This is a genomic window from Methylobacterium sp. E-012, from assembly GCF_057836545.1.
Map to the genome: position 1 here is coordinate 1 of NZ_JBYQEY010000005.1, position 46,149 is coordinate 46,149.

General features: G+C 65.3%; 69 protein-coding genes. 47 read left to right on the forward strand and 22 right to left on the reverse strand.

Annotated features, from left to right (window positions below; all coding sequences use genetic code 11):
* Positions 1-550 precede the first annotated feature (550 nt).
* On the reverse strand, positions 551-1,390 hold the full coding sequence (locus tag AC3IF1_RS29670; RefSeq protein ID WP_489220698.1) for an outer membrane protein: 840 nt from the start codon (positions 1,388-1,390) through the stop codon (positions 551-553).
* Between the two features lie 296 nt (positions 1,391-1,686).
* On the opposite strand from AC3IF1_RS29670, the gene AC3IF1_RS29675 reads away from it, so the two are divergent.
* The 3 genes from AC3IF1_RS29675 to AC3IF1_RS29685 all read left to right on the forward strand — a co-directional run bounded on the left by AC3IF1_RS29675 (position 1,687) and on the right by AC3IF1_RS29685 (position 3,207).
* Positions 1,687-2,112: a hypothetical protein gene (locus AC3IF1_RS29675; protein ID WP_489220741.1), complete on the forward strand. Its 426-nt coding sequence runs from the start codon at positions 1,687-1,689 to the stop codon at positions 2,110-2,112.
* A gap of 199 nt (positions 2,113-2,311) precedes the next feature.
* The gene (locus AC3IF1_RS29680) at positions 2,312-2,569 is read left to right on the forward strand and encodes a hypothetical protein (RefSeq protein WP_489220699.1); all 258 of its coding nucleotides are present in this window, start codon (positions 2,312-2,314) and stop codon (positions 2,567-2,569) included.
* Between the two features lie 278 nt (positions 2,570-2,847).
* Complete coding sequence (locus AC3IF1_RS29685) at positions 2,848-3,207, forward strand: cupredoxin domain-containing protein (protein ID WP_243964635.1); 360 nt, start codon at positions 2,848-2,850, stop codon at positions 3,205-3,207.
* Positions 3,208-3,238: 31 nt separating this feature from the next.
* Here AC3IF1_RS29685 and AC3IF1_RS29690 read toward each other — a convergent pair whose 3' ends face one another.
* Positions 3,239-4,312, reverse strand: a complete 1,074-nt coding sequence (locus AC3IF1_RS29690) for a hypothetical protein (RefSeq protein WP_489220700.1) — start codon at positions 4,310-4,312, stop codon at positions 3,239-3,241.
* A gap of 245 nt (positions 4,313-4,557) precedes the next feature.
* On the opposite strand from AC3IF1_RS29690, the gene AC3IF1_RS29695 reads away from it, so the two are divergent.
* A complete protein-coding gene (locus AC3IF1_RS29695) occupies positions 4,558-4,848 on the forward strand; it encodes a hypothetical protein (RefSeq protein WP_489220701.1) in 291 nt (96 codons plus the stop codon).
* A 208-nt stretch (positions 4,849-5,056) separates the two neighbouring features.
* On the opposite strand, the gene AC3IF1_RS29700 is transcribed toward AC3IF1_RS29695, so the two are convergent.
* The 3 genes from AC3IF1_RS29700 to AC3IF1_RS29710 form a co-directional block, all read right to left on the reverse strand.
* Complete coding sequence (locus AC3IF1_RS29700; RefSeq protein WP_489220702.1) at positions 5,057-5,308, reverse strand: hypothetical protein; 252 nt, start codon at positions 5,306-5,308, stop codon at positions 5,057-5,059.
* Positions 5,309-5,578: 270 nt separating this feature from the next.
* Positions 5,579-7,054, reverse strand: coding sequence for a methyl-accepting chemotaxis protein (locus tag AC3IF1_RS29705; protein ID WP_489220703.1), 1,476 nt, complete (start codon positions 7,052-7,054; stop codon positions 5,579-5,581).
* A gap of 268 nt (positions 7,055-7,322) precedes the next feature.
* The gene (locus AC3IF1_RS29710) at positions 7,323-8,147 is read right to left on the reverse strand and encodes a helix-turn-helix domain-containing protein (RefSeq protein WP_489220704.1); all 825 of its coding nucleotides are present in this window, start codon (positions 8,145-8,147) and stop codon (positions 7,323-7,325) included.
* Positions 8,148-8,489: 342 nt separating this feature from the next.
* Between AC3IF1_RS29710 and AC3IF1_RS29715 the strand changes: the two genes are divergently transcribed.
* The 5 genes from AC3IF1_RS29715 to AC3IF1_RS29735 all read left to right on the forward strand — a co-directional run bounded on the left by AC3IF1_RS29715 (position 8,490) and on the right by AC3IF1_RS29735 (position 11,663).
* Positions 8,490-8,753 carry a hypothetical protein gene (locus AC3IF1_RS29715; RefSeq protein WP_489220705.1) on the forward strand — a complete coding sequence of 88 codons (264 nt, stop codon included), beginning with the start codon at positions 8,490-8,492 and terminating at the stop codon, positions 8,751-8,753.
* Between the two features lie 214 nt (positions 8,754-8,967).
* A complete protein-coding gene (locus tag AC3IF1_RS29720) occupies positions 8,968-9,228 on the forward strand; it encodes a hypothetical protein (RefSeq protein WP_489220706.1) in 261 nt (86 codons plus the stop codon).
* 271 nt (positions 9,229-9,499) lie between these two features.
* On the forward strand, positions 9,500-9,832 hold the full coding sequence (locus AC3IF1_RS29725; RefSeq protein ID WP_489220707.1) for an integration host factor subunit beta: 333 nt from the start codon (positions 9,500-9,502) through the stop codon (positions 9,830-9,832).
* A gap of 96 nt (positions 9,833-9,928) precedes the next feature.
* The gene (locus tag AC3IF1_RS29730; RefSeq protein WP_489220708.1) at positions 9,929-11,089 is read left to right on the forward strand and encodes a YihY/virulence factor BrkB family protein; all 1,161 of its coding nucleotides are present in this window, start codon (positions 9,929-9,931) and stop codon (positions 11,087-11,089) included.
* Positions 11,090-11,408: 319 nt separating this feature from the next.
* Positions 11,409-11,663, forward strand: coding sequence for a hypothetical protein (locus AC3IF1_RS29735; protein WP_243970265.1), 255 nt, complete (start codon positions 11,409-11,411; stop codon positions 11,661-11,663).
* On the opposite strand, the gene AC3IF1_RS29740 is transcribed toward AC3IF1_RS29735, so the two are convergent.
* Complete coding sequence (locus AC3IF1_RS29740; RefSeq protein ID WP_489220709.1) at positions 11,660-11,965, reverse strand: hypothetical protein; 306 nt, start codon at positions 11,963-11,965, stop codon at positions 11,660-11,662. The genes AC3IF1_RS29735 and AC3IF1_RS29740 overlap by 4 nt on opposite strands.
* A 336-nt stretch (positions 11,966-12,301) precedes the next feature.
* Between AC3IF1_RS29740 and AC3IF1_RS29745 the strand changes: the two genes are divergently transcribed.
* Complete coding sequence (locus AC3IF1_RS29745; protein WP_489220710.1) at positions 12,302-13,525, forward strand: flagellin N-terminal helical domain-containing protein; 1,224 nt, start codon at positions 12,302-12,304, stop codon at positions 13,523-13,525.
* 669 nt (positions 13,526-14,194) lie between these two features.
* Here AC3IF1_RS29745 and AC3IF1_RS29750 read toward each other — a convergent pair.
* On the reverse strand, positions 14,195-14,464 hold the full coding sequence (locus AC3IF1_RS29750; RefSeq protein WP_489220711.1) for a hypothetical protein: 270 nt from the start codon (positions 14,462-14,464) through the stop codon (positions 14,195-14,197).
* Between the two features lie 102 nt (positions 14,465-14,566).
* On the opposite strand from AC3IF1_RS29750, the gene AC3IF1_RS29755 reads away from it, so the two are divergent.
* The 6 genes from AC3IF1_RS29755 (at position 14,567) to AC3IF1_RS29780 (ending at position 16,637) form a co-directional block, all read left to right on the forward strand.
* Positions 14,567-14,809 carry a helix-turn-helix domain-containing protein gene (locus AC3IF1_RS29755; protein ID WP_489220712.1) on the forward strand — a complete coding sequence of 81 codons (243 nt, stop codon included), beginning with the start codon at positions 14,567-14,569 and terminating at the stop codon, positions 14,807-14,809.
* Entirely contained in the window at positions 14,806-15,132 is a 327-nt protein-coding gene (locus tag AC3IF1_RS29760; RefSeq protein ID WP_489220713.1) for a hypothetical protein, read from the forward strand. Before AC3IF1_RS29755 ends, AC3IF1_RS29760 begins: the two co-directional genes overlap by 4 nt.
* Positions 15,129-15,386, forward strand: a complete 258-nt coding sequence (locus AC3IF1_RS29765; RefSeq protein ID WP_489220714.1) for a hypothetical protein — start codon at positions 15,129-15,131, stop codon at positions 15,384-15,386. Before AC3IF1_RS29760 ends, AC3IF1_RS29765 begins: the two co-directional genes overlap by 4 nt.
* Complete coding sequence (locus AC3IF1_RS29770) at positions 15,383-15,547, forward strand: hypothetical protein (RefSeq protein ID WP_489220715.1); 165 nt, start codon at positions 15,383-15,385, stop codon at positions 15,545-15,547. Before AC3IF1_RS29765 ends, AC3IF1_RS29770 begins: the two co-directional genes overlap by 4 nt.
* A gap of 167 nt (positions 15,548-15,714) precedes the next feature.
* Positions 15,715-16,002 (forward strand): hypothetical protein, encoded by a 288-nt coding sequence (locus AC3IF1_RS29775; RefSeq protein ID WP_489220716.1) that lies wholly within the window; start codon positions 15,715-15,717, stop codon positions 16,000-16,002.
* Positions 16,003-16,262: 260 nt separating this feature from the next.
* Positions 16,263-16,637 carry a hypothetical protein gene (locus AC3IF1_RS29780; RefSeq protein ID WP_489220717.1) on the forward strand — a complete coding sequence of 125 codons (375 nt, stop codon included), beginning with the start codon at positions 16,263-16,265 and terminating at the stop codon, positions 16,635-16,637.
* Positions 16,638-16,844: 207 nt separating this feature from the next.
* On the opposite strand, the gene AC3IF1_RS29785 is transcribed toward AC3IF1_RS29780, so the two are convergent.
* Positions 16,845-17,207: a CsbD family protein gene (locus AC3IF1_RS29785; protein ID WP_243972553.1), complete on the reverse strand. Its 363-nt coding sequence runs from the start codon at positions 17,205-17,207 to the stop codon at positions 16,845-16,847.
* 164 nt (positions 17,208-17,371) lie between these two features.
* Between AC3IF1_RS29785 and AC3IF1_RS29790 the strand changes: the two genes are divergently transcribed.
* From AC3IF1_RS29790 to AC3IF1_RS29815, 6 genes are all read left to right on the forward strand, one after another.
* The gene (locus tag AC3IF1_RS29790) at positions 17,372-17,815 is read left to right on the forward strand and encodes a hypothetical protein (protein WP_243972552.1); all 444 of its coding nucleotides are present in this window, start codon (positions 17,372-17,374) and stop codon (positions 17,813-17,815) included.
* Between the two features lie 9 nt (positions 17,816-17,824).
* Positions 17,825-18,220, forward strand: a complete 396-nt coding sequence (locus AC3IF1_RS29795; protein ID WP_243972547.1) for a phage holin family protein — start codon at positions 17,825-17,827, stop codon at positions 18,218-18,220.
* Positions 18,217-18,636, forward strand: coding sequence for a hypothetical protein (locus AC3IF1_RS29800; protein WP_243972545.1), 420 nt, complete (start codon positions 18,217-18,219; stop codon positions 18,634-18,636). Before AC3IF1_RS29795 ends, AC3IF1_RS29800 begins: the two co-directional genes overlap by 4 nt.
* Positions 18,637-18,856: 220 nt before the next feature.
* Entirely contained in the window at positions 18,857-19,069 is a 213-nt protein-coding gene (locus AC3IF1_RS29805) for a hypothetical protein (RefSeq protein ID WP_489220718.1), read from the forward strand.
* Positions 19,066-19,425 (forward strand): recombinase family protein, encoded by a 360-nt coding sequence (locus AC3IF1_RS29810; protein ID WP_489220719.1) that lies wholly within the window; start codon positions 19,066-19,068, stop codon positions 19,423-19,425. Before AC3IF1_RS29805 ends, AC3IF1_RS29810 begins: the two co-directional genes overlap by 4 nt.
* Before the next feature lie 12 nt (positions 19,426-19,437).
* A complete protein-coding gene (locus AC3IF1_RS29815; protein ID WP_489220720.1) occupies positions 19,438-19,581 on the forward strand; it encodes a hypothetical protein in 144 nt (47 codons plus the stop codon).
* A gap of 910 nt (positions 19,582-20,491) precedes the next feature.
* Here the strand turns inward: AC3IF1_RS29815 and AC3IF1_RS29820 are convergent.
* From AC3IF1_RS29820 to AC3IF1_RS29840, 5 genes are all read right to left on the reverse strand, one after another.
* The gene (locus AC3IF1_RS29820) at positions 20,492-20,920 is read right to left on the reverse strand and encodes a hypothetical protein (RefSeq protein WP_489220721.1); all 429 of its coding nucleotides are present in this window, start codon (positions 20,918-20,920) and stop codon (positions 20,492-20,494) included.
* An 11-nt stretch (positions 20,921-20,931) separates the two neighbouring features.
* Complete coding sequence (locus AC3IF1_RS29825) at positions 20,932-21,165, reverse strand: hypothetical protein (protein WP_243972539.1); 234 nt, start codon at positions 21,163-21,165, stop codon at positions 20,932-20,934.
* Positions 21,162-21,383: a hypothetical protein gene (locus AC3IF1_RS29830; RefSeq protein WP_243972538.1), complete on the reverse strand. Its 222-nt coding sequence runs from the start codon at positions 21,381-21,383 to the stop codon at positions 21,162-21,164. The genes AC3IF1_RS29825 and AC3IF1_RS29830 overlap by 4 nt, the downstream gene beginning before the upstream one ends.
* Before the next feature lie 327 nt (positions 21,384-21,710).
* A complete protein-coding gene (locus AC3IF1_RS29835) occupies positions 21,711-22,004 on the reverse strand; it encodes a hypothetical protein (RefSeq protein ID WP_243972536.1) in 294 nt (97 codons plus the stop codon).
* A complete protein-coding gene (locus AC3IF1_RS29840; RefSeq protein ID WP_489220722.1) occupies positions 22,001-22,681 on the reverse strand; it encodes a ParA family protein in 681 nt (226 codons plus the stop codon). Before AC3IF1_RS29840 ends, AC3IF1_RS29835 begins: the two co-directional genes overlap by 4 nt.
* Before the next feature lie 592 nt (positions 22,682-23,273).
* Between AC3IF1_RS29840 and AC3IF1_RS29845 the strand changes: the two genes are divergently transcribed.
* The 3 genes from AC3IF1_RS29845 (at position 23,274) to AC3IF1_RS29855 (ending at position 26,624) form a co-directional block, all read left to right on the forward strand.
* Entirely contained in the window at positions 23,274-24,071 is a 798-nt protein-coding gene (locus tag AC3IF1_RS29845) for a hypothetical protein (protein WP_489220723.1), read from the forward strand.
* A 564-nt stretch (positions 24,072-24,635) separates the two neighbouring features.
* Entirely contained in the window at positions 24,636-25,427 is a 792-nt protein-coding gene (locus AC3IF1_RS29850; RefSeq protein WP_409564882.1) for a sugar transferase, read from the forward strand.
* A 444-nt stretch (positions 25,428-25,871) separates the two neighbouring features.
* A complete protein-coding gene (locus AC3IF1_RS29855; protein ID WP_489220724.1) occupies positions 25,872-26,624 on the forward strand; it encodes an IS6 family transposase in 753 nt (250 codons plus the stop codon).
* Between the two features lie 103 nt (positions 26,625-26,727).
* Here the strand turns inward: AC3IF1_RS29855 and AC3IF1_RS29860 are convergent, their stop codons facing one another.
* Positions 26,728-26,979: a hypothetical protein gene (locus AC3IF1_RS29860; protein WP_489220725.1), complete on the reverse strand. Its 252-nt coding sequence runs from the start codon at positions 26,977-26,979 to the stop codon at positions 26,728-26,730.
* A gap of 159 nt (positions 26,980-27,138) precedes the next feature.
* Here AC3IF1_RS29860 and AC3IF1_RS29865 point away from each other — a divergent pair, with 159 nt between their 5' ends.
* The 3 genes from AC3IF1_RS29865 to AC3IF1_RS29875 all read left to right on the forward strand — a co-directional run bounded on the left by AC3IF1_RS29865 (position 27,139) and on the right by AC3IF1_RS29875 (position 27,944).
* Complete coding sequence (locus AC3IF1_RS29865; protein WP_243972529.1) at positions 27,139-27,339, forward strand: hypothetical protein; 201 nt, start codon at positions 27,139-27,141, stop codon at positions 27,337-27,339.
* A gap of 11 nt (positions 27,340-27,350) precedes the next feature.
* Positions 27,351-27,554 (forward strand): hypothetical protein, encoded by a 204-nt coding sequence (locus tag AC3IF1_RS29870; protein WP_243972527.1) that lies wholly within the window; start codon positions 27,351-27,353, stop codon positions 27,552-27,554.
* 63 nt (positions 27,555-27,617) lie between these two features.
* Positions 27,618-27,944 (forward strand): hypothetical protein, encoded by a 327-nt coding sequence (locus AC3IF1_RS29875; RefSeq protein ID WP_243972525.1) that lies wholly within the window; start codon positions 27,618-27,620, stop codon positions 27,942-27,944.
* Between the two features lie 30 nt (positions 27,945-27,974).
* Here the strand turns inward: AC3IF1_RS29875 and AC3IF1_RS29880 are convergent, their stop codons facing one another.
* Complete coding sequence (locus tag AC3IF1_RS29880; RefSeq protein WP_489220726.1) at positions 27,975-28,262, reverse strand: hypothetical protein; 288 nt, start codon at positions 28,260-28,262, stop codon at positions 27,975-27,977.
* 232 nt (positions 28,263-28,494) lie between these two features.
* Entirely contained in the window at positions 28,495-28,635 is a 141-nt protein-coding gene (locus AC3IF1_RS29885; protein ID WP_243972523.1) for a hypothetical protein, read from the reverse strand.
* Positions 28,636-28,972: 337 nt separating this feature from the next.
* Between AC3IF1_RS29885 and AC3IF1_RS29890 the strand changes: the two genes are divergently transcribed.
* Positions 28,973-29,134 carry a hypothetical protein gene (locus AC3IF1_RS29890; RefSeq protein WP_243953839.1) on the forward strand — a complete coding sequence of 54 codons (162 nt, stop codon included), beginning with the start codon at positions 28,973-28,975 and terminating at the stop codon, positions 29,132-29,134.
* Positions 29,135-29,143: 9 nt separating this feature from the next.
* Here the strand turns inward: AC3IF1_RS29890 and AC3IF1_RS29895 are convergent, their stop codons facing one another.
* Positions 29,144-30,646: a helix-turn-helix domain-containing protein gene (locus AC3IF1_RS29895; RefSeq protein WP_489220727.1), complete on the reverse strand. Its 1,503-nt coding sequence runs from the start codon at positions 30,644-30,646 to the stop codon at positions 29,144-29,146.
* A 401-nt stretch (positions 30,647-31,047) separates the two neighbouring features.
* Here AC3IF1_RS29895 and AC3IF1_RS29900 point away from each other — a divergent pair, with 401 nt between their 5' ends.
* Positions 31,048-31,599: a hypothetical protein gene (locus AC3IF1_RS29900; protein WP_243972521.1), complete on the forward strand. Its 552-nt coding sequence runs from the start codon at positions 31,048-31,050 to the stop codon at positions 31,597-31,599.
* Between the two features lie 57 nt (positions 31,600-31,656).
* Here the strand turns inward: AC3IF1_RS29900 and AC3IF1_RS29905 are convergent, their stop codons facing one another.
* Entirely contained in the window at positions 31,657-32,238 is a 582-nt protein-coding gene (locus AC3IF1_RS29905) for a recombinase family protein (protein ID WP_489220728.1), read from the reverse strand.
* Between the two features lie 699 nt (positions 32,239-32,937).
* On the opposite strand from AC3IF1_RS29905, the gene AC3IF1_RS29910 reads away from it, so the two are divergent.
* The 13 genes from AC3IF1_RS29910 to AC3IF1_RS29970 all read left to right on the forward strand — a co-directional run bounded on the left by AC3IF1_RS29910 (position 32,938) and on the right by AC3IF1_RS29970 (position 40,918).
* Entirely contained in the window at positions 32,938-33,240 is a 303-nt protein-coding gene (locus AC3IF1_RS29910; RefSeq protein WP_489220729.1) for a hypothetical protein, read from the forward strand.
* 126 nt (positions 33,241-33,366) lie between these two features.
* Positions 33,367-34,851 (forward strand): PAS domain S-box protein, encoded by a 1,485-nt coding sequence (locus tag AC3IF1_RS29915; protein WP_489220730.1) that lies wholly within the window; start codon positions 33,367-33,369, stop codon positions 34,849-34,851.
* A gap of 162 nt (positions 34,852-35,013) precedes the next feature.
* Positions 35,014-35,196 (forward strand): hypothetical protein, encoded by a 183-nt coding sequence (locus AC3IF1_RS29920; RefSeq protein ID WP_243972515.1) that lies wholly within the window; start codon positions 35,014-35,016, stop codon positions 35,194-35,196.
* Between the two features lie 222 nt (positions 35,197-35,418).
* Positions 35,419-36,375: a PhnA-like protein gene (locus AC3IF1_RS29925; RefSeq protein ID WP_489220731.1), complete on the forward strand. Its 957-nt coding sequence runs from the start codon at positions 35,419-35,421 to the stop codon at positions 36,373-36,375.
* Entirely contained in the window at positions 36,375-36,878 is a 504-nt protein-coding gene (locus AC3IF1_RS29930) for a YsnF/AvaK domain-containing protein (RefSeq protein WP_409564883.1), read from the forward strand. Before AC3IF1_RS29925 ends, AC3IF1_RS29930 begins: the two co-directional genes overlap by 1 nt.
* Positions 36,875-37,783 (forward strand): YsnF/AvaK domain-containing protein, encoded by a 909-nt coding sequence (locus tag AC3IF1_RS29935; protein ID WP_243972510.1) that lies wholly within the window; start codon positions 36,875-36,877, stop codon positions 37,781-37,783. Before AC3IF1_RS29930 ends, AC3IF1_RS29935 begins: the two co-directional genes overlap by 4 nt.
* Positions 37,784-37,894: 111 nt before the next feature.
* Positions 37,895-38,281, forward strand: coding sequence for a hypothetical protein (locus AC3IF1_RS29940; protein WP_489220732.1), 387 nt, complete (start codon positions 37,895-37,897; stop codon positions 38,279-38,281).
* Positions 38,282-38,330: 49 nt separating this feature from the next.
* Positions 38,331-39,026: a hypothetical protein gene (locus AC3IF1_RS29945; protein WP_243972508.1), complete on the forward strand. Its 696-nt coding sequence runs from the start codon at positions 38,331-38,333 to the stop codon at positions 39,024-39,026.
* Between the two features lie 84 nt (positions 39,027-39,110).
* The gene (locus tag AC3IF1_RS29950; RefSeq protein ID WP_489220733.1) at positions 39,111-39,596 is read left to right on the forward strand and encodes a YidB family protein; all 486 of its coding nucleotides are present in this window, start codon (positions 39,111-39,113) and stop codon (positions 39,594-39,596) included.
* Between the two features lie 36 nt (positions 39,597-39,632).
* Positions 39,633-39,794 (forward strand): YidB family protein, encoded by a 162-nt coding sequence (locus AC3IF1_RS29955; RefSeq protein ID WP_489220742.1) that lies wholly within the window; start codon positions 39,633-39,635, stop codon positions 39,792-39,794.
* Between the two features lie 112 nt (positions 39,795-39,906).
* Positions 39,907-40,101, forward strand: coding sequence for a hypothetical protein (locus AC3IF1_RS29960; protein ID WP_243947511.1), 195 nt, complete (start codon positions 39,907-39,909; stop codon positions 40,099-40,101).
* A gap of 69 nt (positions 40,102-40,170) precedes the next feature.
* The gene (locus tag AC3IF1_RS29965; protein WP_489220734.1) at positions 40,171-40,533 is read left to right on the forward strand and encodes a CsbD family protein; all 363 of its coding nucleotides are present in this window, start codon (positions 40,171-40,173) and stop codon (positions 40,531-40,533) included.
* Positions 40,534-40,582: 49 nt separating this feature from the next.
* The gene (locus tag AC3IF1_RS29970) at positions 40,583-40,918 is read left to right on the forward strand and encodes a DUF3618 domain-containing protein (RefSeq protein WP_489220735.1); all 336 of its coding nucleotides are present in this window, start codon (positions 40,583-40,585) and stop codon (positions 40,916-40,918) included.
* A 630-nt stretch (positions 40,919-41,548) separates the two neighbouring features.
* On the opposite strand, the gene AC3IF1_RS29975 is transcribed toward AC3IF1_RS29970, so the two are convergent.
* Positions 41,549-41,821 (reverse strand): HU family DNA-binding protein, encoded by a 273-nt coding sequence (locus AC3IF1_RS29975; protein WP_489220743.1) that lies wholly within the window; start codon positions 41,819-41,821, stop codon positions 41,549-41,551.
* 210 nt (positions 41,822-42,031) lie between these two features.
* Here AC3IF1_RS29975 and AC3IF1_RS29980 point away from each other — a divergent pair, with 210 nt between their 5' ends.
* The 4 genes from AC3IF1_RS29980 (at position 42,032) to AC3IF1_RS29995 (ending at position 44,115) form a co-directional block, all read left to right on the forward strand.
* Positions 42,032-42,265 (forward strand): hypothetical protein, encoded by a 234-nt coding sequence (locus AC3IF1_RS29980; protein ID WP_489220736.1) that lies wholly within the window; start codon positions 42,032-42,034, stop codon positions 42,263-42,265.
* Between the two features lie 171 nt (positions 42,266-42,436).
* Positions 42,437-42,697 carry a hypothetical protein gene (locus AC3IF1_RS29985; RefSeq protein WP_489220737.1) on the forward strand — a complete coding sequence of 87 codons (261 nt, stop codon included), beginning with the start codon at positions 42,437-42,439 and terminating at the stop codon, positions 42,695-42,697.
* Between the two features lie 278 nt (positions 42,698-42,975).
* On the forward strand, positions 42,976-43,410 hold the full coding sequence (locus tag AC3IF1_RS29990) for a hypothetical protein (RefSeq protein WP_489218398.1): 435 nt from the start codon (positions 42,976-42,978) through the stop codon (positions 43,408-43,410).
* 525 nt (positions 43,411-43,935) lie between these two features.
* On the forward strand, positions 43,936-44,115 hold the full coding sequence (locus AC3IF1_RS29995; RefSeq protein WP_489220738.1) for a hypothetical protein: 180 nt from the start codon (positions 43,936-43,938) through the stop codon (positions 44,113-44,115).
* Between the two features lie 264 nt (positions 44,116-44,379).
* Here the strand turns inward: AC3IF1_RS29995 and AC3IF1_RS30000 are convergent, their stop codons facing one another.
* The 3 genes from AC3IF1_RS30000 to AC3IF1_RS30010 all read right to left on the reverse strand — a co-directional run bounded on the left by AC3IF1_RS30000 (position 44,380) and on the right by AC3IF1_RS30010 (position 46,054).
* A complete protein-coding gene (locus AC3IF1_RS30000) occupies positions 44,380-44,649 on the reverse strand; it encodes a hypothetical protein (protein WP_243973647.1) in 270 nt (89 codons plus the stop codon).
* On the reverse strand, positions 44,649-44,858 hold the full coding sequence (locus AC3IF1_RS30005; RefSeq protein ID WP_489220739.1) for a hypothetical protein: 210 nt from the start codon (positions 44,856-44,858) through the stop codon (positions 44,649-44,651). Before AC3IF1_RS30005 ends, AC3IF1_RS30000 begins: the two co-directional genes overlap by 1 nt.
* Before the next feature lie 443 nt (positions 44,859-45,301).
* Positions 45,302-46,054, reverse strand: coding sequence for an IS6 family transposase (locus AC3IF1_RS30010; RefSeq protein ID WP_489220740.1), 753 nt, complete (start codon positions 46,052-46,054; stop codon positions 45,302-45,304).
* Between the last annotated feature and the right edge of the window lie 95 nt (positions 46,055-46,149).

Sequence of the window (46,149 nt, forward strand, 5' to 3'; positions counted from 1 at the left end):
TGAGGTCACTGCGCCGCTGGTCGGGCCGCCTGAGGGGGCAATGACGGCGACGACGAAACGGATACGCCCAGCCCCGCCTTCGCGGGGTGCGCCTGAGCACGTCCATCCGCATGTGGCTCGGCGGTGACACGCATCGACGACCATCTGTGGACGACGTCGGATGCTTCTGATTGGTCAAGGTTCAGGGGCGAGCGTGAGATGCCTTCTCCGATCTGGCATCGCCATGTTCGCCAGCTCCCACGCCTTCATTCACTATCATCGCGAACGCTTGGCCGTGCTCTTGTCCTCGGCCCTGTTCTTGGCTGGCGCCCTGCCGCTGTTCTGGGCGATCGGCTGAACCTCTCAGCGCCTAATCCCACAACAAAGAAACACCCCAGGAGCGGGTGCTCCCGGGGTGTCGCCGACCTCGCGGCCAGTTTGATCGAGCTGGGGATGCGAAGGTCAGCCGATCGGCTGCTCTTCGGCGATGAGGGGCGGTGAGGAGGACCAACTACCCCTCGCCCGCCATCGCATCTCCCGGCACGGATGCCGGGAGCAGCGCGACCGGATCTCAGTACGAGCCGAACTTGTAGTTCAGGCCGGCGCGGACGACGGCGAACTCGTCGGAGCGGCGGCCGATGCCGCTGCTGTAGACGGCGGGGAAGTTGCTGGCGGCGTTGATGACGAACGCGCCCTGGTTGCGGGTGTTGCGGTCGAGGTTGACGTACAGGCCTTCGACCTTGAGCGTCACGGCCGAGGAGCGGAAGAAGTTCAGGAACGACTCGGTGGGGAGCGCGTACTCGACGCCGCCGCCGACCGCGTAGCCGGTGCGGAAGCTGTCGTTGCCGGCGTAGCCGCCGAAGGAGCGGTCGGCGCTGCCCGAGCCGTAGGCGAAGCCGCCGGTGCCGTACACGAGGGTGCGGTCGAAGGCGTAGCCGAGGCGGCCGCGCACGGTGCCGAAGTAGTCGAGGCTCGACAGGCCGCGCGGGTCGGTGACGTAGTAGCCGGGGGCGAGGGCGCCGTTGATGAAGGCGTTGTTCCGGCTGCGGCCGAAGTCGAGGTACTGGGCGTCGGCCTCGATGCCGACGACCACGCCCGAGCCCGGGGTGAACTGGTAGTTGTAGCCGATCTGGGCACCGCCGGAGAAGCCGTCCTGGCTGCGGTTGCCGAAGGTGGCGGTGGTGCCGGCGGCGGCATAGGGGGCCGGGACGCCGAAGGTGGAGTTGTTGTTGCTGCGGCTGGAGGCGTCGAACGCGTAGCCGGCGTTGATACCGAAGTAGGCACCCGTCCAGGTGAACACCGGCACGGGGGTGAACACCGGCGGCGGGGCGGCGCGGCGCGGAAGGTCGGCGGCCGAGGCGGCGGCCGTCAGGGCGGTGAACGCGGCCAGCGAGGTCAGGAGCTTGGTCATAACGTAAGGTCCAAATTTCGATCTGATGATAAGGCTACCGGTCCGTAGACGAAATGGCTGTAGTTTTACGGACACACCGCCGGCTGATGACGTGGGACGGTATAGTAAACCATCCATGAACATGCGTTGTACGGTCGAAATACATTGCGATGTACACGACCAGGCGGCGCAACAACTCGGCGGTGGTTTGGTTGCAGCACCCCGTGACTTTGGCCCGCGGCTGTTGCCGAGATGATACAGAAGCGATCCGCCACCCTGCCACAGAATAGGCCCGCCATCGGGTGTTCAGCCCCATCATGCCGATCCGGCCCGAGCACCGCTTTTTCTATCCGATCGACTGGCGCGAGCTATCGATGGCGATCCGCTTCGGCCGGGCGCAGGGCCGCTGCGAGAGCTGCGGCCGGCCACACGGTCGCATGGTCTATCATCTGGGCGACGGGCGCTGGTGGGACGCGGACGCTAGCCGCTGGCGCGACGGCTGGGGCAGACGGATCCGGATAGCTGCGGAGGCTGACATCCTTGGACGCGCTCGCCGGACTTGGGTGGTGTTGGCTGCAGCCCATCGGGACCACGACACCTCGAACAATGCGGACGCCAACCTCGCGGCCTTCTGCCAGCGCTGCCACATGATCCACGATCGGCCGGAGCATCAGCGGCGGCGTTGGCGCACCCTGTTCCGGCGGAAGGCGCTCGGCGATTTGTTCGGCGGTCCTTACGCTTGAAGCATGGGGCGCTCGACGAGGCTGAACCAGCAGCTCCAGGGCGCCGGCTCCTCCTACGGATCGTAGGTCTGGCCGCGATGGTCGGGCATTTGCAACAGGATGCATGCGCCGCGCCCGGCCGGCAATCGCGCCGCCGCCAACTGTCACCGCGCGCACATCTGGGCTGACAGGTACCGCCTTCGCGCGGCACCCGTCCGCCATGGCGACTCTCGACAAGAACAGCTGCGAGGTGCGGATCGACGGCGCGTGGCAACTCGTGCCGCTGGCCGAGGCGCACGCCCGCCACCGCTCAGCCGAGAAACGCTGCCCAGTCTGCCATGGGCAGGTTCGCACGCAGGGGAGTTACTCGGCGCAGGGCACCGTCGCCATGACGCACCAGCGGGCGCATGACGGCTGCCCCAGAATACCGCGGTCCTACGCCGGCATGCCGAAGCGACACCCGCAGGCCCTGGATTGAGATGCGCCGTTCGCGTGACTGCCGGTTCCGGGATCGCAACCCATGCGGGATCCTGCATGGCTGAGGCGGCAGAACACCACCGCTGGATCGAGGACCGAGCCTCCCGTGATCGCTATGGTTTCAAATTTGGTACATTGACAAGGCAAATGCCACTGAACCCGCAAATCACCGGCAAAGCAACTTCAGATTTAGGACCCTATAGAGACTTGAGTTAAGTCGTTCGCAGATCGTCGGCTTTAAATACTACTCTTATCAGATTTCTTACCCAGGTTGTATCCGTGTCGATTTACAATCTCCGCAGTCATTTTTTCCGCTGCAGCGCCTTTGCGCTAGTCGCAGGGCTGCTAGCGCTTGGACCGGCCCAGGCCAGCCTGTCCAGCGTCGTCCGGATCGTGCTGCAGAAGGGCCGGCACTACGATCCGACCGACCTGTTCCTGCACCGAGGTGACACCATAACCCTGGTCAATGGCGACGAGAATGCCGTGCATCACGCCTTCATCGAGGCCGATCGGTTCTCGTTCGACGCGGGCGATGAGGAGCCCGGCAAGCAGGCCACGCTGACGCTCAAGGAGCCCGGTGATTTCGTGATCCAGTGCGGCATCCATCCGAAGATGAAGCTCACCCTCCACGTGCAGTGAATGGTTCGATACCCGCCCTTTTCCGATCGCCTCAGATGACCGGTAGACGACCGAAGCCCTCGTACAGGGCTTCGTGGCCGACGTAGTACAGTGCCAGGAAGATCGCGAGCGCGCCGCCAAAGTATGCCGGCGCCCAAGCAGCGTCACGCACCCGCACTGCGGTTCGCACATCATCAGCCGCGATCCCGAGCAGTACGACGATGATGCCCGAGTGGCCGATCGCGTCGACCTTGCCGAACTCGAACACCGCCGAAACGAAGATCGCCGTCAGGATGATCGCGGCAGTCCGACGCACCAGCGGCGTCCAGATCAGCGCGAAGGCGAGAGTGAACTCGATGACGCCGGCGGCCTGCATGAACAGCTCGGGGGTCGCGCCCATGGTCATCTGCGGCTTGGCGGCCAGCAGCGGATCGGTCCACTGCGGGTAGGCCCACTTCTCGACCGATGCCCACATCAGCGTGATCGCGGCAGCCCACCGCACGATGTCGAGGGGGCGAACGCCGAAGGGCTTCAAGCCGAGGCTCTGGCAGATCAGGTAGGCGGCCACGCCCAGGAACACCGGATAATCGGCGAGGTGGAAGACGCCGTACTGCGCCGTGGCGTAGCTGAACAGGAAGACGATACCGAGCCCGGTGAGCGGCATGGTCCGGCGCCAGATCAAGCACGCCGCCATGGCGAGTTGCAGCCACGGGATCCAGGCCACGTCGGTCTTCAGTTCCGGGGTCAGGATGATGCCGCCGAGGTCGAAGAGCGAAACCAGGAAAAAGCCGAGCGTGCAGCGGACCAGCAGCTCGGTGTCGATGCGGATGCGGGTTGTGACACGGTCGAGCGCATTCAGGAGAGCGCCGCCGAGCGGAGTGCCCTCGGCCAGGCAGCCCGCCATCAGGCAGACCAGGGCGAGCCCCGTCAGCCACTCGAAGTTCGGGCACAGCACCTGTTCGAGGCCACGCGGTTGGCCGGCGACGTCGTAGGCGCAGAACCACTTCACGTGAGCGCTGGCCGAACCTGTGCCGGCGAGCAGAAGTAGGGTCGGCGGCGCAGCGAGGCTCGCGAGAGTGCGCAGACCCAGGCGGAGTGAGAGCCTGGGCGCCGTGACCCGAACCATGATGACCTCGGAGGGTGAGACGGGCGGCCAGCCCGCCTACGTATTTCCTCACAAAGCTGAGCTTCGTGCCAACGAATTATTAACCTCTGTTACACGATGGTTAATACGGTGGAATGAGTTGGATAAAGAGCCGGCAACTGTGCAGATCTGCGCTTGACGTCGTAAATGTGCTTACAAGATAGGCAAATCCGCATCAGCTGCAGGCGGTCCTATCCGTGCAACTGCCCAAGTGACCTGAGGCGACGATGAACACCGTGGGACCCCATTCCATCGTTCCGTTCGGCGAGGTTCAGGGTCTCACGACGGCTCTGGCCGGCGCCTTCGCCGAGGGGGTGGATCTCGGGCCCCGTGGGGCACAGATCCGCGCCCTGGGGGAGTCACTCGCAACGATGATCGAGGCGTTGCGCCTAGAGCTTGTCGGCCTCGGCGAGCTACTGCAGGTCGATGACGTGAAAGATGCCGTGGAGTTGGATCTCGAGCAGCTCATCCGTATGGCGACGGCCGCTCGCACCTACGACATAGGCGAGGCTGGTTGAGGTTATTGATTGTATGGACAGGCCGTGAGCCGGTGCCTGCGATGTTCAGTTCCCCCACACTGCACCGACCCTTACGCGACCGCCCGGCCGAGGCGTCACGGGTGCCCGATGGGGAACTGGCCCACGGAGTACCTGTCGTCGCGTGCTTGCCCGCGCGGGCAGGGCGATCATATCACCCTCGGAGCGGCCCTGCCGCCAAAGCGGACGCTCAGACGTGTCCCGCGGAGGCCAGCCTTTGCTCGCTAGAGACCGCATCGGAAATCACAGCGCCCGGCCGGAGCGCGCGCACGAGATCCGCGTCGAGGCGGCCCGCCATACCGTCCAGGATCGCGTCGAACTGTGCGGCCGACAGGGTGGTCGAACGCCCCTCGGCCAACAGCGTCGCTGCAGCCGTGTCGAAGTCGGCGAGAGCTGACGTCTCGTCGCGCTTGAGGCGCAGCGGGACGATCGTCCCTATCATGACTGATCGACCTTCGGATCCGCATTCTCGGATCGGTATGGTCCCCTAAACAGACCTTGCTTCAGCGCACCCCTCAAAGCTGCAGCCTCGTTCATCGCCCAGCCGAGCTGCCGATGGGGAACCATCCGGCTGTCGAAAGCAGCGTCGATCCGGGTGCAGCTGATTGCGTAGGGTTCTGGCCCCACCTCGACGGCTACGCGGAGTAGGTCCCCGAGCGCATCGTCGAGACTGGCCTGCACAGCAGCCACATCACCTGTGTCGTCCATGACTTCAGCCCACCGCCCGTGCAGCCTCGCGCACCTGGCGCGTGGCGGCATCGACCTGCTCGCTCGCCCGGGCGATCGCCTCCATACCGCCGGCGATCGTCGTCACCCCGTGGGCGGCCGTGTGCATGCTGCCCGACATCTCCCGGGTCACGGCCGACTGCTCCTCCACCGCCGCCGCGATCGCTGCTGAGACCTCATCCAGTTTGCCGATCGTGCCCTGGATCGAACCGATTGCGCCCACCGCCTCGCGCGTGGCCGCTTGGGTCGCGGTGATCTGCACACGGATCTGATCTGTCGCCTTGGCAGTCTGCTCGGCCAACGCTTTCACCTCGGAGGCAACCACCGCGAAGCCTTTGCCCGAGGCGCCCGCCCGCGCCGCCTCGATCGTGGCGTTGAGTGCCAACAAGTTGGTCTGCGCGGCGATCCCCTGGATCATGGTCACGACCTCGCCGATCTGCGTGGCCTGGCCGCTCAGGCCCTCAACGATGCTGCCGGTGTGGCGCGCCTGCTCAACCGCCTCGCCGGCCATGCGCGCGGCGTGGCTGACCTGCTGGCTGATCTCGCCGACGGATGCTGACAGCTCCTCCGCGCCCGAGGCCACCGCCTGGATGTCGCTCGACACCTGCCCCACGATGCCGGCGGCCTCGGCTGTCTGCAGGGTGACAGCCTCGACCGCGGTACCGATCGCGTCGAGATCCGTGCTGATCGCCCGCTGCGCCTCGGACCGGCGCTGGCGCTCATGCACCTGTTCGGTGATGTCGGCGGCGAACTTCACCACCTTCACCGGCACACCGTCCCGGTCGCGAATCGGGTTGTAGGTCGCCTGGATCCAGACTTCGCGGCCGCCCCGGGCGATGCGCCGGAACTCATCCGCGGCGAACTCGCCACGCCCGAGCTTCACCCAAAAATCACGGTAGGTCGCGCCTGCCCGCTCGTTCGCATCTACGAACATGCTGTGGTGCCGCCCCTGGATCTCGTCGAGCCGATAGCCCATCGCGTTGAGGAAATTGGTATTGGCGGTCAGAACGGTGCCATCGAGCGCGAACTCGATCACCGCCTGGGAGCGGTGCAAGGCTTCGAGCTGGCCATCATGGTCGATGTTGCGCAGCACCTGCGCGGTGATGTCGGTAGCGAACTTCACCACCTTCGTGACTCGACCAGCCCTGTCCAGGACAGGATTGTACGTGGCCTGAATCCAGATCTCGCGCCCGTCCTTAGCGATGCGTTTAAACTCGCGGGTTTGACCTTCGCCACTGCGCAGTGCCTCCCAGAACGTGCGGTACGCGTCGCCATTGCGCTCGCTGGCGGGGACGAACAGCTTGTGATGCTGCCCCTTCACCTCGGCGAGGGTGTAGCCCATCAGGTCTAGGAAGAGCGCGTTAGCGGCCAAAACCGTGCCATCGGAGGCGAACTCGATCCGAGCTCGGGATTTGTCGATCGCCGCCATGAGAGCGCGCAGATCAGCATCGAACAGCGGCATGGATGCCTCCCCCAACTCAACCGCTTGCCGAGCAGCGGTCACTTTAGGCAAAATTGTGCACGAGTACGTTGAGCAATTGTTAGCAAGAGTTATAGCGCGGCTTCATCTTTCTGTGAGCCCTCTACGACAGGAAAGCCCTACTTGAGGTAGTCAGGGTGGTGTCGACGCAGGCGACATCACCGAAGCTTCCCACGGTCTTCTCGTCGCACACAGCATCAACGATTCCGCGTCCGCCCTGCCGAACGCCTCTAGGCCCTCACCGCATGGCTCAGCCGCCTCCATCACCCGCGCGGATTCTCGCGTGGTCTGATCGGTCTAGGTCGCCCGCCGCTCGTCGGCAGCCCTTTTTCGGTTCCGTTTTCCTCGATTCTCCCAGACCTAGAGTCTGAGTAGACGTGGTGGTCGCGCTTTTGACCCCTCCCCCCTGCGAGAGGGAGGGTGCTGCCTGCTCTCTCCGGTTCGAGAGAGGATCGCCTTTCCGCGCCAGCCGCAGCCAAGCCAGCCACTCGCGGCTCACGATGCGCACGATGTTCGTGTCATTGCGCCAGCCAGTGACCTGCCGCTCCTCAACGGTCACAAACCCGAACCGCACAGCCTCGCGGATCGCGTTCTTCACGGTCGAGCGTGAGACCCCGACCACGGCCGCGACGTTGTCGATCGCCAGCCGGCAGTCGCCGCGGCGCGCTACCTCAGCAGCGACCAGGGCGAGCACGCCTTGCTCGGCGTGGGTGAACTTGGCGGCGAGACCTAGCGGCATGCGCCCAGAGGCGGCCCAGCGGCGGCGGCGCTCCATCGAGGCGCCCGTGCGTGGCCGGGAGCCGACGCCAGGCCTCCTGGGGCTTCCTATGCGATTTGAGACGTTCTCAGCTCCATCCCCCATCCGGGGTGTGACAGTTGCCGCACCGTTCGGGTTCTGTCCGGATCGCGGTCCACTTTTAGACAGCGTTCGCGCCTCGATCAGGCCGGACAGAGCTTCGGCCTCGGGCTCCGTGATCTTCCCCTCCCCGTAGGCGCGCCACAGCAGCGCCGTCACCTGCGGCAGGGTGATTCGGCTCGCGGCCTCGATGGCGCACCTCAACTCGTCGGCAAACATGGTCGTCAGCCCCGTGAAAGGGCCGCAACAGGTCGTTCCGGGCCGCCGCAGGGGCGTCCGGTCCACAGGGCAAAGCCTCATCGTCGCGGGAATTGACGTTCCCGCTTGACGCCTAGGGCGTCTTCGTGGCTTGTGAGGGGTGCATCCGGCCTCACAGGCCCTTTTGATTTCGACGGCCCTCCAGTTTGGCGACTGGGGGGCCGTTGGCTTTTCAGGGGTCGACTTGCGGCGGCGGTGTCTCCTGATGGTGCCGGCGACTCGCGCGAGGCGCGCGCCAGCCGGACATGGCATGTCGACCGGGCGGCACGGTTAAGTCAACGTCAGGGAATGATCAGCGCGACCATGCCGGCAGGACCTTCGACCCTCGCGGACCTGCGCAAGGCGGGCATCATCACGAGCCAGGAGATCGTCGCGGCGATCGACGTCTACCTGCGAGATCCGATGGCTGGCCCCTACCGCTTCGACAGCGGCCACAGCGTGGACATCGCAGCTCTCGTGAACGCGACCCCCGCCTTCGGGGCGGTGGACCGATCAGGACCGCAGGAGAAGGCGTTTCGGACGGTACTGGCGGCCGCCGTCATGTCGGCTCACCCGACCCTGCCGTGATCCTCGGCCGCTCGGCCCCGCCCCGATCTGATCACGGGGCGGGGGAGCGTCCAATCTCACCAGCGATGAGCCGGGCCGATACGCAACGCGGCTCTAGGGCAGGATGCACGCGGCCTGTTAGCGAGGCATCAGCAAGCTGACGTTGCTGGCATCCTGGGTCGGGACCGTTTCAGGTAAGCGCGTCCCCGAAGGTGAGCACCAAGGTAGCCCGGGGATGAGCGAGAAAGACGTCGAGTTCGAGCACTCTCCGCTGTCCGGCCCAGTCACGCGGGATGGTGAGACGGTCGAGGTCGAGATCTATCGTTTCCCTGGCACGCCAGAGTGTTGGCGCATGGAGGTTGTCCACCTCTCCGGCTGCACCCGATGGGACACGACGTTCGCGACCGATGCGGACGCACCGGTTGCCTTCGATGAGATGCTCGACGCTGTCGGCATGGCGCCCTTCGTCGGCCATCGGCCCACGGCGTGGAACTGATCACGTCTCCGCGGCTCGAAAAAGCCCGCGCCGGCGAACCGGGCGGGCTGATCCAGATCCGAGCATCGGGGACGAAAGATCGAACCTCCGCGCGTCATACCATGGCGCGGTTAAAGAAAAGCCCGCCGCGGGAGGACCGGGCGGGCGAGGCAGGGAGGCGTCCCGAATGGCTACCGGACGTCGAAAGCATTCCTCACGCCGCACGGTTAATGAATCCTTAGCCCGTCCCGGCGCGGTTGCTGCCTGCAGAATGACGCGGCATCGCTCACGCATGATCCGATCCGAGCTTGTCGCCCGCATCGCGGAGCAGAACCCGCACCTCTACGCGAAGGATGTCGAGGCGGTGGTCGACGCCATCCTCAACCGGATCGCCGACGCGCTGGCGGACGGCGACCGCGTTGAGCTGCGCGACTTCGGTACGTTTGCGGTGAAGGAACTCGGCGCTCGCACGGGCCGCAATCCGCGGACGGGCCAGAGCGTCGCCGTCGCGGCCAAGCGGAATGTCCAATTCAAGGCGGGCAAGACCCTGCGCGCGCGGCTGAACCTCAGGCCGGCACACCAGGAGCGCGAGGCAGAGCGTCTGGTGCGCGCCTCTAGTTCTTAACCCCAGGAATAATGCGATATCTTCTGCAACGCGGTTTGACGGCTCGTTGTTGTGGCGGCGATCTTCAGCATCCGTCCGCGAGGCAACGAACCGCCAATGGCTCCCCTCCCCTCGAACTCCGGACCATCCCGCGACCCTGTTGGACAAGCTTCGACAGTCTGGACGCTGGCGCTCGCCACCGCCCTTATCGGCCTCGTCGCGTTGCCGAGGCGCTCGACGACGCGCAAGCCCAGCGGGGCCCAGGGTGAAGGTGATGCACGGCAGGCGTCGCCCTCACATTCCGGCCAGGAGGCCCACGAGGTAGCCCGTACTCAGGCCGACCGCGGACGCCAGGCCACACGGCCGACCGAGATCCCGGCCAAAGGCTGGAAAGACATCGCCCTGCGTACCTACCGCGACGTGGGCGAGAACCGGATCATGCTGGTGTCGGCCGGCGTGACCTTCTTCGCCCTGCTGGCGATCTTCCCCGCGATCGCCGCCCTGGTGTCCGTCTACGGTCTCGTGGCTGATGCCTCGACCATCAACGCCCAACTCGCCAGCCTGCAGGGGATCCTGCCCCAGGGCGCGCTCGACATCCTCAGCGACCAGGTCAAGAACCTGAACGAGAAGGGCAACGCGACGCTGGGCCTGAGCCTGCTCGTGAGCGTCGCTCTCTCGGTGTGGAGCGCCAACGGTGGCATGAAGCACATCTTCGATGCGCTCAACCTCGTCTACAACGAGCGCGAGAAGCGCAACTTCTTCGTGCTCAACCTCGTCTCGCTAGCGTTCACCGCTGGTGCGCTGCTGTTTCTGATCCTGGCGCTCGTTGCAGTCGTCGTGCTGCCGGTCGTGTTCGAGTTCATCGGGATCGGCAAGGACGCCTGGTGGCTAGCCTTGCTGCGCTGGCCCGTGCTCCTAGTCGCCGTCCTCGGCGGCTTGGCAGTGCTGTACCGCTATGGCCCTAGCCGGGATGCGCCGCGCTGGCACTGGGTCACCGGGGGGAGCGCGGCAGCGGCGGTTCTCTGGCTTGGAGGCTCGCTGCTGTTCTCGTGGTACGTCGCCCACTTCGGCAGCTACAACAAGACCTACGGTTCGCTCGGGGCGGCGATCGGGTTCATGACCTGGATTTGGATCTCGACGACGATCGTGCTGTTAGGCGCACAGATGAACGCCGAGATGGAGCACCAGACGGCCGAGGACACCACCGTAGGCGAGCCTCAGCCCCTGGGCTCGCGGGGAGCGAAGATGGCCGATAGTGTCGGGGCCGCCGCAGAGTAGGTGTACGCCCCTCAAAGCTCAGGGTCGCACCTCCGTTTCTGTTCAGCCGCCTGAGCGGAGCGTTCGGCGTACAGAGGCTGCCCCTCGGCTCGGTTCGCGGTGATGCGCTCACGCAGCAGAACGGCGCGTCGTGCGATCGCCTCCGCGTCGCAGGTTCGGCAGGGACCGCCACGACCGGCAGCTCGGCAGTTGTTGGGGTTCTGGCAGGAACGGCGTGGCACAAGGCCGATCATAGGCATCTCACGCGACCGCCGTCACGCTCAAGCCGCTACAATCCAACGACCTAGTCCTGCCGAGCTCGCTGGCGTACCAGCTCACCATGGCCAAGCGCATCAAGCTACTCCCGCAGGAGCGGGGTACCGTCCTGTTCGATGTCGTCTTTGAAGACGGCAGCCGCGCCTCGAACCGGCGCGTGCCGATGGATATCCTAGGCGGCCTAGATGGCGATCAGCCGGCCCGCGATCTCATCGAGCAGCAAGAGGCCGAGATCGCCCAGAAAGCCGGCCGATCGCCGCGAGCGATCCAGAACCTGATGCGCGCTGCCAAGCCAGAGCCGAAGCCTACGCGGGACTAGCGGGACTTTCGTTCGGCGCCCTTCTGCAGCGTCGCCCGCACCTGCGCGACGTGCGACGGCTCAGGGCGACCAAGTAAGGCGCCGATCGCCTCGTGGCAGGCGAGCCAGCGCTGCATCGTCAACGCCAGATCAGTCCCGGCTATGTCAAAGCCGTAACGAACCACCCGCCGATTGACGGCCTGCAACCGGCGGTTCAGCCAGCGGACACGGGCCAGCAGGATCAGAAACCGGGCCATGTCAGGCCAGGACAGGGGCTGAGCGGCTGCGGCGATCTCGCGGTGGGTCGGGATGACGGTCGGCATCAGCGCACCTTGGCGAGGTCAAGGAGTACAGCGCCTGCTGCGGAAATAACGTTCCCGCGGTCGCGCCAGCGCAGCGGCTCCACCTCGATCACACTCCCGGTGCTCTCGGCCGCCACACTCGACAGAGTTGGCCTGGCCGCCTTTCTACTGAATACCATCGAACTCAGGGTTGAGCGACTCTGAGATCACACCTAAGAGCTGTGTAAAAACAGATACTGTTAACCAGTATAGTATGAGTACAAGTGATATTTTTCGGACTTAACCTGCATTCAATTCGGAATTGTTCCTGATGAGGAACCCCGAAAAACGGGTTGCTACAACCAGAAAGTTTGATCGATGTCGTCCATCACCCTCTCGGCCGCGACCCGTCAGAACCTGCTTTCGCTGCAGGATACGGCCTCGCTCCTGTCGACCACCCAGAACCGCCTGGCCACCGGCAAGACGGTCAACTCGGCGCTCGACAACCCGACCAACTTCTTCACCTCGCAGGCCCTCGACAGCCGCTCCACGAGCCTGAACTCCCTGCTCGACGGCGTCTCCAACGGCGTCCAGTCGATCCAGGCCGCCAACCAGGGCATCACCTCGATCCAGAAGCTCGTGGATCAGGCCAAGTCCCTCGCCAACCAGGCGCTGTCGACCCAGCTCACCACGACCGGCACGGCGACCAACGCCTTTCCCACCACCACGAGCACGGCTTCCACGACGGCCCTGTTCACGATCAACGGTACCTCCGTGTCGGCGACCTTCGCCGCATCGTCGAGCATCACCGCCGTGGTATCGGCGTTGAATTCCGCAGTCAGCTCGGCCAGCACCACGTCGAGCGGATCGTTCGGCGCCGGCGCGATCTTCTCGGTCGATAGCACCGGCACCAAGATCGTCCTGAACGCGCAGGCCGACGTGGAATTCCAGAACTCCACCAGCCAGGCGGCGCTCGGCTTCGCGTCGTCCTCGACCACAGCCTCGACCTATGGCACTGCGGCCAGCACGGTGGTCTCCAGCGACCTGGCCGTGTCCGGCGTCAGCCAGCGTAAGTCCCTGGCGCAGCAGTACAACAACCTGCTCAACCAGATCACCCAGCTCGCCGGCGATGCCAGCTACAACGGCGTCAACCTGATCGCTGGCACCGGCAACAACCTGACCATCAAGTTCAACGCCAACGGCAGCTCCAAGCTGGACGTCTCGTCGGTGGACGCGACCGCCAGCGGCCTGGGCCTGACCTCGGTCACCAACTCGAACAGCTCGACGAGCTCGAACGGGCTGGGCAACTTCCTGCTGAACTCCGACGTCAACTCCACCCTGACCACGCTGACCAACGCCGGCAGCGCGCTCGACTCGGCGGCGAGCAACCTGGGCTCGAACCTCTCGGTGGTGCAGAACCGGCAGGATTTCTCGAAGCAGCTCATCAACGTGTTGCAGACCGGTTCGGCCAACCTGACCAACGCCGATCTGAACCAGGAAGCCGCCAACTCGCAGGCGCTGTCGACCCGTCAGTCGATGGGCATCTCGGCGCTCTCGCTGGCCAACTCGGCGCAGCAGGGCGTCCTGACGCTGCTACGGTAATCCTCAGTACCGTCACTGAAACGACGGCCGGGGCACCTACCCCGGCCGTTGCATGAAAGCGTGGTTGTCATCACGCTCGCTCCAGCAGGTCGATGAGTAGCGAACCGGCCGCTGCGATGACATTGTCTCGGCCGCGCCAGGGCAGGATCGGGGAGGTCGCAAATTTCGCTCAGCAGCGCGTTGCGCTTGTAGTGCGAGAGCGCCCGAAGCTTGACTCGGAAGCCCTCTGCCGTGAGGGCCGGTTGGCTCGCCAACTGGTGCGCTAGGGTAGCGGCGGCGTCGCCCACGTCGGCCGCATCAGCTTTCAACCGTAGATCCTCGGCGGGCAGCACGGCATTCCAGGCAGCGATGGCCGCGGTCTCACGGGCGCGGGCCGCCTCGAACTGGTGCCCGAGCCGCAGCAGCTCGGTATCGTTGCTGGGCTTCAAGCGTCACGGCCTGCCACGGCTCGATCGTGCCGGGCTGCTGCTCGTCCGGCAGGTTGCGGTAGCGGCGATCCACCGGTAGCGGGCGGCGCTCGGCGGTGGCGACAGGGCGCACTGGGACGGGCTGGCTGAAATCTGGGATGCGGACGTGCGTCATCGTTCGAGCTCCGGTGAGGGCTCGTGGCGGTGGGTCGGTGGTGGCGAGGAGGTGCGGGCTGGGGCTCAGCCCGGCGGGGTTAGAAGGTCAGTGGGCGGCGGCGCGGCGGGCGGCCTTGAGGGCGGAGGACAGGGCCTCGCGACGAGAGACGCCGCAGCACTCCTGGATGCCGATGGCGGCCTTGCAGGCGGCGGCCATGATCGCGGCGCGGTCGTACTGACCGGCGGTGGCGAGGGGGCGGGTGCGCGCGCCGAACTGGATGAGGGCGCGGGCGCTGAGCAGGCCGGCGGGGATCTTGGGCTTGCTGTCGTGGCCGGCGCGGTCGATCTGGGTCCAGGTGACGGTGCGATGGGACATGGGCTTGGCCCTCAGGGCAGCATCTGCTACACTTGAGGTGTAATGCGAACCATCTGAGGTGTCAACACCTGAGAGGCATCGCGACACCTCTGAGGTGTATTTGTGTTGACGGCTGAGCAGCTACGCGCCGCGCGGGCACTGATCCGGTGGGAGCAATCGACGGTTGCCGAAAAGGCCGGCGTGTCGGTCGAGACCGTAAAGCGGTTGGAGAAGTTGGACGGCCCGCTAATGTCCACGAAATCCGCCACGATCCATGCGCTTGAGGCTGCGTTTCAGGCAGCCGGAGTCGAGTTCACCAACGGCGGCGAGCCAGGCGTGAAGCTGCGTCGGAAGGATCTGGCGTGACTGCCGAACCCGCCTCCCCAGAGCGCCTGTCTGAGGTCCGCCGTCTCACGGAAGCCCTGATTGACCAGGTGCTCGAAGCGCAGATCGTGGGGCGGCCGGTTCCGCAGCAACAAAGCAAGGCGTTGATCAAAGTGGCCTCCTTCCTTCGAGACTGCAATCTGCCGTGGTGGCCATTGCTCACTCAGGCGCTTCATGGACTGGGGCGCGAAGATGACGATGCAGTGCCTAAAAACTCTGCCAGAGACGAGGGGCTGGATGGCATCGACCCGGAGGGCCTGACACGTTTTCTCACTGCTTTTTGGAAAGAGAAGCGACAACAGTGACCTACACCGTCGACCAACTGGCACCCGGTAGCTACGACGTGCTGCGCGACGGCGCGGTGGTGGCGGGTCTCGTGCGCAGCGTCCACCGCAACGGGCCAGGCGATACGTGGCAAGTCGAACTGCTGGATGAGGTGGCGCCTGCCGAGCGGCCTGCACCGTTCATAGCTCAACGGCACGTCTTCAAATCGCGCTCGGCCGCCCTGGAATGGCTCGGCATCCAAGAGGCTGATGCTACTGCCGAGCCGAGCGGATGAACGCGATCAAAGGGCGAGCGCTGGCGATCGGCGTGGCTGTCGTGCTCGTGAGCGTCGAACGAGCGCTTGAGGTCGCGGGCTTGGAGTACGCGTTCGAGGACTGTGCCATTGCTGCGGTCACGGCAGCCGTCATCGTAACGGTAGTGGACTGCACGCTATGACCGCCGCCTCTACCTTCATCCCCGAGAACGGCGGCGGGGCCGGGATCCGGTTTCGAGGCGGAAGGGTTAGGGCCTGCCTCACCGCACGCAAACAGCTGCCGTATGGGTCGACTGGAACAACCAGCGGTAAATACCCTTCTATTCAGGTTTAAGAACCTGGAGGAAACATGTCCAAGATCCTGAAGATCGCCACCGCCACTGCGATGCTCACGCTGTCAGCGAGCTTCGCTGTTGCCGCTCCTTGCAATGTCGGCACGACCACGAATGCAGCTACCGGGAAGGATACCAGCTCGAACGTCGATGGCGGTTCGACCGCAAAGGTGAGCCCTGGTGCCAAAGCAGAGTCTCCCGGCACGGTCGGCGCAATGAACAACACCGGCGCGGCCATGAAAGATGATGGCTCGAAGAAAGCCCCCGAAGGTGAGCCTGTGAAGCCCGGCGCCGACAACTGTTGAGTCTGCATCACCGGCCGGGGCAATCTCCACGACGTGCTGAGCTTGGTGCGGCCCCTGGTTGGTAATGCGGGATCGTCCAAGTCCATGCTCATCCTGCATCACGGGCCACGTCGCGTACCGGCACCTCGCCCTGAGGAACGGCACCGAGCCCCGCCAGCCCAAGATAGGATTGGGCGGCGGGGCCGAGCCCGCCCATCCACGTAAACCTTCGTTAACCACAGTTTCGGCACGTTGCTCGCTATCAGCCTGCAGGTGTCGTCATGAACCATACCCGTTCGCTTAGTGTCGACGATCCTGCTCTCGATTGCCCCGTTCCTCCGGAAACCCTAGGCCAGCTCGCCAAGGCCGACCCCGAGGCAGCACTCCTGCTCCTCGACGGTATCACGGAAGCGACCCGGGCGCAGCTCGCCGTCTGGCTCTACGGCCGCAGCCACACCCATGAGATCGGCGTGCGCGTCGCCGCAACGTGTGAAGGGGCGGCCCTACGCCGGGCCGCCGGTCTCGTCGGCAATGTCCTCTACGATCTATCCCGGCGCCCCTACACAGCACCAGCTCATGGCATGCATGGCGGTGGCGGACGGCGACAGGTCAGCCTCGGCGGCTCTCGCGGCTCCGCGGCCCGGGCGGTCGCTTAATAGCTCACCACCGTCACCCCGTTGAAGCACGATGAACGCTCTCAAGGATCACGGGCCCTAAGCAAGGCGGCGTTCAAGCGACGGGGCAAACGTCCGTCAAGAACGCGATGAAGGCCATACGGTCTCACTTTCGGCCTTATGCCAGACCGCTGGCCAGGCGGCCATATCATCACGGCTCGCCCAGCCTCGCGCACTGACCACGCCCTTCTATCGGCGGCCATGAATGACCAAGGCGAGCAGATAGCCAATCGCGCCGGCCAAGATGGCTAGGCCCAGCGGCGACTCCTGCGCGTGCGGCCTTAGCGCCTCGTTGCCGCGCTGGTACACACGCTGCGCGTCCGGATAACGCTCGCGGGCACGGTCGAACGTATCGCCGGCGAACTCCCGCGCTTGCCCGGCCGCATCGCTGAGCGTGTCCTTTGCCTGCCCGTACAGGTTCTGAGCCGAGCCCTTCAGCTCGGTGACCTTAGCTTCAGCCTGGGTCTGCTTGTCCCCGGTCAGGTCGCCAGCCGCGCCCTTGACCTTGCCGCCGAGCTCTTTCGCGGCGCCTTTGACACGATCTTCGTCCATGGCTCTCCCTCCTCAGTATCCGAACGGATTGGGGACATCGGGCCAACAACGCGTCAGGAGCGCCATTCGTCTCGACGGTAAGACCACGCAGTCGGCGATGCAGCGGAACCGTATGAGGTACTTATGGTTTCTCCTGATCGAGAGTGCCTCGGAGGAGCGGCCCAATGCCGAACGGTGCTCAGAATGATCAGGCGCGCGCGGCCGATCCAGGTTTTGGCGAAGCGCAAAGCTTTGCCAACGCGCTGCGCGATCAAACTCAGGGCTATGTCGAGAAGCGCAAGGCCGACGCGGCACGCCTGGTGTCGGACGTCAGCGGTGCCATCCGCGACGCGGGTGCCGGCTTCGACGGCCTGCCGCAGTTGAAGGAATTCTTCGATCAGGCCGCACTCGGCGTCGATGCGCTGGCCGAGGACATCTCGCGCCGCAGTTTCAGCGAGATGTACGACGAGGTCCACGCTGCGGTTCGACGCCGGCCCGCTCTGGCGACAGCAGCGGCTGTTGCGGCCGGCTTCGCGCTTTTCCGCATTTTCAATGCATCCAAGGTTCGGGCGATCCCGCGCTCGCATGCAGTCGTGCCAGTCGACGCCTTCCCGACGCCGGACGCATAGGGGGATAGAATGGCCGAGCCAGGATTGCGCAGCATCCCGATCCTTGTCGGCGATGCGGTCCGCGAGCTGCGGGATCTCGTCGGCGGCCAGATCTCCCTGTTCCGCACCGAGATGGCGCAGGGCGTTCACCGGATCAGCCTCGGTCTCAGCCTATTGCTCGTGGCAGCCGTGTTCGCCATCGCAGGCCTGTTCACGCTGCTCCTCGCCCTGGTGAAGGGCATCGCCGTCCTCATGCAATCGGATGCGCTCGCCGCGCTGATCGTGGGTGGCGTCTTCCTCCTCCTTGCGATCGGTCTTGGGCTGTTCGGACGCAGCAAGACGTCCCTGTCCACGCTGGAGCCGACCCGGACGGGGCGGCAGGTCAAACAGGACGCCCAGGTTCTCACGGATCGGATCGACACATGAACGACTCGCCAGACAAACTGGAGCAGGACGTTGAGGCGAGCCGTGGGCGGCTGGACCGGACGCTGGCCGATCTGCAGGCCCGGTTCAATCGCCCTGGGATCCCACGTGACTTTGCCGAACTCCGCCGGTCAGGGCAGGCGGCAAGCGCAACCGTCGAGCGGTTTATGGAGGATGTGCGGGTCAATCCAGTGCCGGCGCTGCTGATCGCGGCCGGCTTTGGGCTACTTGTCTACGAAGCCTTCCGAACGGCGGCGGAGCGGAGACGTCTAGTGGATATCACCGCTGGAACAGCAGTGGCCACGACGGATCGCCATCTACCGGAGAACCATCCAGACCGCATGCACGCAAGGCTCGACGACGCGCTGGAAGAAAGTTTCCCCGGCAGCGATCCTGTCTCGGTGCGGATCACGAAGTAAGCCCTTCGGAAAGCCGGCATGAAAAGCCGGGACCAGCCGTTGGGCTGCATCCTGGCTTCGCGCGCTCCCGACCGCACCGCGGCGGATAATCCTGATATGAGTTCGAGACCGGTTCCAGGAAGCCGCGGTGTATCGCCGGCGTCATCGCGGGCCGGTGTTTCATCCGGTTGAACGTCCGTTCGTGCATCGGTCACTCAGGGCCACAGGGAACGGGAAGCGCATGAGCACGGCCGTTTGCCCGCGCTGCGGCCTCACGGATTTCGGGACGGATCAGGAGGGGGCCGCCGATGCCGGAGCCTGGGCCGAGAAGTTCGTGCGCATGTGCGAGCACGTACACGAGCGCCGACACCTGAAGGACCTGCGGACCCACACGTGCCCCCATTGGGCCAAGGCCATGCAGGACGCCGCCGAGGCTCAAGAGAAGCGCCGGTGAGCGCCGGGGCCTTCGTCTCCTACCTCCGGGTCTCTACGGCCCGTCAGGGGCGCTCAGGGCTTGGCCTCGAGGCGAAGCGCCAAGCCGTGGCCGACTTCCTCGCCGGCGGATCCTGGCGGCACATAGCCGAGCTCGTAGAGGTCGAGAGCGGGGCGCGGGACACGCGACCCCGCCTCGCCGACGCCCTAGCGCTCTGCCGGATCCACGGGGCGACGCTCGTGATCGCGAAGCTCGACCGCCTCTCCCGTGATGCCGCCTTCCTGCTGAACCTGCAGAAGGCCGGCGTGCGCTTCGTGGCGGCCGACATGCCCGAGGCGAACGAGCTGGTGGTCGGTATCATGGCCGTCATCGCGTAGGCCGAGCGGAAGATGATCTCGTCACGCACCAAGGCGGCGCTGGCAGCCGCCAAAGCTCGCAGCGTGCAGCTCGGCAATCCAGGCAACCTGCGCAACCGGGATATCGGCCCGGGCAGCGGTCGCGCGCACGCGCAGGAGCGCAGCCCGCGCCGCTGACCTCGCGCCGATCCTGGCAGATGTACGGGCTGCCGGGGCAATGTCGCTGCGGCAGGTAGCGGCGGCACTTAATGCTTGCGGGATCCCGGCGGCGCGGGGTGGGGCGTGGACGGCGACCCAGGTGCGGCGAATACAACAGTGAGGATCAAAGGCTGCTCGCCCGAGGTTTATTCAATATCCCCACATTTTGACAGGAGGATCGCCATGGGCTTGGCCGCATTTATTGTTTTTGTCGTGCCGTGGGTGCTGTTTGCCACGTTTTTTAACCGCGTACCGAATGTTCTTCGCCTGGGTGCCGCTCCAGCCCCTTGGCGGTACCTCCCGACAGGTCGGGAAAAAGCCCATGAGCAGCGCCGCCAATCGGACATACGCACTGCTGAACGTGTCGGCTCAGCAAGTGGGGGCAAGCCCACCACAAATATGCAAGACGGAGGGTCATTGGGCTCAAGCGTGGAGCCGTCCGAGCCAGGCGACAAGATTTAGCGGGGACTCACCTACGGGGTAGCAAGGACGCACATCGAACCCGCTAGGCCCAATGCGGGTTGGCGCTTCTATAAACCGTAGGAGGCCAACCCCATGCCGCAGATGTTCGACTGGATCTTCTTCGCCATCATGATCCCGTTCCCGGCCTTCCTGGTTTGGGATTTCATGAAGCACCGAGACACGTCCAAGAAGGTCACGTAGCTCTGATTTTTGGCCCACGAGAGTGCGGCCCGCTCGCCGGCTCGTGATCGCCCTACCCGCGCGGGAAACACTGCCGTGACAGGCGTGCAGCAGGGTGAGCGTATGACCCTACCAACCGCTCAAGCCCTCGGTGTCATGGCATGCGCCATGGCCGCGTCCGCTATCTACCTGTGGAGCCTCGTGCAAGGCATCCGATCTGCCGCTAGCGATCCGCTTCACAGATAACTCACCTATAAGGGCCGCCGAGCAGATCACCCAGCGCCTTGCGCCTAAACAGCGTGCGCCAACGCCGGCGCCGATGCTCCGGCCGATCATGGATCATGTGGCAGCGTTGGCAGAAGGCCACGAGGTTAGCGCTCGCGGTGTCGGCGGTGTCGTGGTTCCGATGCGCCGCGGCGAGCACAACGCGGGTCGTGCGCACGAGCGCCAGCACGTCGACCATGCCAAGGGCGAGGCGCGCGCTGCACCCTCGCCCATCGCGCCACGCGGCCTTCTCAGCGTCCCACCAGCGGCCGTCTCCGAGATGGTAGACCAGCTGCCCGTGCGGCCGCCCGCACCCTTCGCAGCGACCGCCGGCGCGCCGAAAACGGATCACGGCCGAGAGCTGCGGCCAGTCGATGGGATAGAAGAAGCGGTGCTCGCGCCGGATCGGCATGGGCGAAAGGCCTACGCGCCCTGGTCGCGTAGCGCCTGCCTCAGCTCCTGCAGGGCGGCGATGTTGACGGCCATGCGCCGCGCCTCGGAACGCGACATGCGATCGGAGCTGGCCCGCTGCTGCGTCGCATCGGCGAAATAGACGTGAGCCACAGGGAAGCCGTTGGCGTCCTCGATCCGGAACGCATCCTCGAGCTCCACGGCCTGCCAGGGGGCCGGGAAGCGGCGGGCGGATGGCTCGCTCATGCAACCGCCCTCCCCCGGACCCGAGCCGCGATTTGCCAGGCAGCCGCCTCGGCCCGCATCCGGGCAAGCTCGTCTCTGAGGGCCACGTTCTCGACGTGCAGCCGCCCGGCGTCGGCCGCCGTCACCATGAGCATATCCTGCGCCCCCGCGAGCTGCTGCCGAAGCTCGGCGACCTCGAGTTCGAGGGCGAGGCGCTCGACGTCAGTGTGAAGCGTCATCGCCGGCGCAGCGGCGCCCGCTCGAGGGCGAGCACAACAACGCCGATGCCGCCTAAGGTGCCCGTCAATGTCACGAGGAAGGCGGCGGTGATCATGTCGAGCGTGAGCCTCTGGCTATAGCTGCCTTGCCAAATGTTGGCGTGCGACGACGGCGGGGATGTGCCCTATCGAGGAACGCCATGACGAAGGCGCCCAAGCCGAGCACGGCTGCAGGCGCCAGGATGAAAGCGGCGAGGGTCATTCCGATCCGGGGCCGCTGACCGCGCCAGCTGCAGCTGCGCCGAACGCCGCTGCCAGGACCGCAACGAGGGCTGCCTCGATCATGGCTCAGACCCCGATCTTGGCGACGAGCCGGCCGAAGCCTTCCCGGTAGCTCATGCGCTCGCGCTCGCACCAATCCACGAACACGTTGATGTCAGCGATGGCGGCCCGCAGGTTCAACTGGTCCGTAGGCTCATCCACAGCGATGCGGCGCTTGCGTCGGGTTGGAACCTCGCGGCTCGGGAACCCGAGCTTCTCGGCTACGCGATCGATCTCGCGGGCTACAGGCGGGGTAGGCTCGGGCGCGGCCGGCTGGATCTCGGCGAGCTTGCCGAAGCCGAAAGAGGGCTTGGTGTTCACGCGGCGGCCTTCCTGTTGAGGCTGCTAACGAGCTCGATGATTTCGCCCGCCAGGCGCTCGGCATTTTCCTGCGCGGCAGTGAGGCCGTTCACGAGCGCCGGGTCGAGCTCGGCGAGCGTCCGGCCATAAGTGAACATCGACTTATAGGCGGCCCGTTCGTTCAGATGAGTGGTGAGGACCGGGATGCCGGCGCCCCGCAGCTCGTCAATGATGAGCTTCTCGTTCCGCGTCGGGATCGCCGGCGAGGTCCGCGTGAACAGGACCCGGAACGGGATCGCCCGGCCGACCACCTGCTCTTCCTCCTGCACGAGGCCGACGGCTCGAGCAGCCTGAGCGGCGTCGACGGCCGAGGCCTGCATGGGGATCAGCACTAGGTCCGAGCGCATGATAGCCCGAGAGACCATGCGGCTCGCCGTGCCCTCGAGGTCTACGAGCACGAACTGACGTGCGGCACGCTCGGCGTCTATCGCCGAGACGATGCCGCTCTCACCGACGTCGCCGAGCACCTTCATGGGCGTGCCACTGCCGGCTCGAGCCCACGTGGCGACGGGCCGGTTCGGGTCACAGTCGAGCATGGTCACGGTCGCGTCGTGAGCCGCCAGCGTCGTGCCGAGCACGAGCGCCGTGGTCGACTTCCCTGCCCCGCCCTTGGGGTTGGCAATCGATATGACAGGCATTCCGCCGCTCCCCTGCTGGGACATAGAGAGCGGCAGGATAGAGGCTGGGTCGGTTAGCGAACCGTTAATCCCATCTGCAAGACCCTGAGCCGGTATCGGCCGCATGCCTCGACGCTCGTACGGGTTCGTCCGCTTGGCACTCCTATGTTACGTTGCGGGCCGCTCCCGCTAGAGGATGATAGCTAGCGCTAGCTCGTGGGAGCGCACGGGTGCGCTCGAGAGCATTCCGAGGCTTTCAGGGCCAAACTGCCAGGGGAGGAATTTTCGTCGCGGGCCGACCATGCAACTGTGCAGGTTCGGGCGAGGGGCCGGCCTTCAGCGGGCAGCTCGGCCGTTTGACACAGGAGTTGCCGAGCCGACTATGTGGGCAGCTGCATAAGCGGCGAGTCGAGGGCCTAGAAACACGAAACCCGCCACGAGGGCGGGTCACGTACCGGCCGAGGCCGGGGATAGATCATCGTTTGGCGACATGATCCTCCCCGAAATCGATGCCCGCGGTCAAGAGGAAAACCACGGTTTTCCTCAATGGCGGAGCTTTGCCCGCACGTGCCTGCGCCCCTGCGGCTGGTCTCGCGACCAGGGGTGCGGAGCTTTGTTCATTTTCGAGGAGATGCGCACCGCCGTTGAGGCGGCTGCGCTCGACCGGCTCGGCGACGTCGCCGCGGCTGTCTGGAAGGCGTACGGGGCAGGGGGCCTCACGGACGCTGAGGCTGAGCAGCTCGACGGGCTGTTGAACGCTCGGCGCGGGGCGGCTCGCGCGGCGCCCGTGAAGATGAGCACGCTCGCGGAGCCCTCGACGCAGCTGGCGAAAACCTGCGCCCCTGCTACTGAAGGGCAGAGGGCAGCGGCGCCAGCGTCCAACCGCGCGCATCATCGCACCGGCTCGCGCGCCCGAACGCCTGAGAGCCTCGCCAGGCGCCGCCGCATGGCCGCCGGCGGCTACCTGCCGCCCGCTCTCGTCGCAGCCTTCACACAGGGCGAGCAGGCCGTGCTGGCCATCGTCGCCATGGAAGTCGGGAAGTGGGGCAAGTGTACCCTGGCCCTCGGCCACATGGCGGCCCTCGCCGGCGTGTGCCTCACCATCGCCAAGCGCGCCTTGCGCCATGCCCGCACGCTTGGACTGGTCGAGGTCGAGGAACGGAAGGTCTCACGCTCGCGGAATGATACGAACGTGGTCCGCGTTACGAGCCGCGCATGGGCCGCTTGGCTTCGCACGCGCTTGCCCCGCAGCAGCCCCGCGGCTTTCGGAGGCAGAGGGGGCACAGGTGTGCCGTCCACGAGTATCAATTCTCGTTACAGAGCGACGTCGACCCGTGAGAATCGTGGAAAGGGGCTCGCTGCACAGCTCGAGTGCAACGCCCGGCCTACGGCGCGCGCTGCAGGCGCCTAAGGCAGCCGCTTCGCTCACGTGGACGGCGAGCGGCTGCCTTAGGCTCTCGAGCGGATGAGCTCTATCCTACAGCCGCGCGGCCAGCGGAAACGGCGAAAAGCTGCCGAGGGGTAGCGGGCCACCCCAGATGCGCAGGCCGGTGAGAATCGTGCGCAGGTCGTACCTCGCCTGCAGCCATGCCGTGTCATCATGCCGGCGGTCGTCTAATCGCACGCAGCAAACGACACGGTGCCTCAACAAAGCTGGCTTCCACTTTCTACACGCGCCGCACTATGGGTCGTTCGGATGAATTTGACGCGCCGCACAAACGCCTCATCGGAAAGCGTTATCTCGACATATGCCCGGTAGAAAGTGCGTAGTTTATACGCAGATAACCGATGCAGTATGTCCCCAGCCCTAGCAACCAATTTGCGGCCAAGCTGCCACGTCTGGAGCGTTTTTCACGTATTTGTGCTTTCAGAAACACTTGGCCGCCAACTTGGCAAGACAATTGCCGTTTGCTAGAGACTGGAAAGCGATAAATTATTAACCCACGCCATTGGCCTCACCCGAGGAGTTGAGACCATGCCCCGTCATGCCGAAGCCCCCATCTCAGCTGCTGTTTTTGCGCCGCAGCATGAGATTGAGATATCGGGAGCAACTGAGCACGTGGCGGGTCAGTTGATCGTGCAGTTGAGTAACGCCGCCGAGATGGTAGGCGACACGGTCCTACCCGAGACGCCGTTCGTCGCCCGGGGCCTGCGCCTAAACTGGGCTGCCAAGCGCGGCCTCGATATCACGGTAGCAGCCACAGCCCTGTTCCTGCTCCTACCGCTGCTTCTGGTTATCGCCGCCCTGGTCTGGGCCGGCGACGGGCGTGCGCCGATCTTCCGTCACATGCGCCTGGGCCGCGACGGGCGCAGCTTCGGCTGCCTGAAGTTCCGCTCCATGGTAACCCACGGCGAGGCCATGCTGGCTGCCCACTTGGCTGCCAATCCGCAGGCCCGGGCCGAATGGGATGAGACCCATAAGCTCATCAACGACCCACGCATCACAGCAATCGGCCAGGTCCTGCGCAAGACCTCGCTCGACGAACTGCCGCAGCTGTGGAACGTGCTGTGCGGCGAGATGAGCCTGGTCGGGCCGCGGCCTATCGTGCCGGCCGAGGTCGCCCGCTATGGTCAGGCGTTCGCCACCTGCTTTGCCGTCCCACCCGGGGTTACCGGGCTGTGGCAGGTGTCTGGGCGCTCGGACACAAGCTACGCCGAGCGCGTCGCGCTGGACCTAGACTACGCCAGTCGCTGGAGCCTGCGCCGGGACCTGGCGATCATGCTGCGCACTGTCCCGGCGGTCCTTGCACAGCGTGGAAGCCGGTAACGCGCCCTCAAGGAGCGCGGGTTCAACTTCCTCGAACACGGGGGCGTTTTTGCACAGGTGCCAGAACTGCATCGTGCCCGCAGCGTAGGCAGTTAGGCCGACAAGCATCCAGTGCATGGTCGTATCCCCTAGCACCCTCAGCGCATCGTCATACTGACACGCTTGCTGTCTTCCTACGTCCCCATTTAGGTGACGAACTCTGGCAATATATTGTCCAACGTCGCGATTTTTCGACCGCATGCGGCAATTTATTTCACTTGCACCGCGCCGCCCGAAAGCCAGTTTTCCGGCGGCAAACGCGCAAACCAATGACAGCCAGCCTCGGCGTGAGGGCGGTCAGAGCCTCGCGGAGGGCATCTTCATCCGGGCCTGTCGCAAACCCGTGGCGTTTACCCCGCGTTGACCATACGACCTGCGTGGCGCCTTCCGTTTCGGAGGCTGCCCATGATCCTGTCCGCCATCGCCGCCAAGCTCAAGCAGCGCGCCAAGGCCGACTTCCGGGGCCGGCACATCGAGGCGGCGCTGATCGTCCAGGCGGTGTCCTGGTACCTGCGCTACCCGCTCAGCTACCGTGACATCGAAGAGCTGTTCCTGGAACGCGGTCTGGAGGTGGACCACTCAACCCTGAACCGCTGGGTGCTCGCCTACGCGCCGCTGATCGAGAAGCGGCTGCGCGCATTCCGCCGGCCACACTGCGGCTCGATCCGGATCGACGAAACGTACATCAAGGTGCGCGGCGAGTGGCGCTACCTGTACCGGGCCATCGACAAGCACGGTGACGCGGTCGACTTCCTGTTGACCGCCCGGCGCGATCTCGATGCGGCCAAGCGGTTCTTCCGTAAAATGCTGGCGGACCAGCCGCTTCTCGCCCCTGATCGGATCGGCACGGACGGCGCCGGAACCTATCCGCCCGCCATCGTAGCTGCGAGGAGCGACGGCCTGCTACCCCGCACACCCATCCACTACGTCACCAAGCACCTGCAGCAAGGGATCCAGGGCGACCACTTCCGGGTGAAGCGGACGATGACGCGGGTCGGCGGGTTCCGCTCGTTCCATACGGCGCGCCGCACGATCTGCGGCTTCGAGGCCATGCTGTGGCTGTGCAGGGGCTTCGGCTTTGCCGGCGCCTGGACCGTCCACGAGCAGAACCAGATGCTGGCTCACTGCTTCGGACTCGCCCCTGCGAACAAAGCATGAAACCGCGACGGCAGAGGTCCTTCCGCGCCACGTGTCTGGGTTTGCGACAGGCCCTGCCGGACTACTTCGATCTCGGCGTTGAAGGCGGCGCGCTCGCGCGGGGTCATGATCCGTGCTTCTCGCGACTTACGGTTTTCGGCTGGGCCGCGTAGCTTTTCAGCGCCTCCCGTCCCGCGTCGGTAATCGCCCAGCGGCAGACACCTTCCTGCGCTTCCTGCGGTAGAGCTTCGGCGAGGCCTCTGCGCGCGAGCGCGCGAACGTGATGGTTCTTCGTGCTGTAGAAGCGCTGGCCGCGCGACAGGACCTCGAGACAGTAGCGTGCGCTGGCGGATAGCCGAGGTCGATCTGCGGCCACAACGATGCTCTCCCTGCCGTCCGCTGCTCGTTAGGCGCGGTGGGCAGAAGGGAAATCCTGTCGGCTGGCCTGAGGTTCAGTTCGGGTGCAACGCGCGACTGCCAATGCAGGACCTTCACTGCCACAATCCGCGTTGCTCTCAGGAACGGAGAGCATCCGATGCCCAGCGAGCCGAAGATCTCGAACACGCAGACCGTTGCTGACATGGAGTACGACGCTGAGCGCTGGGCACGCGTCGGTGCCGAGCAGAGGCCCGATCCCAAGAGGGCTGCACCGGCAATCGAGGGGAAGCCCGACGTCGGTCTGTCGCAGAAGGGCACCGACGAGGCGGCGATCGTGAAGCGAGAGACGGACGTTTGAAGGGAGGCAGCATGGCCGATAAACCTAGCGACACGCAGGCTCAGCGGATGCCTAAGGGCAAGCCGCCAAGCGAGGGACTGGCGAATACCCCGCAGGACACTGCTACCGGCGCGATCAAGCCGCAGGACGGCCCGATGGAGCGGGCAGGCACGGAGAAGGAGGAAGTTGCGCGAGGCGGTACGAGCCTCGGGGCCGAGCGCGACAGATCCGACTGAAAGTCGAATGGCCTGCCCCGTACCTGAGTCCTCAGAGAACCTACGTCTGTGCGAGGCTTCAGAATGGCAGGCGATATCGTCCCCCAAACTCGCGGCTGGCGGGCAGCCATAGCAACGGCAGAGGAGGCAGAGCCGCCGATCCTGCGGATGAGCGGCGAAATTGAACTCGGCAATACGAACGAGCGGCCAAGCCTCAGCTTGTCTGAGCCGGCAAGCCCCGATCCATCGGTGTTGGTCCTAAACCTCGATGTCATCATCGACGGACCGAGCGAGTTGGCGATGCATTGGGTGGGGGTCGAGTTCCAGTACTTAGTGCCGGAAGCGCCGCCCGCGAGCGTCCGGCTGCTCTGGATGGGCGTTGAAATCGCCTTTCTATCTGTGACGGCCTGAGATGGCCGCTGGAGAAAGCGGGGTGGCCGTTCACGACCGCGCCCTCCTGTTCGGCCCTAGCAGCAGATCCGCCCAGGCAGCTCGCAGGATCGCGGTCCGGGCGTCGGCACAGGTTGGGCTGGCGGCGGCGACAGCATCGGCCAAAGCCTCCAGCGCGGCGAGACCGCCGGCGGCATCGGCCTCAATGCCCTTCCGGCGCAACGCGCTCTTGAAGGCTAGAACGGCCGGACTGTCCGACCCATGACGCTCGATGCTGGCGAGCAAGCCCAGGATCTCGGCGGCCGTGGGCCCGCGGGCAGCATCCTTACGCGGGCTCATCGTGCAGGCTCCAAAAAGTCGGACAACGCCATGTGTGGGTAGAGCCGTCTCGCGGGCTCAGCGGAACATGCGACCGGGTGCGTCTGTTACTGGCCGAAATTCGGAGGAACACATGATGAAGCGCATCATTGCCGGAGGGCTGATCGCGGGCGCCCTACTCGCCATACCGAGTGGGCCCGCTTCGGCGCAGAGCATCGATGTCGGCCCGGGTGGCGTTAGAGTCGATCCCCGCTCACCGAGAGAGCGAGATCGAGACGACATCCGCCACGAAGAGCGCCGCGAGGAGTTCCGCGAAGAGCGGCGTGACCCGGTCCGCCGCGAGGAGCGTCGCCGCGAAGATGACGATGATTGAGCTGCTGCGGGCGTGATCCATCGCTTAGGATGCGGCGGCCAGAGTTCCCTCAGTCCGGGTGGCGTTCGGGTCGATCCGCGCAGTCCACGCGAACGGGAGGATGACGCGATCCGCCATGAAGAGCGTCGCCGCGAATTCGACGAGGACGGCCCGCCGTCTCCAAGTGATCGCTATCGAAAACAGCGAGCCTCAAGGTTGAAAGCGGCGGGGGGCGAGCTCTGCCGCTTCTGCGAGCGGACTGACAGTAGCTTGCCCGTCGGCACAGCCATTGCACACGAAGCTTCACCATGATCTGAAGCCCGACACTCGACGACTCCTCTATGATCGGCGAGTTCGATCCGGTCGAATGGGCCCCGCCATGAACCTCGTCACAATCCTCCTCATCGTCCTGATCGTGCTGGCCCTCGGCGGCGGCGGCTACGGCTACTACGGCGGTGGCTACAACGGCATCGGGGGTATCGGCCTAGGTGGTGTGCTGCTCATCGTGCTGATCGTGCTGTTGGTAACCGGTAGACTCTGAGCGTTCAGCTTACTCCCGCCTCGCCTCAGCATCACGGAACAAATCGCGGAGGCGAAGACGCGCCCATTCACCCAAGCGATGCCGCCCACTCTCCACGTTCGCCACATGAGGCTGACGACAGCCGAGCTTAGCGGCCAAGGACGCTTGCGAGAAGCCGAACGTCCGGCGCAGAAGCCGGATCTGGCCGCCGAAGTCCCGGGGAGAGGGAAGGTCGCGGAACAGAACGAGCTGGCGAGGCAGGAAGGGGGGAGACAGGCAACCACCCCCGGGCATATGTGGAACCGTAGGGCTAGAAACGTTGACGCGGCAAGGCTTTGGCCGCTTGAGGACGAACTCGGCGCTCTCCTCCATGATCTCCGCGACGCGGCTCTCATAGCGGCGAGGCGTCAGCATACTGTCGTGCACCGGCAGCACGGGAATACCGACCGCGATGCAGCGCCGGACAGCCCGCACGGTGATCCGGCTGTCGATGTTCATCAGCGCAATGCCACGGTCGGCATGCAGGTATCCGGCAATCGGCGCGTTGCGGCGCGCGAGGGCGGCGAGGAGGTCGGCGGTCTGCGCCCTGGACAGCGTCCAGCGGGGTTTGTTTGCCAACGCCGCGATCGTTCCCTGAGGAGTCTTCGTGTTCAGGGCGACGTTGAAGGCAAGCTTACCGTGCTCGCGCGAGAACTCGCCCGTCTCGTAGGCGTCACCGTCCAGACGGCATCCGCACAGCGCGTAGAGCAACGAGGGATGCAGTTGCGCAAAATCGGGCTCGACCACCGGTTCACCGTCGATCACAAGGCGGCGGCGCCAGCGGCTGGGTAGGTTCTGCCACCAGCCGAAGGCGCGCCCGCCCAAGGCGAACGAGCGGCGATTGAAGATGCGGTAGAGGGCGCCTTTGGTCGGTCGGTAGTAGGCGCCGTCGACGACGATGTGGTGGCGCGAGCGGACGACATCAGGTCCGGGCAGTTCCACTCGCAGGGACGCCAAGTCGGCATTGATCGCCCGTAGTTCGCGCGTCATCCGTATGGTCGCGTCCGTGTCTTGATAGTCGACGAGGTTCCCGTCCGCGTCTTTGAGGAAGATTGGCCCGATCAACTTATGATGAAACTCGACGTCGGAGCACGCCTCCGCCAACTTCGTCGAGGCCCGGAAGCGCGACTGCCAGCCCAAATTGCCAGGCGATGCACGCTCCTCTTCGATCAGGCCCTGCCGCAGCAGCTCTTCGACACACGATAGTACGTTCGTGTAGGTGAAAGCCGTACCATGGTAGCGGCGCCGACCGGTATAGAAGGCCTTACGGCGGGAATACGAGACGTAGCGGCCCTCTTCGTGAGCGAGCATAGCTTCCGCGATGATGTGTTGGCGGGCGATCTCACGATCTGTGCTCTGCATCGATGTGAACACTGACGAATTCAAGGTTTCTCCGGTCCGCGGCCGCCAATGGAAGGTGAGGGGACGGTCGCGTTCGGCAGGCGGCTCGTCACCTAGTTCGAGAGGCCACGACCATCCATCCAGCTGCACCATCGATCGATCCTAGCGGACGTGTACGGTTCACGTTCCTAACTTAGGCCGACATTTTGTTCATGTCTTGTTCTCATGGGGTGCCTGTGGATATCTCCTGACGAGGGGCATATTCTCGATCCCCGATCACCCGGCTGGCCGATCGCAAAGGACTTGGACGACCTGCTCGCGCTGACGGCCCACGACACACGGCAGCCTTTGATTGGGAATTCAAAAAACCCCCGTTCGCCACATGATTTCGTATAATCTCGGCGCTGATCTCGGCGCTGAGCGTTCTAGATGGTCGACGCTTGTCTCGCAGTACGAGAGCGTTTCGAGGGTATGAGATCGTGGGCGGATACGGCAGTGGGCGTTGCGGTGGCCGCCCTACCACCGACGATGGGCTGAAGCTCGACCTTCCCCGCTTGCTGAGGCAGCGCAACTTCGTACCCGAGTGCGGGCTAACCGGCACCCTGACTTGGACGAACACCCGCACCGCCGCTCGCGTCGGCTCGATCGGTTTCGAGAGCCAACTCGATCGTGAGAGCGGTCGTGTCCGTCTGCACTATACGACCACCCGCCAGAGTGGCGATACGCACCAATCGGACTATTGGATCCAGCTGGAGACGACACCCCAGCCCTTGGGCGGCCGACGCTGGTGGTTCCTCTGCCCCAAACTCGGCATCCGTGCCGCGACGTTGTACCTTCCACCCGGTGCCCTGCTTTTCGCCTCGCGCAAGGCCCACCGCCTCGGCTACCGATCTCAGCGCGAGACTCCGCAGGACCGTGCCCTCTCCCGTGCGTTCAAGCTGCGCCACCGCATCGGCGCAGACGGCGGCATCGGAGACCCAATCGCTAAGCCGAAAGGTATGCGATGGGTCACGTTCGATCGTGAAATGGATAGGATCTGCGGCGCCGAGGCAATCTGTGACGCCAACCTAGCGGCGTTCGCACGCAAGCTCGGGCTGCGCGTCTGAGTCATAGACCTGGTTTTTCCCGTCTATAAAACGGGGTCCCAGGCAACGGCGGCCGGCTCACCCATTGAGAGTAACGCTATTGGCTCGTGCTCGTGGAAAGTAGCTGTAGAAGGTGTCCCGGTTGACCCCGAGCCGTTTGGCGATGTCGGCTACGCTGATCGTGCCAGCCGCCAGCATCGCCCGGCCGGCCTCGATATCAGCCTCGGAGAGCTTCCTCGGCCGGCCGCCCTTGCGGCCACGGGCGAGCGCCGCCTTCAGGCCCTCCATGGTGCGCTCACGGTTGAGGTCGAGGAAGTACTCGGCCATGGCCCCGTGCATCTGCAGCGCGAAGCGGCCGTGGGCTGTGGCAGAGTCGAACTGCTCAGTCAGGCTCCGGAAATGTACGTCCTTCACGCGCAGGCCGTCGATGGTGCGCATCATCTCGACGAGTGATCGCCCGAGCCGATCGAGCTTCCAGACCACGAGCACGTCCTCGGGGCGCAGGTAGGCCAGTGCCGCCTCGAACTCCGGACGCTTGGTCCCGGCCTTGCCAGACTTCTTCTCCTCGAACAGCCGCTCGCACCCGGCCTTGGTCAGCGCGTCGCGCTGGAGGTCGAGGTTCTGATCGAGGGTGGAGACGCGGGCATATCCGATGAGCATGTCGGGACAGTGCCAAAATACCGTTTATCCGGCAATAGAAAAGCCGACACATTTTTCCGACAGAAACAGCGCAGTTTCAGGCGGGTTACGATCAGCTTCCGCGCTGCGTCCGGAAAACGATCGTTTTTCGTACATGATTGCCCAAGCTACTTACCGTTGAGTTCTAATAGGGCACGATCCTTGGAACGCTGCCGTTGGAACTTGGCCGCTTGTTATCGGCTCGAGCGATTGAGGCGGCGTTCACCCCTTTGGTAGGATGTTCCTCGGTATGCAGCTCGCCGATCGGAAACGACCATGCCGTCAGCGAAGGGTTTAAAATCGAGTGATCCGAGGCGCATGACGCCTCGGTACTAGATAGCCTACTTCGACGCGCTCGCCACAGGGCCGCTGCTAGCCAAGCCGCACACGGCGCGCCGCCGGGCCGGCGAGATGGCACGGATCTGCCCCTATCCCGATGTCGCCTCTGCGGGCTTGGCGAAGGTTAGGACCGCACTCGAGACGCGCGGCTCGTCGACTCCTCCGTCCTAGCGCTGCCTTCACATAACGCAGCGTTCTGAGATCGTGCGTGTCGCCCGGGTTCGAGAAACTGCTCCCACCTCGTAGCGGTCGCACAAGATTGGATCTTTCGAGAGCACACCACCGCTAACGCGTCATTAACCACATCGGTTGTGCACTGCGAGGTGTCCAGAGGGACTAGCCATGCGCCACATCTACGTCGTGCCCGGTCTGCGTCTGCGGTTCGCTGGCCGCGACGAGACCTTCGACGAAGGTGTCGAAATCGGACTCCTCGCGGCTCAACTCGCATCGGGCATAGCCGAGTTCTCGATGATGTTGGCTGCTAGCACGCTGGACCAAGCACGTATGCTGGCGACGAATATGGGCTACCGCCTGCACGTGACGACGATGGATGAAGGCACGGTCGAGGTCATGTTTCTCACCGGAAGCCGCCGGCCCAAACTACAACTTGTCTGTAACAACTCCTTCTCACGCTTAGATGCGTAATTTCTTGGTCTGAGACCTGCTCGACCAGTTCATCTAGGGCGATCGGTGAGATAACGGACACTCAGACGCGACAGTCTGAGCTTTTCCTCGCATTCGAGCGTTGGCGCTTTGGATGGAGATACGCCGATGGCCGATGCGGTTCATCACATGCAGATGCGGCAGATCGTGGCCGGCCTGTCCGAGGGCGTGATCCTGATCGAGCCGGATCAAACCATCGCTTACGCCAACGATGCCGCCGTGATGATGCATGGGGTGACAGATGTCGGCGATCTCGGCGCCACCGTGTCCGAGTACCGCGCGAACTTCACGCTGCACTACCGCAATCATCGCGAGATCGGCCCGCTGCAGCATCCGCTCGACCGCGTGCTCGCTGGCGAGGTGTTCCGCGACGTCGTGGTCGAGCTGGTCCCGAAGCGAGATCCCAAACACAGGTGGATGCACCGCATCCGCAGCCTGGTGACGACCGATGCGGCCGGCACGCCCAACGGCCTGGCGCTGGTGATGCAGGACGTGAGCGAGCGCTACCAGGCCGAGGCTCGGTTCGAGCGGATGTTCAATGCCAACCCAGCCCCGGCGATCATCTGCCGGATCGCCGATCTGCGCTTCGTGCGGGTCAACAACGGCTTCCTCGACCTCACCGGGTACCATCGCGACGATGTCCTCGGCCGGACCTTCTGCGAGATCGACCTGCTGCGCGAGGCCGAGCGGCGCGAGATGGCGATCCATCACCTGCACCAGGGCCACACCATCCCGCAGATGGAGGCTCAGCTCGCAACCCCTTGTGGGAAGGGCCGCTACGTGATCGTGGCCGGGCACGCCATCGAGATGCCAGGCTCTGGCGGCGTCGAGCCGTGCATGCTGTTCACCTTCGCCGACCTAGAAGATCGCCGCAAAGCCGAGATGGCCCTGCGTCACAGCGAGGAACGCTTCGCCAAGGCGTTCGACCTCTCACCGGTGCCGAGCGCGTTGCTGGACGCGGACGGGCTGGAGATAACCAGCGTCAACCAGGCCTTCGCCACGACGTTCGGGCACATTCCCGATACCGTCGGCGGCCAGTCGCTCGCCGATCTCGCGCTCTGGGTTGATCGCGCTGAGCAGCGCAAGTTCTCCCGCGATCTCAGGCGGCTTGGCAGCGTGCGCGGCTTCGAGGCTGTGCTGCAGGATGCAGCGGGCGCGGAGATCGACTGCTTGGTCTCGGCCGAGCGAGTGAGCATCAACGATGAGGCCTGCGTGCTGTGCGTCCTGCAGGACATCACCGCTCGCAAGCGCTCAGAGCGCGAACTGATCACCGCCATCGAGGCGGTGATGGCGGATGCGTCGTGGTTCAGCCACGGGGTGATCGATAAGCTGGCGACCCTGCGCCACCCGCCGCGCACCGGCCGGCCCTCGCTCGGGGTCGAGAACCTGACGATCCGCGAGCAGGACATGCTCACGCGGATCTGTCAGGGCGCGACCGATCGGGAGATCGGCGCCGAGCTGAAGCTGTCGCCGAACACGGTGCGCAACCATGTCTCAGGGCTGTACCGCAAGCTCGGGGTCAACCGCCGCAGCGCGGTGGTGGTGTGGGCGCAGGAGCGCGGCATCGGGCCCAACATACGCACCCAGCGCTGACACGGACGAAAACCGTGACAGAACTACCAAGCCGATTTGGTACAAATGTACTTTATGTAAATCATCGGAACTTCTAATAAATCGCCTGATTACACGGTGGTAGCTCTGCTCGCACGAGCATCTCGGAAGATCATCCCGGCGGGTTGATGTGAGGAGATCCGTGTGGCCGGGCGTCGGAAGGTGCTCTCACCCGACCATATCCGGGCGCTGATCAAAGAAGCCATCGGCATCATCGAGGGCGACCGGGCGATCCAGGCGGAAGCCGCCGCCGAGATCGCCGCCATCGAAGCCGCCTACGCGTCGTCGAACCCCGAGCCAGGACCCAAGCGCTCGACCCGCTCGTGATGCTGGAGCACGAGCTGACACACGGCCGGCAACCAGTTCGGTCAGCCCGGTGTCGCGGGGCTGAACTTCTGCAGACCTGCTCGTCCCCGTCGTCGGCGCGGTGGTCGGGCGGCGGCTCGACCACGCCCTGATCGGCCGCCGCCGGGTGCTCTGAGCCCAGCCAAACCCGCTTCTGCCGCTCCCGGCCGAAGATCGAACCAAACTGACCTGAGAGTACCGAGCATGGCGTTGACACCTGACACCACCCGTCCGGCCTACGACCGCGACCTCCCCACCGCCAGTGCGGTCTCCCCTGCGGAGGACATGCGCACGATGGCGCTGCACTCCATCTCCTGGGGCGCGGTGTTCGCCGGCGCGGTGATCGCGCTGGTCGCCCAGGTCATCCTGAACATGATCGGGCTCGGGATCGGGCTCTCGACCGTCGACCCGGCCGGCAACGGCACCCCGACCGCCGGGTCGCTCTCGTCCGGCGCCGGGATCTGGTTCGTGATCTCCGGCATCCTCGCCTCCACCGCCGGCGGCTGGCTCGCTGGGCGCCTCTCGGGCAAGCCGGCCAACACCACCACCGCCTATCACGGGCTGATCGCCTGGGCGGTTTCGACCCTGGTCGTCGTCTACCTGTTGTCCTCGGCGGTCGGCGGCATCGTCAGCGGCGCGTCGAGCGCGGTGTCGAGCACGCTGGGTGGCGCCGGCAACCTCGTCGGCGGCTCGGTGAAGACCGCCGCGCAGGCCGCCGCCCCGTCGCTGCCGGGCATGGACAACCCGTTCTCCAACATCGAGAGCCAGGTCCGCAATGGCACCGGCAATGACCCTGAAGCCCTGAAGAACGCCGCCGTCAGCGCGATGCGCGCCGCGGTGACCGGTGACGCAGCCCAGCAGAAGGACGCCCAGGAGAAGGCCGCCCAGACGCTGGCAAAGGCACAAAGCATCCCGGTCGATCAGGCCCGGACGCAGGTCGCCCAGTACGTGCAGCAGTTCAACGACACTGTTGCCAAGACCAAGGAGCAGGCCAAGCAGGCGGCCGACACCGCCGCCCGCGTCGGCTCGCAGGGGGCGCTCTACGGCGCCCTGGCGCTGATCCTCGGTGCGCTGGCCGCCTTCTTCGCGGGCCGCGGTGCGGCGGTCGATCCGGTGGTGAGCCACACGGGCATCACCGCCACGACCCAGCGTCGGATCTGATCATGAGCGATCCCGCCGCCAGCCAGCCGAAGCTCTCACGGACGCAAGGCGTAGAGACGGCGGAGGTCACTTTGGGCGAGGAGGTGGTTCTCCCGCTGATCGAGGAGACCGCTCGCATCGACAAGCAGGCGGTGGAGACCGGGCGGGTGCGGGTCTCGACCCGGACGGAGACCGTCGATCAGGTTCTGCGCGAGAGCCTGCGCAGCCAAACGGTCGAGGTCACCAGGGTGCCGGTCAACCGGACGCTGTCCGAGGGCGAGGTGCCCCCGGTGATCCGCGAGGAGAACGGGGTGACCGTCATTCCCGTCCTCGAAGAGATCCTCGTCGCCGAGAAGCGCCTCGTCCTGAAGGAGGAGGTGCACGTCCGCCGAAGCTCCGCGGATGAGGACGTCGAGGTCCCGGTGACGCTGCGTAAGCAGCGCGCCGTGGTCGAACGCGTGAGCCCGGACGGCCACGCCAGCGAACAGATCGATCCCCCTTCAACTCAGGAGACAGCACCATGACGCAGACGATCACCGCGCTGTTCGATCGCCCGGCCGAGGCGCAGGCCGCTCAAGCCAAGCTTGTCGCTGCCGGCATCCCGCAATCAGCGATCAAGCTGGTGCAAGGTGCCCAGACGGCGCGCACGAGCGGCTCGTACGACTACCACAAAGACGAGGGTGGCTTTTGGGGCTCGCTCAAGGACTTCTTCATGCCCGAGGAGGATCGCTACGCCTACAGCGAGGGCCTGAGCCGCGGCGGCACGCTGCTGACCGCGAGCGTCGAGCCGGCGCAGACCGAGACGGCCTACGATATCCTGGAACAGCACGGCTCGGTCGACCTCGACCAGCGTGAGAGCGCGTGGCGCAAGGAAGGCTGGAGCGGGTACTCGGCGACGGGCGGCACGACAACGGCCAGCTCGACCACGGGCACGACAGCAACCGGAACGGCGGCTACAGGCGCCGCGGCCCTGAAAGGTGCCGGGACGACCACGGGCGAGACCGACTACATCCCAATCGTTGAGGAGCGGCTTAACGTCGGCAAGCGCGTGGCCGAGAGCGGCCGGGTGCGAGTTCGCTCCTTCGTCGTCGAGAAGCCGGTTGAGGAGCAGGTCACCCTGCGCGACGAGACCGTGCACGTCGACCGGCGCGCGGTCGACCGGCCGGTGACGGCGGCCGACGAGGCCTTGTTCGCCAGCAAGACCATCGAGGCGACCGAGATGCGTGAGCAGGCGGTGGTGTCGAAGGAGGCCCGCGTGGTCGAGGAGGTCGGCATCCGCAAGGACGCGGGTCAGCGCACCGAGACCATCACCGACAAAGTGCGGCATACGGAGGTCGAGGTCGAGGATGAGCGCGGCAACGTCAGCCGCACTGGCACGGCCGGTACCGCGACCACCGGCACCACGCCCAGCACGCGCAAGCCGGTCTGATCGACATGAGCGGCGCTGCCTGGAGCTTGGATGCACCGGGCAGCGCACCCTGCCGATATCAGACGTCGGATCGGCCGTCCCTCTACTGCCACCAGACAAACAGGCCCTACCATGTCCCTGAACCGCTCAATCCTCATCGTGTTGCCGTTGCTCGCAGCAGCGCCAGCACTGGCGCAGACGACCGTCACTGGGCAGCCGGCGACAAATGGTGCTTCCAGCGCGACGTCCGGCGGCCAGAACGCCGTGACGCGGCCGAACACCGATCACGCCCACGACGGCAAGACAGCGGCCATCGGCACGGGGGCGAACGCCAAGCTGGAGCGGGGCGCCAACAGCTTCACCGAGGGTGAGGTCCGCCGGCGGCTCGAGCGAGCCGGCTACCACGAGGTCAAGGATCTGAAGAAGGATGGCGACGGCATCTGGCACGCCAACGCGATGTTGGACGGCAAGCCTGCCAGCGTCGGCCTCGACTTCAAGGGCAACGTCGCGGTCCAGTAGCCGGTCCCCTCGCTCGATGTGTCCCACCCGAATATCTCGGAGTCATCCCATGCCAGCACAGACCCTCTCGGCCCTGTACGACCGCTACGACGACGCTGCGGCGGCTGTGACGAAATTGGAGGCGGCCGGCGTTCCGCACTCGGATATCAGCCTCGTCAGCAACAAGGCGGAGACCGGCAATGCCGGAACGGGCGACACGGCAGACCATGCTGCCACCGGCGCGGGGACGGGCGCGACGCTCGGCACGATCCTGGGCGGTGGCGCGGGCCTCCTCGCCGGCCTCGGGCTGATGGCCATCCCAGGCGTCGGTCCGGTCGTGGCCGCCGGTTGGCTCGTGGCGACGCTGACCGGTGCGGGCATCGGTGCAGCAGCGGGCGGTTTGACCGGCTCGTTGACCGGCGCTGGCGTGAGTGAGACCGACGCACATGCCTACGCCGAGGGTGTGCGCCGCGGCGGCTCGCTGCTGACCGTGAGGGCGGATGAGGCCCACGCCGGTTTGGCCACGCGCATCCTGGAGGAGCACGGTGCCGTCGATCTCGACGCGCGTGCGCAGGGTTGGGAGAGCGAGGGCTGGAGCGGCAAGACTGCCGACGAGGCCCCAAGGGACACATCGACCTTGATCGGCTCGGACGCGGCCGCCGGCTCGGTCGTGCGCGAGAACGATGCGGTGAGCGCTCCCATGGCCGGTACGGACACGTCGATGTCGGGTGCCCGTAGGGTGCGTGTCTACAACCACCCAGTCTGATCCTCGGCATCCATCCTTGGGTCCGGCCTCATCGTCGACCCATACGATCATCCCGGCCTGAGGGCCGCTCCCGGAGCACCACCCATGGGCCTACTCGACAGCATCATCGGCAGCGTGGTCGGCGGTAACGCCGGTCAGCAACAGGGCGGCAGCGCTAACCCCCTCGTCGGCGTCCTGATGAGCCTTCTGGTCGCGCGGGCCGGAGGCGGCGGCCTCGGCGGCATGTTGGGTAACGCGGGCGGCGGCATGGCTGGCGCCGGTCAGGGCGGTCTCGGCGGTCTGCTCGGCGGCGGCGGGGCCAGTGGGCTTGGTGCCCTCGTGGAGCAGTTCACGCAGGCTGGCCACGGCGGGGCGATCAACTCGTGGATCGGCAAAGGTCAGAACCAACCGATCGCGCCGCATGACCTCGGCGACGCGCTCGGTCCCGAGACGGTAGGCCAGCTCTCGCAGCAGACCGGCATGGGCAGTTCCGACCTGCTGTCGCAACTCTCGCAGTTGCTGCCCGGCGTGGTCGACCAGCTTACCCCACAGGGTCGTATGCCGACCGAGCAGGAGCACGCGCACTGGTAACGTTCTTCGCGACCGATCACGCCGCCGTTTTATGAGATCACCCTTCGTCAGTTGCAGCAGGGCATATGTTCTGCGGTGCTCGACAGCCTGTCGTGGCAGACCGACCTGTCGCACGGCGAGTTACTTTTCCGGCTCCCACAGGAGCTTCCCTCAGTGGTGAACCGCTACGCCCCTGATGGCAGGTTACCCGTGCGCTGACGCGGTGAGCCTGAGGACTTTCCGCACGCCGGTGGAGGACGACCTCACCCGGACGCGCCGGTCGATATGACCGCAACGAGCACCGTTATGGTGCCGAACGAGGAACACAGCCATGGCCCAGAACGCACACCACGAGGCGGCCAAGCATCACGAGGCAGCCGCCAAGTCGCACAAGACGGCCGCCGAGCACCACGAGAAGGGCGACGCTAAGGCGGCCGGCAAGCACTCCGAGGAGGCCCACGGCCATTCGGCGAAGGCGCACGAGAGTTCGACTAAGGCTCACGGCAAGAGCACCGGCAAGCACTGATCGACTCTCGTAGAACCAGCCGGGCCCGCGATGCATGTGGGCCCGGCTGCCAATTCAAGGAGGGACACCATGGACGAGAACCGCATCACCGGCGCCGCGAAGGAACTCGGCGGCAAGGTTCAGGGCAAGGTCGGCGCCGCGATTGGCGACCGCGAGACCCAGGGCAAGGGCAAGATGACCGAACTGAAGGGTTCGACCGAGAACCTCGTCGGACAGGCCAAGGACGCGGTGCGCGACGTGGCCGACCAAGCGAACGATCTCGCTGGTGAGGCGATCAAGAAGGGGCGCGAGCGCTTCCCTGAGGCCGAGCATGCGTATCGACAGGGCGGTGAGGCGCTCAGCCAATATGCGAAAGAGTCGCCGCTCATAGTCGTCGCGATGGCGGGCGCGCTCGGTTACCTTCTTGCACTGGTCATCCACGGTCGGAAGTGAAGGCCGCTTCCGTGTGGATTATGCCGCTCGATGCGATCCGAGGCCATCCATGACCGCTGGTGCCAGGGACCTTGAACGCGACGTCGAGGCGAGCCGGGCTTGGCTGGACGGGACCCTCGATCGGTTGCAAGCGCGGTTGAACCCGTCCTCTATCGTGGAGGAATTTGTCGGTACCGCACGCCGGAGCGAGGCCGGGGTCGCGCTCTACGATGGTGCCCTGCATGCGGTCCGGCACAACCCGCTCTCCGCCCCTCTAATCGCTGGAGGCGTGATGCTGTTGTTGCGGCAGGTGACCAAGCCATCCGTCCGTGTCTATCGCGCCGAGCGCGATCCGGACGTCCGGACGTCCGGACGCCGCGGCAGCCGTCCGTTCAGGCCTCCTTGAACGTGCCGAGGCGATATTCGGCTGGGGCGGGCAGCACACCGTAGTGAGGCGCCCCCACGATCGGGCTGCGGGACGACGCCTCGCCCAACTTGTCGACGGACTCGAGTGAATGAGCGCTGAGGGCATCCTCGTCGGCATCCACGGCTTGGAGAACAAGCCTCCGCTCGACGAGAAACGGCGCTGGTAGAAGCCTGCTATCGTAGAGGGACTGCAGAGAAACTGCAGACATGACGGCGGCGGGTTCCCCCCGTTCACGTGCGGCCGGCGTGTCCATTTCATCGGTATGGGGGGAGGCGGTACCGATGAGGCGGCAGATCCACCGCTGGCACCCGGTGAGCGGGGTGCTGTTCACCGAACTACGGGCCCGGGCGTGCGCGATGCGAGCCGAGCATGTTTCGGTGCGGGCGATTGCAGAGGCGCTGGGCGTCAGCCGATCATGTGCGCACCGTTAGGTCCTCGACGCGCCGGAACACGATGCCGCCAAGGTGCGGAATGGCGGCGTGCGGATCTATCCGCCGGGCACGCGGCGCTTCGCCAGCAAACTTTGGGCAACCGGATACCTGCGTGAGCAGCGGATCGCGATGGGGCGCGAGATGGCCGCGGCCGAGGCGCTCGATACCGCGGGCGATATCACGATGCCTGCCGCAGGAGCTCCGCCTCGCCTCCCTGATCCGCCGGCTTGAGGTTCAGCCGCACACGCATGGCCTTGCCCAGCTTGAACTGGAGGGTCTGCTTGGCTGCGACGGCGACGCTCTGACCGGTCTTCGGGTTGCGGCCGGTGCGGGCTCGGGTTTCCTTCGTCGCGAACGTGCCGAAGTCGCGCAGCTCGACACGGTCGCCGTCGGCCAGCACATCGGTGATGCGGTCTAGAATGACGTCGACCACCGCGTTGGCCTCGCGCATGAACTCCTGCCGGATGGGCTCTTGCGTGCACGGAGCGGCAAGCGGGTGAAGGACAGTCGCGGGCAGATCCGCCACCGTGGCGGAGTTGCTCGCTAGTGCCTCGGCCGCCTGCATAAGGCGCAGGGCCGTGCGATTGCCCATTGAGAACTTGGCTTCGATCCACGGCAACAAATTGCCGTGACCGAGGGCGCGCGGCACTATGTGAACCGCATGCGCCTACTCCGTCCGATCCTGATCCTCGCCCTGGCAATCGCGGTGCCCACCGTGACGGCCGCCCCCAGTTGGGCACAACGTGCGCATGGGCGGCGGCATGCGGCGGCGGCTAACACCCCGGCAAATGCGGGAGCGGCGGTCTGCCGAACCCGGGCCCGCGATTACGCCTATGAAAAGCACGCCGACGTCGGCCAGGAGCGCCTGTTCTTCAACCACTGCATGGGCCAGTAGGCCTGTCGAGCTACGCGCTGGTGTGACGTTGATACCGCGCACCTTGGCCAGGGCGGTCACGCATGTCTGCCCCGCTCACACACGTGTGGCCGCTGTCGCAAGCCCTCATTAAGCCGTCCGGCCCTACCGCCGGTGCGGTACGTCCGCCGACGTTGGCCCATCAGGACCCCTATGAAAAAGCTGCTCGCGATCGCCGCGGCCATGGTCGTCTGCGCGGGCCCCGCGGTCGCCTGGGCTGATCAGCCGGCCCGGGACTGCGACCAGGATCCCGAAACGACGGGCTCGCTGTCCGCCGACCCGCGCAGCCTGTACATGCCGGGCGCGCGGCCGGTCAGGGCGGATACGGATCCGCCCGAGGTCAGCTGGCAAGACGAGGCCCTGGAAAACTCCGAGCAGCGCAGGCGCGATCTGCCCGATTGCGGCGTGGATTGACGCGCTGGACGGCGGGCGCAATCGGCCAGCGATAGCTCGACCCAGTAGTGGAACTCTTGTTCGTTCGAACTTATTGACCCAACAACTGCATCGAGCGACACCGCCCCGTATTGCTCGATGCAGAAGCGCCCGGCCCAGGATCATCTCCCCTGGGTCGGGCTTTTTTGTCTATCAGCAACACATTGATACAAAACTGCGACGCCGTGGGTATTTCACGGGCGGATCGATTTTGCGGTTGCCCAGGTTATTTGGTGACGACATGGATAGGAGATGATCCTGTGAAACGTCTTGCTCTCGCTTCAACGGCGCTGCTGGCCGCCATCGCCTTCGTGCCGACCGGCGCTGATGCCCGCGGCTTCGGCGGTGGTGGCTTCCACGGTGGGGGGTTTGGTGGCGGTGGCTTCCGCGGCGGCGGCTATGGTGGCGGTTTCCGCGGCGCTGGCTTCCGCGGCGGCTACGGTGGCTTCCGCGGGGGATACGGCGGTTACGGCCGAGGATATGGCTATGGCCGCGGTTATGGCTACGGCGGCTACGGTCTGGGTCTGGGCCTCTTGACCGGTGCAGCTGTCGGATACGGCCTCGCTGGCGGCTACGGGTATCCCTATGGCGGTTATGGATATGGCTACGGCGGGTATGCTCCGGTGGGCTACTACGGCGGACCCTACGGCTACTACCGCCGCCCGTACGGCTACTACGGTGGGTACGGATACTGAGCCCGACACAACCATACGGTACACCCGGTCGTAACCGGGTTCTGCCATCCCGCTGATGGGCCGCGTTGTGTATCGGCCCGACCGCAGGTGAGATCGGACGCTCCCCCGCCCCGTGAGCAGATCGGGGCGGGGCCGAGCGGCCGATGCTCAGCATTGGGCCGCGCAACCGAGCTTAGCCATGTGCGTTCTTATCGAAGCGGCGCCGTTCGAGGCCTGAGGCTTCTCCAATGCTCCTGATCATGGCCCTGGTGGCAGGCACATTCGCGCTTGCCGGCTCGTTCTCGCTCATCGCTATGCTGGCGGACTAACGCTACTGTCGCGCCAGTCCGAGCACCTCGCGGCCGAGGTTAGTCGCATGCGCTCAAGCTTGGCAGCAAGTTCGGCTCTAGCGAGGCGATCGCCCATGCGGACGCCCGGTTCGTGAATTTGATTGCCAATCGTGTAGTATCTGCGACGTTGAGGGATGATGCCGGGCGGATGATCTGGTCCAGCCGACGTGCCCCTGTCACTGGGAGCGACTTAGCCATGACCGAAACCGACAGGCCTCACGGCGTGAGCGTGGTGCCGCCCACGGTACCGATCCGCAACATCAATGTGCCGGATCCGACGGCAGGCAACGGCCTCGCAAGTAAGGAGCCGACCAATGACACCACTGGCCATGAGGCCTTCGAGAAAGCCAAGGCAGAGTCGGAACAGAGGAAGTGATCTATACGGATTGAGTGGTTGTTGATCGGACACCCTTATCGATGACCTCGCAGGCCTCATTCAATCCGTTGCGCTAGCGCCTGGGTCATGCTCAGCGCGACTGCGCAAGCGAGGCCGCACCGAGCTCTAGGGGGTAAAGCCGTGGTGCTGCTCTGCCGGCCGAGGCCGAGGCCGATCGCTAAGAGCATGATCACGCTGGGCGGTTAATGAACTACCGCCGACATCCAAGGGCGGTGAGGTCCGGTCCTTGCGGATGCATCAGCTCTACGCCTTTGCCGAAGCTGTTTGACGCGTGATCTGAGAAGCTGCCGGTATCGCCTCTCCGGACGGCGGGGCCCCGGAGCCATCCACGATGCCGACCAGGTCGGCTTCGGTCACTGAGACACCATCCGGATCAGTGACAGTGATATCTTGACGCTCGGCGTCTCTGAAGTCGCGCAGCTTACGCAGCGCCCAGTCCGCCGTCGGGCATTTGTAGGTGACGATACCATTACGTGCGGCGCCCCGGACGACGTAGAGGCGACGCTGTTCCATCACACATCGATCCCGGCAGCCCCCAAGACGGCCCGCTGCTTCAAGATGCCAATGCGATGTGCGCGGATCGCATACTCAAGGTCAAGTACGCTCTGATCGTTCTGCTCGCGGAGAGCGGACGCCGCTCTAGCAAGTGCGGCAATAGCCTGTTCGTCGAGCAGAATGTTGAGGGCAAGCCTGCGCTGAAGACAGTCGCAATGATGATCCATGTTTCGACCCGGCTCTGACATGCAGCCTCAACCGGGCATATCGGCTGTAGGTTCAAACCAGCGATGCAGCGGCACAATTTCGACCATTGTTCAGCTGTCTGAGCATAGGTTTGGCGCGTGCAAGCTCCAAATCGCTCGGCCATCTGGGGCGGAAAGGTAGACAGCGTTCGCGCCGAGGGCTTAGATCCAAATCGAGGTCGCGTGCGATGGCGACCGCCGCATCGTCATCGGCTGCAGTTATCCTGCGCTCGTCGAGTGTCGGACCAACGACGCCGTCCTGTTGCCGACAGACAGCACGGAAGATGTATGCGCGCATGCCCTACCCTGCGTTTGCTGAGAGCATCACGGCGTCAGTGCCGATCTCGGCACCGTTGTAGCCGAGTATCCGGGGCCTGTCGCAAGCCGTATCGTAAACCGCAGGAAAGGCGAGAACCGCCTTGTTTTCAGATCTCGTTAACCTTTTGAAGCCCGAAGCAGATCCCGAGCAGCTGGTTCTGCTCGCGCATGGTCCACGTGCCGGCAAAGCCGAAGCCCTTGCGCAGCCACAGCATGGCCTCGAAGCCGCAGATCGTGCGGCGCGCCGTATGGAACGAGCGGAACCCGCCGACCCGCGTCATCGTCCGCTTCACCCGGAAGTGGTCGCCCTGGATCCCTTGCTGCAGGTGCTTGGTGACGTAGTGGATGGGTGTGCGGGGTAGCAGGCCGTCGCTCCTCGCAGCTACGATGGCGGGCGGATAGGTTCCGGCGCCGTCCGTGCCGATCCGATCAGGGGCGAGAAGCGGCTGGTCCGCCAGCATTTTACGGAAGAACCGCTTGGCCGCATCGAGATCGCGCCGGGCGGTCAACAGGAAGTCGACCGCGTCACCGTGCTTGTCGATGGCCCGGTACAGGTAGCGCCACTCGCCGCGCACCTTGATGTACGTTTCGTCGATCCGGATCGAGCCGCAGTGTGGCCAGCGGAATGCGCGCAGCCGCTTCTCGATCAGCGGCGCGTAGGCGAGCACCCAGCGGTTCAGGGTTGAGTGGTCCACCTCCAGACCGCGTTCCAGGAACAGCTCTTCGATGTCACGGTAGCTGAGCGGGTAGCGCAGGTACCAGGACACCGCCTGGACGATCAGCGCCGCCTCGATGTGCCGGCCCCGGAAGTCGGCCTTGGCGCGTTGTTTCAGCTTGGCGGCGATGGTGTGGAGGATCATGGGCCGGCTCCAAGGCGGAGGCGGCAAGCTGGGCGGGTGTGGCTAACGACCCATGAACGAAGGGCCGTCTAGGTTTGCGACACGCCCACCTTGAG

Coding starts and splice junctions, on each gene's coding strand:
- AC3IF1_RS29855 (WP_489220724.1), top strand. CDS start 25,872: ATGATCCTGTCCGCCATCGCCGCCAAGCTCAAGCAGCGCGCCAAGGCC.
- AC3IF1_RS29740 (WP_489220709.1), bottom strand. CDS start 11,965: ATGCCGACCGTCATCCCGACCCACCGCGAGATCGCCGCAGCCGCTCAG.
- AC3IF1_RS29825 (WP_243972539.1), bottom strand. CDS start 21,165: ATGAGCGAGCCATCCGCCCGCCGCTTCCCGGCCCCCTGGCAGGCCGTG.
- AC3IF1_RS29950 (WP_489220733.1), top strand. CDS start 39,111: ATGGGCCTACTCGACAGCATCATCGGCAGCGTGGTCGGCGGTAACGCC.
- AC3IF1_RS29915 (WP_489220730.1), top strand. CDS start 33,367: ATGGCCGATGCGGTTCATCACATGCAGATGCGGCAGATCGTGGCCGGC.
- AC3IF1_RS29925 (WP_489220731.1), top strand. CDS start 35,419: ATGGCGTTGACACCTGACACCACCCGTCCGGCCTACGACCGCGACCTC.
- AC3IF1_RS29975 (WP_489220743.1), bottom strand. CDS start 41,821: ATGCGCGAGGCCAACGCGGTGGTCGACGTCATTCTAGACCGCATCACC.
- AC3IF1_RS29880 (WP_489220726.1), bottom strand. CDS start 28,262: ATGAGCCCGCGTAAGGATGCTGCCCGCGGGCCCACGGCCGCCGAGATC.
- AC3IF1_RS29715 (WP_489220705.1), top strand. CDS start 8,490: ATGCCGGCAGGACCTTCGACCCTCGCGGACCTGCGCAAGGCGGGCATC.
- AC3IF1_RS29790 (WP_243972552.1), top strand. CDS start 17,372: ATGCCGAACGGTGCTCAGAATGATCAGGCGCGCGCGGCCGATCCAGGT.
- AC3IF1_RS29970 (WP_489220735.1), top strand. CDS start 40,583: ATGACCGCTGGTGCCAGGGACCTTGAACGCGACGTCGAGGCGAGCCGG.
- AC3IF1_RS29775 (WP_489220716.1), top strand. CDS start 15,715: ATGTCCAAGATCCTGAAGATCGCCACCGCCACTGCGATGCTCACGCTG.
- AC3IF1_RS29850 (WP_409564882.1), top strand. CDS start 24,636: ATGCCCCGTCATGCCGAAGCCCCCATCTCAGCTGCTGTTTTTGCGCCG.
- AC3IF1_RS29730 (WP_489220708.1), top strand. CDS start 9,929: ATGGCTCCCCTCCCCTCGAACTCCGGACCATCCCGCGACCCTGTTGGA.
- AC3IF1_RS30010 (WP_489220740.1), bottom strand. CDS start 46,054: ATGATCCTCCACACCATCGCCGCCAAGCTGAAACAACGCGCCAAGGCC.
- AC3IF1_RS29780 (WP_489220717.1), top strand. CDS start 16,263: ATGAACCATACCCGTTCGCTTAGTGTCGACGATCCTGCTCTCGATTGC.
- AC3IF1_RS29700 (WP_489220702.1), bottom strand. CDS start 5,308: ATGATAGGGACGATCGTCCCGCTGCGCCTCAAGCGCGACGAGACGTCA.
- AC3IF1_RS29935 (WP_243972510.1), top strand. CDS start 36,875: ATGACGCAGACGATCACCGCGCTGTTCGATCGCCCGGCCGAGGCGCAG.
- AC3IF1_RS29905 (WP_489220728.1), bottom strand. CDS start 32,238: ATGCTCATCGGATATGCCCGCGTCTCCACCCTCGATCAGAACCTCGAC.
- AC3IF1_RS29770 (WP_489220715.1), top strand. CDS start 15,383: ATGAACGCGATCAAAGGGCGAGCGCTGGCGATCGGCGTGGCTGTCGTG.
- AC3IF1_RS29865 (WP_243972529.1), top strand. CDS start 27,139: ATGCCCAGCGAGCCGAAGATCTCGAACACGCAGACCGTTGCTGACATG.
- AC3IF1_RS29960 (WP_243947511.1), top strand. CDS start 39,907: ATGGCCCAGAACGCACACCACGAGGCGGCCAAGCATCACGAGGCAGCC.
- AC3IF1_RS29895 (WP_489220727.1), bottom strand. CDS start 30,646: ATGGTGCAGCTGGATGGATGGTCGTGGCCTCTCGAACTAGGTGACGAG.
- AC3IF1_RS29680 (WP_489220699.1), top strand. CDS start 2,312: ATGGCGACTCTCGACAAGAACAGCTGCGAGGTGCGGATCGACGGCGCG.
- AC3IF1_RS29820 (WP_489220721.1), bottom strand. CDS start 20,920: ATGCCGATCCGGCGCGAGCACCGCTTCTTCTATCCCATCGACTGGCCG.
- AC3IF1_RS29940 (WP_489220732.1), top strand. CDS start 37,895: ATGTCCCTGAACCGCTCAATCCTCATCGTGTTGCCGTTGCTCGCAGCA.
- AC3IF1_RS29910 (WP_489220729.1), top strand. CDS start 32,938: ATGCGCCACATCTACGTCGTGCCCGGTCTGCGTCTGCGGTTCGCTGGC.
- AC3IF1_RS29725 (WP_489220707.1), top strand. CDS start 9,500: ATGATCCGATCCGAGCTTGTCGCCCGCATCGCGGAGCAGAACCCGCAC.
- AC3IF1_RS29795 (WP_243972547.1), top strand. CDS start 17,825: ATGGCCGAGCCAGGATTGCGCAGCATCCCGATCCTTGTCGGCGATGCG.
- AC3IF1_RS29805 (WP_489220718.1), top strand. CDS start 18,857: ATGAGCACGGCCGTTTGCCCGCGCTGCGGCCTCACGGATTTCGGGACG.
- AC3IF1_RS29815 (WP_489220720.1), top strand. CDS start 19,438: ATGATCTCGTCACGCACCAAGGCGGCGCTGGCAGCCGCCAAAGCTCGC.
- AC3IF1_RS29830 (WP_243972538.1), bottom strand. CDS start 21,383: ATGACGCTTCACACTGACGTCGAGCGCCTCGCCCTCGAACTCGAGGTC.
- AC3IF1_RS29800 (WP_243972545.1), top strand. CDS start 18,217: ATGAACGACTCGCCAGACAAACTGGAGCAGGACGTTGAGGCGAGCCGT.
- AC3IF1_RS29980 (WP_489220736.1), top strand. CDS start 42,032: ATGCGCCTACTCCGTCCGATCCTGATCCTCGCCCTGGCAATCGCGGTG.
- AC3IF1_RS29965 (WP_489220734.1), top strand. CDS start 40,171: ATGGACGAGAACCGCATCACCGGCGCCGCGAAGGAACTCGGCGGCAAG.
- AC3IF1_RS29690 (WP_489220700.1), bottom strand. CDS start 4,312: ATGGTTCGGGTCACGGCGCCCAGGCTCTCACTCCGCCTGGGTCTGCGC.
- AC3IF1_RS29785 (WP_243972553.1), bottom strand. CDS start 17,207: ATGGACGAAGATCGTGTCAAAGGCGCCGCGAAAGAGCTCGGCGGCAAG.
- AC3IF1_RS29885 (WP_243972523.1), bottom strand. CDS start 28,635: ATGGATCACGCCCGCAGCAGCTCAATCATCGTCATCTTCGCGGCGACG.
- AC3IF1_RS29745 (WP_489220710.1), top strand. CDS start 12,302: ATGTCGTCCATCACCCTCTCGGCCGCGACCCGTCAGAACCTGCTTTCG.
- AC3IF1_RS29875 (WP_243972525.1), top strand. CDS start 27,618: ATGGCAGGCGATATCGTCCCCCAAACTCGCGGCTGGCGGGCAGCCATA.
- AC3IF1_RS30005 (WP_489220739.1), bottom strand. CDS start 44,858: ATGGATCATCATTGCGACTGTCTTCAGCGCAGGCTTGCCCTCAACATT.
- AC3IF1_RS29695 (WP_489220701.1), top strand. CDS start 4,558: ATGAACACCGTGGGACCCCATTCCATCGTTCCGTTCGGCGAGGTTCAG.
- AC3IF1_RS29670 (WP_489220698.1), bottom strand. CDS start 1,390: ATGACCAAGCTCCTGACCTCGCTGGCCGCGTTCACCGCCCTGACGGCC.
- AC3IF1_RS29985 (WP_489220737.1), top strand. CDS start 42,437: ATGAAAAAGCTGCTCGCGATCGCCGCGGCCATGGTCGTCTGCGCGGGC.
- AC3IF1_RS29890 (WP_243953839.1), top strand. CDS start 28,973: ATGAACCTCGTCACAATCCTCCTCATCGTCCTGATCGTGCTGGCCCTC.
- AC3IF1_RS29870 (WP_243972527.1), top strand. CDS start 27,351: ATGGCCGATAAACCTAGCGACACGCAGGCTCAGCGGATGCCTAAGGGC.
- AC3IF1_RS29945 (WP_243972508.1), top strand. CDS start 38,331: ATGCCAGCACAGACCCTCTCGGCCCTGTACGACCGCTACGACGACGCT.
- AC3IF1_RS29735 (WP_243970265.1), top strand. CDS start 11,409: ATGGCCAAGCGCATCAAGCTACTCCCGCAGGAGCGGGGTACCGTCCTG.
- AC3IF1_RS30000 (WP_243973647.1), bottom strand. CDS start 44,649: ATGGAACAGCGTCGCCTCTACGTCGTCCGGGGCGCCGCACGTAATGGT.
- AC3IF1_RS29710 (WP_489220704.1), bottom strand. CDS start 8,147: ATGTTTGCCGACGAGTTGAGGTGCGCCATCGAGGCCGCGAGCCGAATC.
- AC3IF1_RS29995 (WP_489220738.1), top strand. CDS start 43,936: ATGACCGAAACCGACAGGCCTCACGGCGTGAGCGTGGTGCCGCCCACG.
- AC3IF1_RS29705 (WP_489220703.1), bottom strand. CDS start 7,054: ATGCCGCTGTTCGATGCTGATCTGCGCGCTCTCATGGCGGCGATCGAC.
- AC3IF1_RS29750 (WP_489220711.1), bottom strand. CDS start 14,464: ATGTCCCATCGCACCGTCACCTGGACCCAGATCGACCGCGCCGGCCAC.
- AC3IF1_RS29840 (WP_489220722.1), bottom strand. CDS start 22,681: ATGCCTGTCATATCGATTGCCAACCCCAAGGGCGGGGCAGGGAAGTCG.
- AC3IF1_RS29675 (WP_489220741.1), top strand. CDS start 1,687: ATGCCGATCCGGCCCGAGCACCGCTTTTTCTATCCGATCGACTGGCGC.
- AC3IF1_RS29720 (WP_489220706.1), top strand. CDS start 8,968: ATGAGCGAGAAAGACGTCGAGTTCGAGCACTCTCCGCTGTCCGGCCCA.